Origin of the sequence: Pseudomonas oryzihabitans, assembly GCF_032027545.1 — a bacterium.
Lineage (GTDB): Bacteria > Pseudomonadota > Gammaproteobacteria > Pseudomonadales > Pseudomonadaceae > Chryseomonas > Chryseomonas oryzihabitans_F.
Map to the genome: position 1 here is coordinate 115,344 of NZ_JAVSJB010000006.1, position 55,709 is coordinate 171,052.

General features: G+C 64.5%; 56 protein-coding genes and 1 riboswitch (2 of these 57 cut by a window edge). Of the genes, 38 read left to right on the forward strand and 18 right to left on the reverse strand.

Going from position 1 to position 55,709, the window contains the following annotated elements; genetic code table 11:
* The 5 genes from RND78_RS11930 to RND78_RS11950 all read right to left on the reverse strand — a co-directional run.
* Positions 1 to 24: the 5' end (the start) of a sugar ABC transporter permease gene (locus tag RND78_RS11930; RefSeq protein WP_312728983.1), read on the reverse strand. The gene continues 909 nt to the left of window position 1, outside the view; the window shows 24 of its 933 coding nt (coding positions 1-24); the start codon lies at positions 22 to 24; its stop codon lies beyond the left edge, outside the window.
* 122 nt (positions 25 to 146) lie between these two features.
* Complete coding sequence (locus tag RND78_RS11935; RefSeq protein WP_312728985.1) at positions 147 to 1,472, reverse strand: sugar ABC transporter substrate-binding protein; 1,326 nt, start codon at positions 1,470 to 1,472, stop codon at positions 147 to 149.
* A gap of 216 nt (positions 1,473 to 1,688) precedes the next feature.
* A complete protein-coding gene (locus RND78_RS11940) occupies positions 1,689 to 2,006 on the reverse strand; it encodes a hypothetical protein (RefSeq protein WP_312728987.1) in 318 nt (105 codons plus the stop codon).
* 157 nt (positions 2,007 to 2,163) lie between these two features.
* A complete protein-coding gene (locus RND78_RS11945; RefSeq protein WP_312728989.1) occupies positions 2,164 to 2,406 on the reverse strand; it encodes a hypothetical protein in 243 nt (80 codons plus the stop codon).
* Positions 2,407 to 2,568: 162 nt separating this feature from the next.
* A complete protein-coding gene (locus RND78_RS11950) occupies positions 2,569 to 3,009 on the reverse strand; it encodes a hypothetical protein (protein ID WP_312728991.1) in 441 nt (146 codons plus the stop codon).
* A 266-nt stretch (positions 3,010 to 3,275) separates the two neighbouring features.
* Between RND78_RS11950 and RND78_RS11955 the strand changes: the two genes are divergently transcribed.
* Both RND78_RS11955 and RND78_RS11960 read left to right on the forward strand, forming a co-directional pair.
* Positions 3,276 to 4,085, forward strand: coding sequence for an inositol monophosphatase family protein (locus tag RND78_RS11955; protein WP_312728993.1), 810 nt, complete (start codon positions 3,276 to 3,278; stop codon positions 4,083 to 4,085).
* Between the two features lie 83 nt (positions 4,086 to 4,168).
* Positions 4,169 to 4,552 carry a DUF1090 domain-containing protein gene (locus tag RND78_RS11960; protein WP_312728995.1) on the forward strand — a complete coding sequence of 128 codons (384 nt, stop codon included), beginning with the start codon at positions 4,169 to 4,171 and terminating at the stop codon, positions 4,550 to 4,552.
* A 6-nt stretch (positions 4,553 to 4,558) separates the two neighbouring features.
* Here RND78_RS11960 and RND78_RS11965 read toward each other — a convergent pair whose 3' ends face one another.
* Positions 4,559 to 5,125: a fructose-2,6-bisphosphatase gene (locus RND78_RS11965; protein ID WP_312728997.1), complete on the reverse strand. Its 567-nt coding sequence runs from the start codon at positions 5,123 to 5,125 to the stop codon at positions 4,559 to 4,561.
* A 273-nt stretch (positions 5,126 to 5,398) separates the two neighbouring features.
* Here RND78_RS11965 and RND78_RS11970 point away from each other — a divergent pair, with 273 nt between their 5' ends.
* From RND78_RS11970 to RND78_RS11980, 3 genes are read left to right on the forward strand one after another with little or no spacing between them, the layout of a single operon-like run.
* Entirely contained in the window at positions 5,399 to 5,845 is a 447-nt protein-coding gene (locus RND78_RS11970) for a FecR domain-containing protein (protein WP_312728998.1), read from the forward strand.
* Complete coding sequence (locus RND78_RS11975) at positions 5,842 to 6,468, forward strand: OmpA family protein (RefSeq protein ID WP_312729000.1); 627 nt, start codon at positions 5,842 to 5,844, stop codon at positions 6,466 to 6,468. The genes RND78_RS11970 and RND78_RS11975 overlap by 4 nt, the downstream gene beginning before the upstream one ends.
* Before the next feature lie 10 nt (positions 6,469 to 6,478).
* Positions 6,479 to 8,473: a CHASE2 domain-containing protein gene (locus tag RND78_RS11980; RefSeq protein ID WP_312729002.1), complete on the forward strand. Its 1,995-nt coding sequence runs from the start codon at positions 6,479 to 6,481 to the stop codon at positions 8,471 to 8,473.
* A gap of 299 nt (positions 8,474 to 8,772) precedes the next feature.
* On the opposite strand, the gene RND78_RS11985 is transcribed toward RND78_RS11980, so the two are convergent.
* A complete protein-coding gene (locus RND78_RS11985) occupies positions 8,773 to 9,318 on the reverse strand; it encodes a TetR family transcriptional regulator C-terminal domain-containing protein (protein WP_312729004.1) in 546 nt (181 codons plus the stop codon).
* 98 nt (positions 9,319 to 9,416) lie between these two features.
* Between RND78_RS11985 and RND78_RS11990 the strand changes: the two genes are divergently transcribed.
* From RND78_RS11990 to RND78_RS12005, 4 genes are all read left to right on the forward strand, one after another.
* Positions 9,417 to 10,343: a DMT family transporter gene (locus RND78_RS11990; RefSeq protein ID WP_312729005.1), complete on the forward strand. Its 927-nt coding sequence runs from the start codon at positions 9,417 to 9,419 to the stop codon at positions 10,341 to 10,343.
* A gap of 581 nt (positions 10,344 to 10,924) precedes the next feature.
* Complete coding sequence (locus RND78_RS11995) at positions 10,925 to 13,327, forward strand: TonB-dependent siderophore receptor (protein ID WP_312729006.1); 2,403 nt, start codon at positions 10,925 to 10,927, stop codon at positions 13,325 to 13,327.
* Between the two features lie 92 nt (positions 13,328 to 13,419).
* Entirely contained in the window at positions 13,420 to 13,920 is a 501-nt protein-coding gene (locus RND78_RS12000) for a GNAT family N-acetyltransferase (RefSeq protein WP_312729008.1), read from the forward strand.
* 191 nt (positions 13,921 to 14,111) lie between these two features.
* Positions 14,112 to 15,101: a hypothetical protein gene (locus RND78_RS12005; protein WP_312729010.1), complete on the forward strand. Its 990-nt coding sequence runs from the start codon at positions 14,112 to 14,114 to the stop codon at positions 15,099 to 15,101.
* Positions 15,102 to 15,115: 14 nt separating this feature from the next.
* Here the strand turns inward: RND78_RS12005 and RND78_RS12010 are convergent, their stop codons facing one another.
* Together RND78_RS12010 and RND78_RS12015 are read right to left on the reverse strand one after the other, a co-directional pair.
* A complete protein-coding gene (locus tag RND78_RS12010; RefSeq protein WP_312729012.1) occupies positions 15,116 to 15,745 on the reverse strand; it encodes a LysE family transporter in 630 nt (209 codons plus the stop codon).
* A 48-nt stretch (positions 15,746 to 15,793) separates the two neighbouring features.
* A complete protein-coding gene (locus RND78_RS12015; RefSeq protein WP_312729013.1) occupies positions 15,794 to 16,612 on the reverse strand; it encodes a pyruvate, water dikinase regulatory protein in 819 nt (272 codons plus the stop codon).
* A 127-nt stretch (positions 16,613 to 16,739) separates the two neighbouring features.
* On the opposite strand from RND78_RS12015, the gene ppsA reads away from it, so the two are divergent.
* The 6 genes from ppsA (at position 16,740) to RND78_RS12045 (ending at position 23,195) form a co-directional block, all read left to right on the forward strand.
* Positions 16,740 to 19,109, forward strand: a complete 2,370-nt coding sequence (ppsA, locus tag RND78_RS12020; protein ID WP_312729014.1) for a phosphoenolpyruvate synthase — start codon at positions 16,740 to 16,742, stop codon at positions 19,107 to 19,109.
* Positions 19,110 to 19,257: 148 nt separating this feature from the next.
* Positions 19,258 to 20,259, forward strand: coding sequence for a zinc transporter ZntB (locus tag RND78_RS12025; RefSeq protein ID WP_312729016.1), 1,002 nt, complete (start codon positions 19,258 to 19,260; stop codon positions 20,257 to 20,259).
* A 48-nt stretch (positions 20,260 to 20,307) separates the two neighbouring features.
* Positions 20,308 to 20,568 (forward strand): CrfX protein, encoded by a 261-nt coding sequence (locus tag RND78_RS12030; RefSeq protein WP_312729018.1) that lies wholly within the window; start codon positions 20,308 to 20,310, stop codon positions 20,566 to 20,568.
* A gap of 5 nt (positions 20,569 to 20,573) precedes the next feature.
* Entirely contained in the window at positions 20,574 to 21,398 is an 825-nt protein-coding gene (locus tag RND78_RS12035; RefSeq protein WP_312729020.1) for a mechanosensitive ion channel family protein, read from the forward strand.
* A 56-nt stretch (positions 21,399 to 21,454) separates the two neighbouring features.
* Positions 21,455 to 22,039, forward strand: coding sequence for an RNA polymerase sigma factor SigX (sigX, locus tag RND78_RS12040; protein WP_312729021.1), 585 nt, complete (start codon positions 21,455 to 21,457; stop codon positions 22,037 to 22,039).
* A gap of 100 nt (positions 22,040 to 22,139) precedes the next feature.
* Entirely contained in the window at positions 22,140 to 23,195 is a 1,056-nt protein-coding gene (locus RND78_RS12045) for an OmpA family protein (RefSeq protein WP_312729022.1), read from the forward strand.
* 136 nt (positions 23,196 to 23,331) lie between these two features.
* On the opposite strand, the gene gltA is transcribed toward RND78_RS12045, so the two are convergent.
* Entirely contained in the window at positions 23,332 to 24,612 is a 1,281-nt protein-coding gene (gene gltA, locus RND78_RS12050; protein WP_312729023.1) for a citrate synthase, read from the reverse strand.
* A 347-nt stretch (positions 24,613 to 24,959) separates the two neighbouring features.
* Between gltA and sdhC the strand changes: the two genes are divergently transcribed.
* From sdhC to brnQ, 10 genes are all read left to right on the forward strand, one after another.
* Positions 24,960 to 25,346 carry a succinate dehydrogenase, cytochrome b556 subunit gene (gene sdhC / locus RND78_RS12055; RefSeq protein WP_177339194.1) on the forward strand — a complete coding sequence of 129 codons (387 nt, stop codon included), beginning with the start codon at positions 24,960 to 24,962 and terminating at the stop codon, positions 25,344 to 25,346.
* Complete coding sequence (gene sdhD, locus RND78_RS12060; RefSeq protein ID WP_312729028.1) at positions 25,340 to 25,708, forward strand: succinate dehydrogenase, hydrophobic membrane anchor protein; 369 nt, start codon at positions 25,340 to 25,342, stop codon at positions 25,706 to 25,708. Before sdhC ends, sdhD begins: the two co-directional genes overlap by 7 nt.
* Positions 25,709 to 25,711: 3 nt before the next feature.
* Complete coding sequence (gene sdhA / locus RND78_RS12065; protein ID WP_312729030.1) at positions 25,712 to 27,484, forward strand: succinate dehydrogenase flavoprotein subunit; 1,773 nt, start codon at positions 25,712 to 25,714, stop codon at positions 27,482 to 27,484.
* An 11-nt stretch (positions 27,485 to 27,495) separates the two neighbouring features.
* Positions 27,496 to 28,200, forward strand: coding sequence for a succinate dehydrogenase iron-sulfur subunit (locus RND78_RS12070; protein ID WP_059226978.1), 705 nt, complete (start codon positions 27,496 to 27,498; stop codon positions 28,198 to 28,200).
* A gap of 186 nt (positions 28,201 to 28,386) precedes the next feature.
* On the forward strand, positions 28,387 to 31,218 hold the full coding sequence (locus RND78_RS12075) for a 2-oxoglutarate dehydrogenase E1 component (protein WP_312729032.1): 2,832 nt from the start codon (positions 28,387 to 28,389) through the stop codon (positions 31,216 to 31,218).
* Positions 31,219 to 31,260: 42 nt separating this feature from the next.
* On the forward strand, positions 31,261 to 32,481 hold the full coding sequence (gene odhB, locus RND78_RS12080) for a 2-oxoglutarate dehydrogenase complex dihydrolipoyllysine-residue succinyltransferase (RefSeq protein ID WP_059226982.1): 1,221 nt from the start codon (positions 31,261 to 31,263) through the stop codon (positions 32,479 to 32,481).
* 79 nt (positions 32,482 to 32,560) lie between these two features.
* A complete protein-coding gene (lpdA, locus tag RND78_RS12085) occupies positions 32,561 to 33,997 on the forward strand; it encodes a dihydrolipoyl dehydrogenase (protein WP_059226985.1) in 1,437 nt (478 codons plus the stop codon).
* A gap of 436 nt (positions 33,998 to 34,433) precedes the next feature.
* Complete coding sequence (gene sucC / locus RND78_RS12090; RefSeq protein ID WP_059226986.1) at positions 34,434 to 35,600, forward strand: ADP-forming succinate--CoA ligase subunit beta; 1,167 nt, start codon at positions 34,434 to 34,436, stop codon at positions 35,598 to 35,600.
* Positions 35,600 to 36,487, forward strand: a complete 888-nt coding sequence (gene sucD / locus RND78_RS12095) for a succinate--CoA ligase subunit alpha (protein ID WP_059226989.1) — start codon at positions 35,600 to 35,602, stop codon at positions 36,485 to 36,487. The genes sucC and sucD overlap by 1 nt, the downstream gene beginning before the upstream one ends.
* Positions 36,488 to 36,693: 206 nt before the next feature.
* The gene (gene brnQ / locus RND78_RS12100) at positions 36,694 to 38,037 is read left to right on the forward strand and encodes a branched-chain amino acid transport system II carrier protein (protein ID WP_312729037.1); all 1,344 of its coding nucleotides are present in this window, start codon (positions 36,694 to 36,696) and stop codon (positions 38,035 to 38,037) included.
* A 56-nt stretch (positions 38,038 to 38,093) separates the two neighbouring features.
* Here brnQ and RND78_RS12105 read toward each other — a convergent pair whose 3' ends face one another.
* Positions 38,094 to 38,375, reverse strand: a complete 282-nt coding sequence (locus RND78_RS12105; RefSeq protein WP_312729039.1) for a hypothetical protein — start codon at positions 38,373 to 38,375, stop codon at positions 38,094 to 38,096.
* 172 nt (positions 38,376 to 38,547) lie between these two features.
* Positions 38,548 to 39,321, reverse strand: coding sequence for a hypothetical protein (locus RND78_RS12110; protein WP_312729041.1), 774 nt, complete (start codon positions 39,319 to 39,321; stop codon positions 38,548 to 38,550).
* Between the two features lie 265 nt (positions 39,322 to 39,586).
* Between RND78_RS12110 and htpG the strand changes: the two genes are divergently transcribed.
* Both htpG and RND78_RS12120 read left to right on the forward strand, forming a co-directional pair.
* The gene (gene htpG / locus RND78_RS12115) at positions 39,587 to 41,491 is read left to right on the forward strand and encodes a molecular chaperone HtpG (protein WP_312729043.1); all 1,905 of its coding nucleotides are present in this window, start codon (positions 39,587 to 39,589) and stop codon (positions 41,489 to 41,491) included.
* 55 nt (positions 41,492 to 41,546) lie between these two features.
* On the forward strand, positions 41,547 to 42,284 hold the full coding sequence (locus tag RND78_RS12120; RefSeq protein ID WP_312729045.1) for a dienelactone hydrolase family protein: 738 nt from the start codon (positions 41,547 to 41,549) through the stop codon (positions 42,282 to 42,284).
* A 46-nt stretch (positions 42,285 to 42,330) separates the two neighbouring features.
* On the opposite strand, the gene RND78_RS12125 is transcribed toward RND78_RS12120, so the two are convergent.
* Positions 42,331 to 42,966, reverse strand: a complete 636-nt coding sequence (locus tag RND78_RS12125) for a SprT family zinc-dependent metalloprotease (protein ID WP_312729047.1) — start codon at positions 42,964 to 42,966, stop codon at positions 42,331 to 42,333.
* Positions 42,851 to 43,471 carry a DNA-J related domain-containing protein gene (locus RND78_RS12130; protein WP_312729049.1) on the reverse strand — a complete coding sequence of 207 codons (621 nt, stop codon included), beginning with the start codon at positions 43,469 to 43,471 and terminating at the stop codon, positions 42,851 to 42,853. The genes RND78_RS12125 and RND78_RS12130 overlap by 116 nt, the downstream gene beginning before the upstream one ends.
* 97 nt (positions 43,472 to 43,568) lie before the next feature.
* On the opposite strand from RND78_RS12130, the gene ttcA reads away from it, so the two are divergent.
* The 9 genes from ttcA (at position 43,569) to RND78_RS12175 (ending at position 51,802) form a co-directional block, all read left to right on the forward strand.
* The gene (gene ttcA, locus RND78_RS12135) at positions 43,569 to 44,393 is read left to right on the forward strand and encodes a tRNA 2-thiocytidine(32) synthetase TtcA (protein ID WP_312729051.1); all 825 of its coding nucleotides are present in this window, start codon (positions 43,569 to 43,571) and stop codon (positions 44,391 to 44,393) included.
* Complete coding sequence (locus RND78_RS12140) at positions 44,393 to 45,064, forward strand: DNA-3-methyladenine glycosylase I (protein WP_312729053.1); 672 nt, start codon at positions 44,393 to 44,395, stop codon at positions 45,062 to 45,064. The genes ttcA and RND78_RS12140 overlap by 1 nt, the downstream gene beginning before the upstream one ends.
* The gene (locus RND78_RS12145; RefSeq protein WP_312729055.1) at positions 45,061 to 45,825 is read left to right on the forward strand and encodes an NAD-dependent protein deacylase; all 765 of its coding nucleotides are present in this window, start codon (positions 45,061 to 45,063) and stop codon (positions 45,823 to 45,825) included. Before RND78_RS12140 ends, RND78_RS12145 begins: the two co-directional genes overlap by 4 nt.
* Positions 45,826 to 46,020: 195 nt before the next feature.
* Positions 46,021 to 46,566, forward strand: coding sequence for a C40 family peptidase (locus RND78_RS12150; RefSeq protein ID WP_409457047.1), 546 nt, complete (start codon positions 46,021 to 46,023; stop codon positions 46,564 to 46,566).
* A 97-nt stretch (positions 46,567 to 46,663) separates the two neighbouring features.
* A complete protein-coding gene (locus RND78_RS12155; protein ID WP_312729057.1) occupies positions 46,664 to 47,200 on the forward strand; it encodes a C40 family peptidase in 537 nt (178 codons plus the stop codon).
* Between the two features lie 54 nt (positions 47,201 to 47,254).
* Positions 47,255 to 47,575 carry a hypothetical protein gene (locus tag RND78_RS12160; RefSeq protein WP_312729059.1) on the forward strand — a complete coding sequence of 107 codons (321 nt, stop codon included), beginning with the start codon at positions 47,255 to 47,257 and terminating at the stop codon, positions 47,573 to 47,575.
* 275 nt (positions 47,576 to 47,850) lie between these two features.
* Positions 47,851 to 49,077, forward strand: a complete 1,227-nt coding sequence (locus RND78_RS12165; RefSeq protein ID WP_312729060.1) for a cytochrome c — start codon at positions 47,851 to 47,853, stop codon at positions 49,075 to 49,077.
* A 2-nt stretch (positions 49,078 to 49,079) separates the two neighbouring features.
* Positions 49,080 to 49,562, forward strand: a complete 483-nt coding sequence (locus tag RND78_RS12170; protein WP_312729062.1) for a 2Fe-2S iron-sulfur cluster-binding protein — start codon at positions 49,080 to 49,082, stop codon at positions 49,560 to 49,562.
* Positions 49,559 to 51,802 (forward strand): xanthine dehydrogenase family protein molybdopterin-binding subunit, encoded by a 2,244-nt coding sequence (locus RND78_RS12175; RefSeq protein ID WP_312729063.1) that lies wholly within the window; start codon positions 49,559 to 49,561, stop codon positions 51,800 to 51,802. The genes RND78_RS12170 and RND78_RS12175 overlap by 4 nt, the downstream gene beginning before the upstream one ends.
* Here the strand turns inward: RND78_RS12175 and RND78_RS12180 are convergent.
* From RND78_RS12180 to RND78_RS12195, 4 genes are all read right to left on the reverse strand, one after another.
* Complete coding sequence (locus tag RND78_RS12180; protein ID WP_312729065.1) at positions 51,799 to 52,416, reverse strand: DedA family protein; 618 nt, start codon at positions 52,414 to 52,416, stop codon at positions 51,799 to 51,801. The two genes, RND78_RS12175 and RND78_RS12180, sit on opposite strands and share 4 nt — an antisense overlap.
* Before the next feature lie 132 nt (positions 52,417 to 52,548).
* On the reverse strand, positions 52,549 to 53,382 hold the full coding sequence (locus RND78_RS12185; protein ID WP_312729067.1) for a metallophosphoesterase family protein: 834 nt from the start codon (positions 53,380 to 53,382) through the stop codon (positions 52,549 to 52,551).
* Positions 53,383 to 53,592: 210 nt separating this feature from the next.
* Complete coding sequence (locus tag RND78_RS12190; protein WP_312729068.1) at positions 53,593 to 53,961, reverse strand: YggL family protein; 369 nt, start codon at positions 53,959 to 53,961, stop codon at positions 53,593 to 53,595.
* A gap of 148 nt (positions 53,962 to 54,109) precedes the next feature.
* Positions 54,110 to 54,439 (reverse strand): four-helix bundle copper-binding protein, encoded by a 330-nt coding sequence (locus tag RND78_RS12195; RefSeq protein WP_312729069.1) that lies wholly within the window; start codon positions 54,437 to 54,439, stop codon positions 54,110 to 54,112.
* A gap of 100 nt (positions 54,440 to 54,539) precedes the next feature.
* Positions 54,540 to 54,735, forward strand: a riboswitch (cobalamin riboswitch).
* A gap of 94 nt (positions 54,736 to 54,829) precedes the next feature.
* Between RND78_RS12195 and cobO the strand changes: the two genes are divergently transcribed.
* Positions 54,830 to 55,456 (forward strand): cob(I)yrinic acid a,c-diamide adenosyltransferase, encoded by a 627-nt coding sequence (cobO, locus tag RND78_RS12200; protein WP_312729070.1) that lies wholly within the window; start codon positions 54,830 to 54,832, stop codon positions 55,454 to 55,456.
* Positions 55,450 to 55,709: the 5' end (the start) of a cobyrinate a,c-diamide synthase gene (locus tag RND78_RS12205; RefSeq protein ID WP_312729071.1), read on the forward strand. Its footprint extends 1,039 nt past the window's final position; the window shows 260 of its 1,299 coding nt (coding positions 1-260); the start codon lies at positions 55,450 to 55,452; the stop codon falls past the right edge of the window. Before cobO ends, RND78_RS12205 begins: the two co-directional genes overlap by 7 nt.

Consider the following 55,709-nt stretch of genomic DNA (forward strand, 5'->3'; position numbering starts at 1 on the left):
CGTCTTGAGCGTGGAAGTCTGCATGGCGATGCTCCGCAAGGCAGGGGCCGAGGCGGGTCCCTGGCGTCTCGTGAAGCCAGGGGCGGGTCAGGCGGGGAAGGCCGCGAAGCCGGGTGACCGCGCGCGGCGGTACCCGGCGACGAAGACTACTTGGGATAGCCGGCGCGCTTCATTTCCCGGGCGGTGGACTGCTGCGCGGCCTGCAGGGCCTGGTCGACGCCCATCTGCCCGGTAAGGGCGGCGGCGAACAGCTTGCCCACCGAGGTGCCGATGGCCTGGAACTCGGGAATGGTCACGTACTGGATGCCCACGTACGGCACCGGCTTGGCCGAGGGATGCGCCGGATCGGCATGCTGCAGCATCTCCAGGGAGACCTTGGCGAAGGGCGCCGCATCCAGGTAGGCCTGGCTATAGGTGGATTTGCGGGTGCCCGGTGGCACGTTGGCGATGCCGTCCTTGTCCGCCACCAGCTTGGCGTAGTCCTTGGAGGTGGCCCAGGTCACGAAGGTCTTGGCGGCGTCCTTGTGCTTGGACGTCGCCGGGATGCCCAGCGACCAGGCGTACAACCAGGAAGAGCCCTTGTCGGTGACCTCCCGCGGCGAGGCGGCGAAGCCGACGCTGTCGGCGACCTTGCTCTGGCTCTTGTCCATGGTGAAGGAGCCGGCCACGCTGGCATCGACCCAGATGGCGCACTTGCCGCTGTTGAACAGCGCCAGGTTCTCGTTGAAGCCATTGCTGGACGCGCCGGGTGGGCCGTACTTCTTCATGTTGGATACGTAGTAGTTGGCCGCCGCGGTCCACTCCGGACCGGTGAATTCCGGCTGCCACTTCTCGTCGAACCAGCGCGCGCCGAAGGCATTGGCCATGGTGGTGACCAGCGCCATGTTCTCGCCCCAGCCGGCCTTGCCTCTCAGGCAGAGACCGTACTGGTCCTTGTCCGGCTGGTGCAGCTTGCCGGCGAATTCGGCGATCTGCGTCCAGGTGGGCTGGGCGGGCATGGTCAGGCCGGCCTGCTGGAACAGATCCTTGCGGTAATAGGTGATGGAGCTTTCGGCGTAGAAGGGCAGAGCATAGAGGGTACCCTTGACCGACAGGCCTTCACGCACGGAGGGGAAGAGGTCTTCCAGGTCGTAGTTGGCCGGCAGGTCCTTCATCGGCTCCAGCCAGTTCTGGGCGCCCCAGAGGCCAGTCTCGTACATGCCGATGGTGAGGACATCGAACTGACCGCCCTGGGTAGCGATATCGGTGGTCAGGCGTTGGCGCAGCACGTTCTCTTCGAGCACCACCCAGTTGAGCTTGATGTCGGGGTGCTGTTCTTCGAAGGTCTTCGACAGCCGCTGCATGCGAATCATGTCGCTGTTGTTGACCGTGGCGATAGTGACCGTCTCGGCGGCCTGCAGCGAAAACGAGACGGTGAGGCCGGCAGAGAGGGTGACCGCGGACAACAAAAGCGCTTTTGGTGTTGTTTTCATCGTGCACTCCGCGTCCTGTGCAAAAGCGGCGGACGTCTTTCTTGTTGTTGTAACCCACCGCGCAGCCCGTGGTGACGGTCTTTGCAGCGGAAGCCATGAATGGATTACAGCCCGATGCAGTGCGGGAAACAAATGCTCGAAGACACCAAAAACAATACTTTTTTGCACCTACCATCTGAGGGACACGATGCCGGAACCTGGTCGTCCCCGCTCGCGTCAGAGACTCTCGGCCTTGACCTTGGTGATGCCGTCTTCGCGATACAGCTGCAGGGTGCCGGGCGTCGATTCGATCACCCGTTCGTTCTCGAGGAGGAAGGAATAGACGTTCGAGGGGCTGCCCGGTGCGCGCAGGTTGCGATACTCGTAGACCACCAGGGAGTCCAGTTGGGAGACATGCTGGGGCGTGCCGAAACTCTGCCGGAGCTGCGCCTGGGTACGACCGCCGAACTGGGAGGGGTCGGCCGATGGCGAGGGTGGCGTCGAGCTGCAGCCCGACAGCACGGCGAGCATCAGAACGAGAGAGAGGCGTTTCATGGCAGCTCCGGAGGGACACGTCAAAAAGGCAGTCGAATAAGCTGCCTGTAGAACCAGACGGACCTGCGAAAAGCGGATTCATTCCCGGAGGCGCACGAAAAGGCAGGCAAGCGCCGTGTCATTCGTCGGCGCTTGGGTGGCGCACCTCGCATAGGCATCAAAAGACCCAGCGTTGCTCCTGGGCGAGCGGCTGGCGTTCGTTGAGCCAGCGCGCATCTGCGCCGCCGGATCTGTCGCTTGCCGTACGCGAATCGGTAGCGGGAGCAAGAGGATGGGTGGGGGTGGTGACCTTCAGGCTGAGATCCGCGAGCTTGGGCGGCGGCAGCATGGGGAGGGAAGCGGCCTGGACACTGAAGGAGGCCAGCAAGACGAGGGGGGTGACCAGCGTACGAATTCCCATTCCTTGGGTCTCCTGGTAGATCCGAAGCCTGAATCTACCATTCCCATAGGGATTTGGTTCCCGAATAGTTAGACCTTATGACGCAAATGTGACTGGCTTCCCGCTCCAGGTCGCGAGGGCGTCACGCCGCTGGCGATCCGGTGCGCGGGAGGTGCCGAAGGCTCAGCAAACCGGACTGGCTGCGCTGTGCTTGGTGGCCAGGTAGGCAAACAGCTCCTGGCTGTCGGACACCAGACTCAGCAGCGTCTGACCGGCCTGGGACTCCTGGCGCAACAGCACCTTCTCGCCCTGCGGGTTCAGATAGAGGGTGTACTCCGGCGTGCTGGATTGGGCTCTGAAACCTTCGCCCATCAGGGCGCTGCCCAAGGCCATCCGCTGCGGCATGTCACACACGCCCTGCCATTGGAAGGCGCGGATACCGAGGTTTTCCAGCCCCTCGGCCACCGGGCAGTCGATGACCAGTGGAGGATGGTCGAACAGCGGAAACTCCTGCGCCAGCAGCTCGAGGTGCCGTTCCAGGCATTCGAAATGTTGTCTGGGAATCAGTCGCCGCAGTTGTTGCAGCTGACCATTGCCTTGGAAAAGCGAAGTTTGGGCGGTCATGGCGTCCTCCGGGTACATCGAGCGCTCAAGGATTCTGACCGGCTGCCAGCGGATTTGGTGCTATCCACCGACGCATTTCACCGTATCGACTGCTACTAACCGACAGACTGCAACAGGGAGATGACACCGGAGTGACCACACCCTTGAGTCCGACTTCAGGGCTGCGGCCAGTTGGACCGTCCCGTTGCACGGCATCTCGGCCGGCGAGGTATTCTTTTCCCCGCGTCGAGCTGGCACCCTGGCCGCTTTAGGCCACAGGAGCGCCCATGACCACCCTCGATCCCGCCATCGCCGCCCGCTACCTCGCCGTCCAGGACATCGCCCGGGAGGCGGCTCAGCGCGGCCTCGACTTCTATCATCAGCGCGGCGTCCTCCAGGTGGACCACAAGGGCGACGACCTGCAGGACGTGGTCAGCATCGCCGACAAGACCCTGGAAGACCTGATCCGCCAGCGCCTGAGCGAGCGTTTCCCCGAAGACGGCCTGCTGGGCGAGGAGGGCGGTGCCACGGATCTCGCTGCGCCTTATCTGTGGGTCATAGACCCCATCGACGGTACCGCACCCTTTCTCAACGGCCTGCACAACTGGTGCGTCTCCATCGGTCTGATGCGTGACGGCGAGCCATTGCTCGGGGCCATCGCCGACCCCAATCACGGCGAACTCTTCCATGGCCTGCGCGGCCACGGCGCCTTCGTCAACGACCAGCCACTGCGCGTCCACGCCGCCACCGACATCCGCCAGGGACTCACCGGCCTGGGTACCACCCACCGCCGCGGCAAGGAACACTTCCTGCCCTTCGTCACCGGCCTGCTGGCCGAAGGCGGTCAGTTCTTCCGCAACGGTTCGGGGGCGCTGATGACCGCCTACGTAGCGGCCGGACGCTTGATCGGCTACTACGAAACCCTGATCCATGGCTGGGATTGCCTGGCCGGTCTGGTCCTCATCCAGGAGGCGGGCGGCCGTCACAATGCCTTCCTGCGCAACGACGGCCTGGTCAACGGCAATCCGCTGCTGGTCGCGGCGCCGGGCGTCTACGACCAGCTCGCCGCCCTGGTCGGTCCCTCGCTGGACGGCTGAACGCGCCGGCCACCTGCTGCCGTTTGCAGGACGATCGCTACGGGGGCAGGTCCAAGCCTGGAACAGGGCAATGGGAGACGAAGATGAACGCCAGGCTGATGGGTACGCTGTTGGCTACCGCGTTGGTGTTGCCTGGCGCGGCCCACGCGGCCGAGGCCAAGGGATGCGCCGCGAAACGGTTCGACCTGGAACGCCAGATCGCCGCGGCCGAGGCCCAAGGCAACGGCGGGCGCGTGGCGGGGTTGCGCCGGGCGCTGAGCCAGGTGCAGGCGACCTGCACCGACGAGGGCCTGCGTCAGCAGCGCCTCGACGACATCCAGGACAAACTCCGCCAGGTCGGCGAGCGCGAGCGGGAGTTGCAGGACGCACGCGCCGAGGGCGACGCCGACAAGATCCAGAAGCGCACCGACAAGCTCAGTGACGCTCGCCGTGAACTGGAGGACGCGCGTGCCGAGCTGCAGCGCTGAACGGCTTCAGCGCCGGTCCTGGCGATAGATGCTCGGCTGCCAATAGTCCTTCAGCAGCAGATGCAGGGGCCCACGCCAGCCGCGCTTACGCAGTTGCCAGGCGATCAGCACGTTCATGATCCCGTGGCCCATCAGCAGTACCGAGCCATGCCGCTCGGCCAATTCGACCAGTCGCTCGGCCGCCTGACTCGCCCGCACGGACGACCTGCCGATGGACTCGGTGTGAGCGGCGAAGCCCAGGAACCACGCCGAGCGAAACAGCAGGCGCCAGGCCTTTACCGGTAGCCGGGGTGCGTCCAGTTCCAGATAGGGCAGGTGCGCTTCCGCATAGACCTCATCGGTCGGACTGTTAGCATGGTCCATCAGATACTCCAGCGAACGCACGCAACGACTGATCGGGCTGCTCAAGACCTGGCCCGCCTGCTGCGCCAGTCGGCGTGTCTCGGCAGGCACCCGGTCGCCGGGTACCGGGGCCCGCTGATAGCGGGCTACCCACTCCTTCATCTCCCGGGGCGTGCAGGGGGCCTTGCTGGAGAGGTCGGGTTTGCCGTGACGGACCAGGATGATGTGCATGACGCCTGCCTTGGGAAAAGATGGACTCTAGACCGCAGCCATCTCCTTTCGTCGCGCGCTGCTGCCAACAGGGGCGATGATGGCAAGAAGCCACTCGTGCCCTTCGGCCTGCCGCTTGGCTTTTTTAACTGTAAAAAGTGATACGTATCACGAAAATGGCTGCACAGAGACTGTCTACGGATCGCTGTCCCAGCCAGACTCTCCGGCTCTTGGCCGGTCCGGGCATCCGCCTGCGACCCGCGCCGAGCCCCTCTGTCTTGGGACAAGGACGCCATGAGAAGACCTTCGTTCGCCTCGTTGTTGCTCGTGCTGTGGATGTTGGCAAGCCCTTCGTTCGCTGCAGAAGACGGCCATGTGGCGCTGATCAAGAGCGTGTCCGGCAGCGTCAGGGTAGTACGTCAGGCGACGACCCTCGACGCCCATGCCGGCGACACCCTGCAGGTCTCGGATCGCCTGCTGGCCGGGCCCGAGGCTACCGCGGCCATCGTCTTCGTCGACGGCACCCTGCTCACCCTGGGCAGCGGCGCCGATATCCAGCTGCGCGATTACGTCTTCGAGCCGCGCAGCAGCCGCTATGGCTTTTCGCTCTATCTGCACAAGGGATCGGCGATCTACTCCTCCGGCAAGATCGGCAAGGTTGCTCCGGAGTCGGTGAAGATCGAGACGCCCACCGCCACCATCGGTGTGCGCGGCACCCGTTTCCTGGTCCAGGCGCAATGAAGGTTTTCTCAGCCGGGCCGTCATCCCGTGGCCGCCTGGCCGGCGTCCTCCTGCTGGCCCTGCTGACGGCCGGTTGCGCCAGTCAGCCCCAGACCCGCGTGATCCTGCTGCCTGACGCCGACGGCCACGTCGGTGCGGTCTCGATCGCCAATGCCGCCGGGCAGCAGGCGCTGGACCAGGGGTTCGCCGAGGTCACCGTCAACGGGCCGGGAGCGGCGCCGGCGCCATCCCGTGCAGTGGAACGGGCGACCTTCGAACAGCAGCATCGCACCGTCCTCGCCGCCGAGCCCTCGCCACCCCGGACGTTCGTCCTCAATTTCCTGTCCGACAGCATGGAGCTCACCGCGCAATCCAAGGCGCTGCTGCCCGAGGTGCTGGAGACAGCGCGCCAGCGGATGCCCACCGAGATATCGGTGTTCGGTCATGCCGATGCGTCCGGCACCGCCGCCTACAACCTCGACCTGTCCGCCCAGCGTGCGCGCAAGGTCGCCGGTTTGCTCCAGCGCCTCGACCCCAAGTTGCCCATCAACGTCGAATTCTTTGGCGACAAGGTTCCGCTGGTGCCCGCTCGCCCTGGTAAGTCCGAACCGCGCAATCGACGGGTCGAGATCCTGATCCTCTAGAGGCCGATGCATGAATTCCGTCGCCTCCGTGCTGCGTCGCCGGGCACCCTGGATGTTCGCCCTTAGTCTCGGGCTGTCTCTGGTCTTCGGCGTGGGTGCCTTGCTCGACGTCGCTCCGCTGCAGCATCTCAATCGTCTCTCCTACGACCAGCTCAGCCGGTTCTTCACGCTGGACCGGGACGCTACCCGGGTCCAGGTGGTCAGCATCGATGAGGCCAGCCTCGCGGCCCTTGGCCAGTGGCCCTGGCCGCGCTATCGGGTAGCCGAACTGTTGAGCCGGGTTGCCGAAGCCCAGCCGGCGGCGATTGCCGTCGACATCCTCTTCAGCGAGCCCGACCGGACTTCGCTCAAGGCGTTGCAGCAGACCTTCCAGGACGATTTCGGCGTGCAGCTGAGCTTTTCCGGCGTGCCCGCGGACCTGCAGGACAACGACGGCTACCTCGGGCACGTCATGGACCAGGTGGGGGCGGTCGGCGCGCGCTTTTTCGCCCTGGACAAAAGCTTCTCCGTCACCAGCGGTCTGCGTACCGGCGTCGGCTTCGAGGGGGCACTCGATGCCCTCCATTTGCCCGAGGCCAGTGGCGTGCTGGACAGCATCCCCGCCATCGCCAGCCAGACGCGGTTCAGCGGCTTCATCAACAGCCAACGCGACAGCGACGGCGTCGTGCGCCGGGTCCCCCTGCTCATGAGCCATCAGGGCATCGTCCATCCGAGCCTGGCGCTGGCGGCCACCATGCGGGCGCTCGGCTTGACCCATGGCGTGATCGAGTCCGGCTTCGTCGGACCAACCCTGCTGCTCGGCAGTCTGCGCCTGCCCATCGACGATCAGGGCCAGGCCTTGCTGCGGTTGAATGCCGATGCCGAGCGCTATCCGCGCTCTTCCGCGCTGGATGTGCTCAGCGGTGCCCTGCCGGACGGCGCGCTCCGTGGGAAGATCGTGCTGGTGGGCGTCTCGGCGGCGGGCTTCAACGATTTTCATACCACTGCACTTGGGCAGGTCTTTTCCGGCGCCCGCTTGCAGGCGGCCCTGGCCCAGGATCTGCTGGACGCCACCCTGGTGCGGGTCCCGCAGTTCGCCGGTCCGTTGCAGCTGGCGCTCTGCCTACTCTGCGGCCTGCTGCTGTCGTTCGGCTTCTTCGTCAATCGCAGCCAGGGCCGCTTCGCGCTGCTGGCCACCATCCTGATCGTCGCGCCCCTGCTGGTCGGCACCTGGCTCTTCGGCGCGTACGGCATCTTCATGCCCCTGGCGGGGCCCCTGCTGCTGGTGGTGGTGCTCTCCGGGCTGGCCATGGTGACGCGGATCGTGGTTGCCCAGCGCCACGAACAACGCTGGCGCAAGCGCCTGGAGCGCTCGCGCCAGGTCACCATCGAGTCCATGGCCGCGGTGGCCGAGACCCGCGATCCCGAAACCGGCGCCCACATCAAGCGCACCCAATACTATGTGCGCGCCATCGCCGAGGAGCTGCGCCGCACGGGGCAGGACCCTGACCTCCTGACGCCGGAATACATCCAGCTGCTGTTCCTCTCCGCGCCCTTGCACGACATCGGCAAGGTCGGGGTACCCGATGCCATCCTGCTGAAGCCTGGTCGACTCACCGCGGAAGAAATGACGGTGATGCAGAAGCACGCCGAGTTCGGTCGCCAGATCATCCTCAATACCGCCAGCCACCTGGAGGACGACAACTTTCTCGCCCTCGCCGCCGACATCGCCGGTACCCATCATGAAAAGTGGGATGGCACGGGTTATCCCAACGGGCTGGCCGGCACCGACATCCCCCTGTCCGGGCGCATCATGGCGGTGGCTGACATCTACGACGCCCTGATTAGCCGGCGTTGCTACAAGGAGCCCTTCAGCCACGAGCACTCCCTGGAACTCATGCGTGGGCTAAGGGGCAGTACCTTCGAGCCGCGGATACTGGATGCCTTCCTGGCCATCGAGCCGCAGATCCTGGCCATCGCCAAGCGTTTCCGCGACGAAAGCAGCGGCACCCGCCGCCTGCTCTGAGCGCGCCTCACCGGGCTGCTGAATCCTGGGTTTCGACGGCAGGTGGCCCTTGCTCCAGTCGGAGAACCGAATCCGCCAAGCCTCCCTCGCCGGTTCTTGAGCGAGCTTCTGCAGCGCCACGGGTTGATGCAGGCCTCCCGCTTGCGACGCGGCCCAGGCTTTCGCCTTTCCATCCCGATGTCCTTGGCGCAGCGATCGGTCCGTTAGGTAAATCCAAGCCTCACCGTCATCCAAGGTGACTGGCGTGTTTCCGTTCTACGTGATCGATCTCAGGACGCGCGGCGGCGCAAGGCGATCGGCTACCGAAACAACCGGCGCAGACCATAGTCCTTGAATCGCTCATAAGGGACGAAGCTGTCCTCCACTTTCATGCGGAGCAGGGCACCTTCGTAGGCCTCGATCAGGAAGGCAGCGGCGGCGTCGGCCGTGACTCCCGGAGCCAGGGCAGCGGCGTCCTCGGCCTCCCGCAACACGGCGCGCAGATTGGCCTGCCAGAGTGCGAAGCAGCGCTGCAGTGTCGCGCGAAGTGCTGGGCTGCGGCTGGCAAGGGTTTGCGCCATGACGCCATAGAGGCAGCCGCCGAGCGGCTGCTCGCCGCGCAACTCCTGCTCCAGCGCAGCGAAGTAGTTTTCCAGGCGCTGCAGAGGCGGCTGCCCTGGGGCGTTCAGCAGCGCAACCAGATTCTCGCGGTAGTGCGTGGAATAGGCCTCCAGAACGGCGCAGGTGAAAGCTTCCTTGCTGGGGAAGAAGTGATAGAAGGAGCCCTTGGGCACGCCGGCCTCGGCCAGGATCGGACCGAGGCCCACGCCATCGTAGCCATTCGCCAACAAGGCCTTCAGTCCCACCTTGATCAACGCTTTACGAGTTTCGTTTTCTGCCATATGTTCAGAGTAGACCGGTCGTCTAGTAGAATCAAGAGCGGATCGAATGGCAGGAGGTTGGCATGGACACCAGGGGGAGCGAGGGCCGGCTAGCCGCGCGCGCAGCGCCGCAGCAGTACCAGGCGCGCTGGCTATACGGGGTATTGCTGATTACGGCCGCCACCCTGATGTGGAGCAGTGCCGGCTTCTTCGTGCGAGCGCTCGACCTCGATCTCTGGAGCCTGGTTGCCTGGCGCTCGCTGTTCGCCTGCCTGTGCCTGGTGCCCTTGGCGTTCATGCTGGGCGGCGTGGCGCCATTCCGGCTACGACGGAGCCTAGGGCTCGGCGGGACGTTGGCCATACCGGTGATGGCCGTGGCCATGTTCAGCTACGTCGCGGCGCTGAAGCTGACCAGCGTGGCCAATGTCATGATCATCTACGCCACCTTGCCCTTCGTTGCTGCGGGCCTGGCCTTCCTGTTGCTGAACGAACGGCCCGGCCGGAGCGCACTCTGGGCCGCAGGGGTGGCCTTGCTCGGCGTGCTGATCATGGCCGGCTCGGCCACCGCGATGGCTGATCTTGCCGGCAACGCCTTCGCGCTACTGATGACGATGGGGTTCGCCGCCTCCGTCGTGATCGCCCGGCGCTGGGCCGACTACGACGCCGTGCTGGTGACGGGGTTGTCCAGCGGGCTCTGCGGGCTGGCCTGCCTTGCCGTGGCCCTGGTCGTACTCCCGGCGGTGCCGATTCCAACCCTGCCGCAAATCGTGATCCTTTTTCTATTCAGTCTGGCTACCCAAAGCCTCAGCTATCTGTTCTTCCTGCTGGGTAGCCGCCATGTGCCCTCGGCGGAAGCGGGCCTGATCGCCTTGCTTGACGTCATTCTGGGACCGCTCTGGGTGTGGCTGGTCTTCGCCGAAGAACCCGGCACCCCGGCTCTTATCGGCGGTACCTTCGTACTGCTGGCGGTCGTGGGCTATCTCGTCTTGCCACGCGCGCGCTCAACCTAGCCGCGCCGGGCATGCAGGCGAAGAAAATCCGCGGATCCTCGTGCTTGGGCCCAGTTGCGCTGCATCCCGGCAACAAGGGCGGCCGAGACGAGATACACATCCAGGGCTCCTGTCTCCGCTCTGCCGCCTAGCCGCTTTATTCAGCGCTGGCCTTTCGGGGTCTGGTCGTGCGTTCCGTGCGGTCAGAGCGGCAGGCAGTCGCACGTTAGGCGGACAGGCAGGGCTCAAAGGTCTGTCCATTGCCTACACGGCCCCCCGATGGCCGGTCCTGTCACCACTCGCGTGGCCGCCGTTAGCTCGCACCTCGCTGCCGGCCTTTCGCAACATCTACTTGAAAATACTCTGAAAATTTTGCCGGAAGGCAGCTGGCGGGAAAGTCGCGTTCTTGAGCGGGTGGCGCCGGGCAAGTAAGTGTATGATGTCACTTATGATATTAATTTGCATTTACATCCGCATTGGAGTTGCTTAGCCTGCGTCCGCCGCGCAAGACGGCATCGGCTGCCGGTCCCTGGAAAGCCTCCAGCGAGTCCTTACGTGGGGTACGGACGGGTCGGTAGTCTCTCGATAGGACGACCAACGACATGCAGCTCTTTTCCGTGCGCATCCTGGCGCTTTCCGTTTCGCTCGGCGTGGCAGCGCTCGCCCAGGCGGCCCCCGTTTCGTTGTCGCAACCCGCGCAGCCGCTCGCTGATGCCTTGCAGGGCTTCGCGCGCACCAGTGGCCTGAAGGTGAACTACGATCCTGCCGCCCTGGCGGGCAAGCGTGCGCCGGCACTGTCGGGTCGGCTGGAGCCGGAACTCGCCCTGCAGCGCCTGCTGGCCGGCAGCGGCCTGGCCGCTTCGGTCACGGGCAACGTCGCCACCGTCGCCCCGGTGGCCAACCAGGCGGCGACGGGGAGCGTGGCCCTCGACGCCACCACCATCACCGCCGACGACGGCTCGCTCAGTGGCCGTGCGACCACCGAAGGCACCCATTCCTACACCACCGGGGCCATGAGCACCTCCACTGGCCTGCCGCTGTCCATCCGCGAGACGCCCCAGTCGGTGAGCGTCATCACCCGGCAGCGCATGGAAGACCAGGGCATGACCGACCTCAACGATGTCGTGAAGTACGCCCCGGGCGTCACCCTGAACAAGTTCGGCGGCGATCGCCAGGAATTCCTCTCCCGCGGCTTCCGCATCGACAACGTCATGTACGACGGCCTGCCCACCACGGCGGGGACCTTCACCCTGGACACCCTGTCCTCGGCCGACCTGGCTCTCTACGACCGTGTCGAGGTGGTGCGTGGTGCCACCGGACTGATGACCGGCGCGGGCGATCCCTCGGCCACCCTGAACCTGGTGCGCAAGCGGCCGACCGCCTTCCCGCAGGTCAGCGTCACCACCAGCGCCGGCAGCTGGGATCGCTACCGCACCGAGGTCGATGCCTCCAACAAGCTGAACGAAGCCGGTACCCTGCGCGGCCGGGCCGTCGCGGCCTACGAGGACGGCCACAGCTTCCAGGACGTCCGCGAGCGCCAGCGGCAGACCTTCTACGGCGTGCTCGAAGCCGATCTCTCCGATACCACCACCTGGACCATCGGCGCGTCCAAGCAGCGCGAGGACAAGACCTCCGACTGGGGCAGCCTGCCCAGCGGCCCCAACGGCGAAGACCTGCACCTGTCGCGCTCCACCTTCCTGAGCGGCGACTGGGCCTACTGGGATCAGGACACCTACACCCTGTTCTCGGACATAACCCACACCTTCGACAATGGCTGGAAGGCCAAGCTGGCGGCGCAGCAGGTCTGGGCTAATTCCGATACCTATTCCAACTACCTGACCTCCACGGCGCCGGACTTCAGCTACTCCTCCGTCAGCGATCTGGCTACCGCTTCCGGCGCCTATCGCACCGATTCCGACCAGCTCAACCTCGACGCCTCGGTCAGCGGCCCCTTCCAGTTGCTGGGTAGAGAGCATGAGTTGATGGCCGGGATCAGCCGCCGTCAGGAGAAGTTCTACCAGCGTGGTGGCTACTCCGGCGCGACTCCGGTCGATATCTACAACTTCCGTCCCAGCAGCATCCCCAAGCCGGCCAAGGACAGCCTGTCGCCCTATGCCAGCAAGAACACCACCACCGAGGAAGCCCTATACGCGGCGGCACGCTTCAACCCCATCGATCCGCTGCATGTGATCGTCGGCGGCCGCGTCAGTTGGTACGACTTCGACAATCTCTACAGCGACGCCGACTACAAGGCCACGCGTGAAGTCACTCCTTATGCGGGCATCATCTACGACCTGAACGACACCTACTCGGTCTATGCCAGCTATACCGAGATCTTCAAGCCGCAAAGCGAGCAGAATGCGGGTGGCTCGGTCCTGGCACCCATGACCGGCAAAAGCTACGAGATCGGCCTCAAGGGCGCCTATTTCGACGGCGCGCTGAACGCATCCGTGGCGCTGTTCGAGACCCTCCAGGAAAACCGTGCCTACCTACCGGCCAACCAGGCCACCTTCTGCCCTGGCTATCCCGCAAAGAGCTGCTACAGCGCGGCCGGCGAAGTCCGCAGCCGTGGTATTGATGCCGAGATCTCCGGTCAGCTCGCGCCCAATTGGCAGGCCTCTGCCGCGTACACCCTGCTACTGAGCGAATACACCAAGGACGTCACCTACGAAGACCGCCGTTTCGCGCCTGATCAGCCCAAGCACCTGTTCAAGGCCGCCACCAGCTACCAGCTGACCGGTGTCCTGAACAAGTGGCGCATCGGCGCCGACGTTCTGGCCCAGAGTGAAACCTTCCAGCGGGTCGGCAATGGCGAAGCCAAGCAGGACAGCTACGCGCTGGTGGGGCTGATGGCGGGCTACCGCTTCAACGAGCATTGGGATGGTCGCGTCAACCTCAACAACGTCTTCGACGAGAGGTATTGGCAGGGCATTCCGGAAGGCACCGGCCAGGGCGTCTACGGCGATCCCCGCAACGTCATGCTCAGTCTGAAGTGGACCCTCTGACCCCGCTGCCGACCTAGGCAACTCTCGACTCGCCCTTGTCCACGCCCCCGGACCTGGGCGAAGCTGCGGACTTCCGCGAAGGAGTGTCGCCCGTGTCCAGCCCTGCCATCCACCTCGAACGCTATGCCGACCGCCATGCCGAGGGCTTGGCCGCGCTCTATGGTGATCCCGCCGTGGCCCGCCAGGTGCTGCAACTGCCCTACCAGACCGCCGAGCAATGGCGGCAACGCCAGAGCGGTGAACGCGAGGGGCGGGTAGCGCTGGTCGCCTTGCAACGGGAACGGGTAGTGGGCAGTGCCAGTCTCGAACAGCAGCCACGCATCCGGCGCCAGCATTGTGGCGCCCTTGGGATGGGGGTCGCCCGGGATTGCCAGGGGCAGGGCATAGGTAGCCAGTTGCTGACCGCGCTGCTCGACCTCGCCGACAACTGGATGAACCTGCAGCGAGTGGAGCTGACCGTCTTCAGCGACAACGAGCCGGCCCTGGCGCTGTACCGCAAGTTCGGTTTCGAGGAGGAGGGCCTGCTGCGCCGCTATGCGTTGCGCGATGGCGTCTTCGTCGATTGCTACAGCATGGCGCGCTTCAAATCCTGACGAAGCGCTATATGAGAAAAACTTGAGTTCTATACAAGAAACCTGAGTTTGTCTCATGCATCCCGGGATAGGACAATGGGCACCTCGTCAGTTGGAGGTGTGCGATGGTCAGGCTTCATTCCCAAGGTTCCGCTTGGCTCGAGCGCGATGGCGAAGGCCCCTTGGCGACCAGGCCGCATTCCGGCCGCTCCGTGGCTGAGCTTGTCACCGACGGCGGCCAACAACGTCAGCGGGCCTGGCGCGCCCAGCAGGCGGCGGGCATCGAGCTGATCGGCATCGCTGACGTCGGCTGGGGCGATCGCGTCCTCGCCCATTCCTACCTGGTCGGCCAGGCGGCCGGGGGCGAAGCGCTCGAAGAGGCTAACCAGATCCGGCAGGCTCGGGCGCCCTGGTTCTCGGGCGAGCTGACCTACCGGGTTCCCGAATTCAGTCGTGACCAAGCCTTTGCGCTTGGTTGGGATCAACTCTTCGTTGAGGTGGCCGAGGCCCGTGCCTTGGGTCTCGCCGTCAAGCCGGTGATCCTGGGGCCCCTGAGCTACCTTTGGCTCGGTCGCGCCCGCGATACCGCCTTCGACCGGTTGGAGCTGCTCGAGCGGCTGCTGCCGGTCTACGGTGAAATCTTCGCCCGCCTGGCCACCCAGGGCGTGGAATGGGTCCAGATCGACGAACCCATCCTCAGCCTGGAGCTGCCGCTCGCCTGGCGGACCGCCTTCGAGCGGGCCTACAACCTGCTGCAGCGTGAGCCGCTCAAGAAGCTCCTGGCCGTGCGTGGGGGTGAACTGAGCGACAACCTGGGACTGGCGACCGGCTTGCCGGTCGAGGGCCTGCATGTCGACTGGCCCGCGACCGTCCAGGTCCAGCAAGGCCTCCTCGACCGTCTCCCGGCCTACAAGACGCTGTCCCTCGGCCTGATCGAGCAGGACGGCGCGGATGGCAGTGCACGGGAACGCCGGTTGCAGTTCGCGCGCCAGGCCGGCGAGCGTCTCAAGGAGCGCTTCTGGCTGGCACCCGACCAGGCGTGGTCGACGACGGCGGAAGCGGCATTCGGAGAGCTGGTCCGGGCTGCCCGCACAGCTGCCGAAGCCAAGGTGGCAGTGGCGGGCAACGAGGACAGAAGCTGGTCAGCGATAGAGGCGGCCCTGGCGAAACTGGGCGCCCAGGCCGGACTCGCCTCTCACTGAGGACGGCGAACCCGCTAGCGGTGGGCCGTCAGCAGCAGCCCACCCGCGCTGGCGAAGAAAGCCCCGGTGGCCTGGTTGAGGCGACGGACGCCCCGGGGGCCGCGGATGAAGCGGCGGATCTGCCGCCCGAACAGCCCATAGACGAAAGCTGCGACCAGCTCCGCGAACAGATGGGTTCCGCCCAGGTAGACGAACTGCTGGGTAGTGGGCTGGTCGGGATCGATGAACTGCGGGAAAACCGCGGCGAACAGCAGGATCGCCTTGGGGTTGCTGATGCCGATGAGGAACTCCTGCAGCATCAGCCGGTGCAGCGGGCGCGGCTGCGCATTGCCCGTCTCGTCCAGGTCCAGGCCGTCGAAGGCCCGGCTGCGCCAGCTCTTCACGCCCAGGTAGAGCAGATAGAGCGCGCCGATCCACTTGATCACCGTGAAGGCCATCTCCGAGGCCAGCAGCATGGCGCCCAGCCCTACCGCCGAGATCACCAGGAACACCACGAAGGCCACGTCGCGCCCGAGGGCCGCCAGCCCCGCGGTGACGGCGCCATGGCGGATGCCGTTGCTCAGCGAGCAGAAATTGTTCGGGCCGGGCGTCAGGGCGATGAGCAGGGCGACCGGAAAGAACAGCAGGGCATCGACGAGGTTCATGGCGGTCGCCTGGTGCGCCATGCAGGCGCGGAAGAGGAGGGTGGTGCGCTATTTAAACCGCCTTTCCACGCCTTTCTCCACCAGAATCTTCGCCGAGATTTCCTCCACGGAAAAATGCGTGGTGTTGATGAAGGGGATGTTCTCGCGGCGGAACAGACTCTCCACCTCACGCAATTCGAACTCGCACTGGGCGAAGCTCGCATAGCGACTGTTCGGCCGGCGCTCGTGGCGGATCGCCGCCAGGCGCTCGGCATCGATGGTCAGGCCGAACAGCTTGTCCTTGTAGGTCTTGAGCGAGGCGGGCAGCTGCAGACGCTCCATGTCCTCTTCGGTCAGCGGATAGTTTGCCGCACGGATGCCGTATTGCAGTGCCATGTAGAGACAGGTGGGCGTCTTGCCGCAGCGTGAGACCCCGACCAGGATGAGATCGGCCTGCGCATAGTGAGTGGTGCGGGCACCGTCGTCGTTTTCGAGTGCGAAATTGACGGCCTCGATGCGCTCCATGTAGTGGCTGTTGTGCATGATCGAATGTGACTTCCCTACCGAATACGAAGATTCGGCGGAAAGTTCCCGTTCGAGTGGGGATAAAAAGGTCGAGAAGATGTCGATCATGAACCCGTTCGACTGGTCCAGGATGGCCCGGATGTCACGGTTGACGATGGTATCGAAGATGATGGGGCGCGCGCCGTCCTGGGCGGCGGCGGCATTGATCTGCTGTACCATGGCCCTGGCCTTGTCCAGCGTATCCACGTAGGGACGCGTGACCTTCCTGAAGGTGATGTCCCCGAACTGGGCCAGGAGGCTCTGCCCGAGGGTTTCGGCCGTGATGCCGGTACCGTCGGAGATGAAGAAGGCGGTTCGTTGCATGGGATGGACGTCCAGGTGGCGTGCGGGGCAGGGATCGCTGCACTGTAACCTACCGCCGTCCACTGTCCATGGGACGAGCGCCGAGGCGTACTGCTTTCCCACAAAGACACAAGATGGAGAGAAGACCTTGGACGAGTATGTGATTTCACTGGAGCAGCTCGGCGTGCATGACGTCGAGCGTGTGGGCGGCAAGAACGCATCCCTCGGCGAGATGATCGCCAACCTGGCCGGCGCGGGCGTCTCCGTTCCTGGCGGGTTCGCCACCACGGCCCAGGCCTACCGCGATTTCCTCGAACAGAGCGGCTTGAACGAGCGCATCCACGCCGCCCTCGACGCCCTCGACGTCGACGACGTCGTCGCCCTGGCCAAGACCGGCGCCCAGATCCGCCAGTGGGTGATGGACGCCCCCTTCCCGGAGCGCCTGGACGCCGAGATCCGCAAGGCCTTCGCCGAGATCTCCGCCGGCAACCCCAACCTGGCCGTCGCCGTGCGCTCCTCGGCCACCGCCGAAGACCTGCCCGACGCCTCCTTCGCCGGCCAGCAGGAAACCTTCCTCAACATCCGCGGCGTCGACAACGTCATCCGCGCGGCCAAGGAAGTCTTCGCCTCCCTCTTCAATGACCGCGCCATCGCCTACCGCGTGCACCAGGGCTTCGATCACAAGCTGGTCGCCCTGTCCGCCGGCGTGCAGCGCATGGTGCGTTCCGAGACCGGCGCCGCCGGCGTGCTCTTCACCCTGGACACCGAGTCCGGCTTCCGCGATGCGGTCTTCGTCACCGCCGCCTATGGCCTGGGCGAGACCGTGGTGCAGGGTGCGGTCAACCCCGACGAATTCTATGTCCACAAGCCCACCCTGAAAGCCGGTCGCCCGGCCATCCTCAGACGCAACCTGGGCAGCAAGGCCATCAAGATGGTCTATGGCGAAGAAGCCAAGGCCGGTCGCTCCGTGCGTACCGTCGACGTCGAGCCCGCGGACCGTGCCCGCTTCTCCATCACCGATGCCGAGGTCACCGAGCTGGCCAAGCAGGCGCTGATCATCGAGCGTCACTACGGCCGCCCCATGGACATCGAGTGGGCCAAGGACGGTGACGACGGCAAGCTCTACATCGTCCAGGCCCGCCCCGAGACCGTGAAGAGCCGCGCCAGCGCCACCGTCATGGAGCGCTACCTGCTCAAGGACAAGGGCCAGGTACTGGTGGAAGGCCGGGCCATCGGCCAGCGCATCGGTGCCGGCAAGGTCAAGATCATTCGCGATGTCAGCGAGATGGATCGCGTCCAGCCTGGCGACGTGCTGGTCTCCGACATGACCGATCCCGACTGGGAGCCGGTGATGAAGCGCGCCAGTGCCATCGTCACCAACCGGGGCGGCCGGACCTGTCACGCCGCCATCATCGCCCGCGAGTTGGGCATCCCGGCGGTGGTCGGTTGCGGTAACGCCACCAGCCTGCTCAAGGACGGCCAGACCGTCACCGTCTCCTGCGCCGAGGGTGACACCGGCCTGATCTACGAAGGCGAACTGGATTTCGACATCCGCAAGAGTTCGGTCGATGCCATGCCGGAGCTGCCGTTCAAGATCATGATGAACGTCGGCAACCCCGACCGCGCCTTCGACTTCGCTCAGCTGCCCAATGCTGGCGTGGGCCTGGCCCGCCTCGAATTCATCATCAACCGTATGATCGGCGTCCACCCCAAGGCGCTGCTCAACTACGACAGCCTGCCCTTCGAGGTGAAGGAAAGCGTCGACAAACGCATCGCCGGCTACTCGGATCCGGTCGGCTTCTATGTCGAGAAGCTGGTGGAAGGGGTATCCACCCTGGCCGCGGCCTTCTGGCCGAAGAAGGTCATCGTGCGCCTGTCGGACTTCAAGTCCAACGAGTACGCCAACCTCATCGGCGGCAAGCTCTACGAACCCGAGGAAGAGAACCCCATGCTGGGCTTCCGCGGCGCCTCCCGCTACATCAGCGAGAACTTCCGCGATTGCTTCGAGCTGGAATGCCGCGCCATGAAGAAGGTGCGCGAGGAGATGGGCCTGACCAACGTCGAACTCATGGTGCCCTTCGTCCGTACCCTGGACGAGGCGGCGCGGGTGGTCGAACTGCTCGGCGAGAACGGCCTCAAGCGCGGCGAGAACGACCTGCGCGTCATCATGATGTGCGAGCTGCCTTCCAATGCCCTGCTGGCGGATGAGTTCCTCGAGCACTTCGACGGCTTCTCCATCGGCTCCAACGACCTGACCCAGCTCACCCTGGGCCTGGATCGCGACTCCGGCATCATCGCCCACCTGTTCGACGAGCGGAATCCGGCGGTCAAGAAGCTATTGGCCAACGCCATCGCCGCCTGCAACCGGGCTGGCAAGTACATCGGCATCTGCGGTCAAGGTCCCTCGGACCACCCCGACCTGGCCAAGTGGCTGATGGAGCAGGGCATCGAGAGCGTCTCGCTGAACCCCGATTCCGTGCTCGACACCTGGTTCTTCCTGGCCGAAGGCAGCGCCTGATCCCCAAGGTCACCCCGCCGGCCAAGGGTGGGGTGACCTCTCCCGGGATCAAGCCATTCATTTCCCCCGAACGCGCCGCTGCACTCACCGGGCCGCGTTCGCCGGATCGCCTGACCGGAACGGTCGCGATCCCTGCAAGAGACACTAGATGCAGCAGTACGACAGCGATGTGGAACAGGGCCTGATCTACGGCTATCTCCTCGACGGCCGTGGCGGCGGTCGCCGCCTGAGCCGGCGCGAACTGGCCGACGTCGAACCCACACCCAATGAAGTCCTGTGGCTGCACTGGGACCGCAGCGTCCCCGAGGCCCAGGCCTGGCTGCGCCAGTCCAGCGGCCTGAGCGAATTCGCCTGCGACCTGTTGCTCGAGGAGGCTACCCGTCCACGCCTGGTCAATCAGCCCGACGACAGCCTGCTGCTGTTCCTGCGCGGGGTGAACCTCAATCCCGGTGCCGTCCCCGAAGACATGGTCTCGCTACGGGTGTTCGTCGACAGACGCCGGGTGATCTCCCTGCGCATGAGGCCCATGAAGGCCGCTGCCGAGGTCCAGGAAGACCTGGAGGCGGGCATCGGTGCCCAGAGCGCCGAGGACTTGGTGCTCTACCTCGCCAGCTACATGACCAGTCGGGTCGATGATCTGGTTCGTGGTCTCTCCGATCAGCTCGATGGCCTCGAAGAGCAGGTCGATCAGGACGAGAACAGCCTGCCCGATCACGCCCAGGTGCTGACCCTCAGGCGCCGCGCGACCGGACTGCGGCGCTACCTGGCCCCGCAACGCGACATCTACGCCGATCTCGCCCGCGGCAAGCCCGCCTGGTTCGTCGAGGCGGCCAGCCAAGGCTACTGGAGCGAACTGCATAACAGCCTGGTGCGCAATCTGGAAGAGCTCGAGGTCATGCGTGAACGGGTCGCGCTGCTACAGGACGCCGAACAGCGGGCGACCACCGAAAGAACCAATCGCACCCTCTATCTGCTTGCCATCATCACCGGCTTCTTCCTGCCCATCAGCTTCATCACCGGCCTGCTGGGGATGAACATGGGAGGCTTGCCGGGATCGTCGTCACCCTTCGGCTTCGTGGCCGCTTGCCTGCTGATCGCCGCGGTGTCGGTCTTCCAGGTCTGGCTGTTCCGGCGACTGCGTTGGCTGTGACCCGCATGCACCTCGTTGCGTCAAGAGAACACGACCAGCGAGGTGCCTATGCACGATCCCTTCGAAGCGTCCCTCAAGGCGCTCCTCAATACCCCGGCGCAAGCCCAGGACGAGGAGGGCGATGACCAGGCCCGGTTGCATCGGGTGCTCAAGACCGCCAACCGCCAGGTCGGCGCCGGCGCGCTCTTCGATCTGATCGGCCGCCACTGGGTGTCGGCGCTGCTGATGGCGCTGGGCAACGGCGCCCCTCATCTGAAGCCGCGGTCCCGTCGCACCGGGCGGACCGATCCTTCTTCGCGGAGATCCTGAAGTAGATGGAATTCGATATCTGGACCCAAAGCCTGCTGTCCGCCATGACCACCCTGTGGAGCAAGGTGGCGGGCTTCATCCCGAACGTGTTCGGCGCCCTGGTGGTGATCCTGGCCGGCTTCGCCGTCGCCAAGATCCTCGATACCGTGCTTTCCAAGGTGCTGGCCAAACTCGGCCTGGACCGGGTGCTCGCCGGCGCCGGGGTCACCAAGCAACTGGCCAAGATCGGCATCCGCATGCCGGTCACCACCCTGATCGGCCGCATCGTCTACTGGTTCGTGCTGCTGGTGTTCCTGGTCTCGGCCGCCGAGTCCCTGGGTCTGCAGCGCGTCTCCTCCACCCTGGACGTCATGGCGCTCTACGTGCCGAAGATCTTCGGCGCCGCCCTGGTGCTCATCGTCGGCGTGCTGCTGGCGCAACTGGTCAGCGGCCTGGTCCATGGCGCGGCCGAGGGCGTCGGCCTGGACTACGCCGCGGGCCTGGGGCGTCTGGCCCAGGGCCTGGTGATCATCATCTCGATCTCCGTCGCCGTCGGCCAGCTGGAGATCAAGACCGAACTGTTGAACATGGTCATCGCCATCGTGCTCACCGCCTTCGCCCTGGCCGCGGCCCTGGCGTTGGGACTCGGTAGCCGGGGGTTAGTCTCGCAGATTCTGGCGGGCATCTACGTACGCGAACTCTATGAAGTGGGGCAGTGGGTGACCCTGGCGGACGTCGAAGGCGAGATCGAGGAGATAGGTACCGCGAAAACCCTCATCCTGACCGGGGAGGGCGACATCGTTTCGCTGCCGAACCGTCTATTACTGGAGGCTCAGGTGCGCAGCCGCTGACAGGCGCTGCGGAGATGGCTATCATGCCCGCCAATTTTTGGTAGTCATCTCCCGTCTTGAACAAGTCCGCCCCCCATGCCTACGACCCGACCACGCTCAGCGACGAAGAGCTGGTGCAGCGTGCGCATGGTGAACTCTTCCACGTGACGCGAGCCTACGAAGAACTCATGCGCCGTTACCAGCGCACCCTGTTCAACGTCTGCGCCCGCTACCTGGGGAACGACCGGGACGCGGACGATGTCTGCCAGGAGATCATGCTGAAGGTGCTTTACGGTTTGAAGAATTTCGAGGGGAAATCGAAATTCAAGACCTGGCTGTACAGCATTACCTACAACGAGTGCATCACTCAGTACCGCAAGGAGCGCCGCAAGCGGCGACTGGTGGAGGCATTAAGCCTGGATCCGATGGAAGAAGCCTCGGAAGAACGGGCGCCGAAGCTGGAAGAAAAGGGAGGGATGGATCGCTGGCTGGTCCATGTGGGGCAGGTCGATCGGGAGATTCTGGTGCTGCGCTTCGTCGCCGAACTGGAGTTCCAGGAGATCGCCGATATCATGCACATGGGCCTCAGTGCCACCAAGATGCGATACAAGCGGGCACTCGACAAACTGCGTGACAAGTTCGCAGCGGAAGTTGAGAGCTGACGGGATGAGTCTGCCGTAAGTTTTTGAACTTCACGAAAACTTGTTGTCGAAGCCTCCGGAGATTGCCGGAATTAGTACCACTAGAATGGGGATACAAAGGATGAAACTTAAGAGCACCTTGGGCGTCGTGATCGGCTCCCTGCTGGCAAGCGCCTCGCTGAGCGCCCTGGCACAAGGTCAAGGCGCCGTCGAGACCGAGCTGTTTGGCAGCCGTCTGTTCACCGACAGCCAGCGCAACATGACCAACGCTGACCTCTACGGTGGCTCCGTTGGCTACTTCCTGACCGACGACGTCGAGCTGGCGCTGTCCTACGGTGAGTACCACAACGCCCGTGGCGACCATGACCTGGGCCACAAGAACATCAAGGGCAGCCTGGCCGCTCTGGACGCCTACTACCACTTCGGTCAGCCGGGTGTAGGTCTGCGTCCCTACGTGTCCGGTGGCTTCGCTCACCAGTCCATCAGCAACCGCGACATCAACGAAGGTGGTCGTGACCGTTCTACCTACGCCAACGTCGGCGCCGGTCTGAAGTACTACTTCACCGAGAACCTGTACGCCCGTACCGGCGTGCAAGCCAACTACAACATCGACTACGGCGACACCGAGTGGAGCGCTGCTGTAGGTGTTGGTCTGAACTTCGGTGGTTCCACCAAGAAAGCCGTTGCCCCGGCTCCGGCCCCGGCTCCCGTTGCCGACGTCTGCACCGACTCCGACAACGACGGCGTCTGCGACAACGTCGACAAGTGCCCGAACACCCCGGCCAACGTCACCGTTGACGCTACCGGCTGCCCGGCTGCTGCCGAAACCGTTCGCGTCGAGCTGGACGTGAAGTTCGATTTCGACAAGGCCGTGGTCAAGCCCAACAGCTACGCCGACATCAAGAACCTGGCTGACTTCATGCAGCAGTACCCGCAGACCAGCACCACCGTTGAAGGCCACACCGACTCCGTCGGCACCGACGCCTACAACCAGAAGCTGTCCGAGCGTCGTGCCAATGCCGTGCGTAACGTCCTGGTCAACCAGTACGGCGTGCAAGGCAGCCGCGTGAACGCTGTTGGTTACGGCGAATCCCGCCCGGTTGCTGACAACGCCACCGAAGCCGGTCGCGCTGTTAACCGTCGCGTAGAAGCCGAAGTCGAAGCTCAGGCCAAGTAATCTGCCTGATCCAGACTCAAAAAAGCCCGCCTAGTGCGGGCTTTTTTATACCTGGCGTTCTTGGCGCCAGCCTTCGGTCGAGGTGCCGCAGGCATAAAAAAACCCCGCCGAGGCGGGGTTATTCCTGGCGGATCGATCAGCCGCGATCGTCCGGGATGTCGCGTTGGGTCACGCCGGTGTACAGCTGGCGTGGCCGGCCGATCTTGTACGGACCGGACAGCATTTCCTGCCAATGCGAGATCCAGCCGACGGTGCGGGCCATGGCGAAGATCACGGTGAACATGCTGGTCGGGATACCGATCGCCTTGAGGATGATGCCGGAGTAGAAGTCCACGTTCGGGTAGAGGTTGCGCTCGACGAAGTAGGAATCCTTCCGGGCCAGCTCTTCCAGGCGCATGGCCAGTTCCAGCTGCGGATCGTTGATGCCCAGCTCGGCCAGGACCTCGTCACAGGTTTGCTTCATCACCGTAGCGCGCGGATCGAAGTTCTTGTAAACGCGATGGCCAAAACCCATCAGCTTGAACGGATCGTTCTTGTCCTTGGCCTTGGCGACGAACTTGTCGATGTTGGCGACATCACCGATCTCGTCCAGCATCTTCAGTACCGCCTCATTGGCACCACCGTGCGCCGGGCCCCAGAGGGCGGCGATGCCTGCGGCGATGCAGGCGAAGGGGTTGGCGCCCGAGGAGCCGGCCAGGCGGACAGTAGAGGTGGATGCATTCTGCTCGTGATCGGCGTGCAGGATGAAGATGCGATCCATGGCGCGCGCGAGCACCGGGCTGATCGGCTTTTCCTCGCACGGGGTGTTGAACATCATGTGCAGGAAGTTTTCCGAATACCCCAGGTTGTTGCGGGGGTACATCATCGGTTGGCCCATGGAGTACTTGTGCACCATGGCGGCCAGGGTTGGCATCTTGGCGATCAGGCGCATCGCCGAAATCTCGCGGTGCTGCGGATCGGTGATGTCCAGGGAGTCGTGGTAGAAGGCCGAGAGAGCGCCGACCACGCCGCACATGATGGCCATGGGGTGCGCGTCGCGACGGAAGCCGTTGAAGAAGTTCTTCAGTTGCTCGTGAACCATGGTGTGGTTCTTGATGGTATCGACGAACGCCGCTTTTTCTTGCGTGTTCGGCAATTCACCCTTGAGCAGCAGGTAACAGGTCTCGAGGTAGTCGGATTTCTCCGCCAATTGCTCGATGGGATAGCCGCGGTGCAGCAGGATGCCCTTGTCACCATCGATGTAGGTGATCTTGGACTCGCAGGACGCGGTGGACATGAAGCCCGGGTCGAAGGTGAACACACCAGTGGAGGTGAGGTTGCGAACATCGATCACGTCCGGGCCAAGGGTGCCGGACATAACGGGCAGGTCAACCGGATCCGCTCCCGAGATGATCAACTGCGCTTTCTTGTCAGCCATTAGGCCTCCTTATTTTGCTTTGAAATCATCAATAAACCCTCCACTCAGGGCCTCGCCCACTATAGAGGGATAAATTTGAAAGTCAATTTACGAAAATATCTGCCTAGAGGGGCTTTATGGCCGGATTGTGCGGCGAAAAGACCTTAACACGCAGGCTTCTGAATATCAGCTGACGACGTCGGAATCGGGCATCCGCGTTTGTCATGAGTAGGCTAACTGTCTATAATTCTCGCCCGACCGTACCGGGTCGGTGAGCTGACGCCGAGCGGTCGAGACGCTTCCAACAGGAAGCGTGTAGCAGATGTGGGATCTCCTATAACTAGCCTGATCGCAATTGGGCCCTCAGTGTGAAAGAAGCCGTGAATAGCAAACGACCTGTAAACCTAGATCTCAGGACCATCAAACTTCCTATCACAGCTTATACCTCGATCCTTCACCGTATCTCCGGCGTCATCCTGTTCCTCGGCATCGCGGTAATGCTCTATGGGCTGCACCTGTCGCTGGGTAGCGAGGAAGGCTTCGGCCAGGTGAAGGCTTTTCTGGCGCATCCGCTGGTCAAGCTCGTGATTTGGGGTCTGCTGTCCGCGTTGCTCTACCACCTGGTCGCCGGCATTCGGCACCTGATCATGGATGGTGGTGCCGGTGAAACCCTGCAGGGTGGCAAGCTGGGCGCGCAGCTAGTGCTGGTCATTTCCGCAGTTCTGATCATTCTGGCAGGGGTTTGGGTATGGTAACCAACGTCACCAATCTTTCGCGTTCCGGTCTCTACGACTGGATGGCGCAACGGGTCTCGGCAGTCGTCCTCGCGGTCTACTTTCTGTTTCTCATCGGCTTTCTGATCCTTCACCCAGGGCTCACCTACGAGCAATGGCACGGGCTGTTCTCCCACACCCTGATGCGCATCTTCAGCCTGCTGGCGTTGGTGTCCATCTGCGTCCATGCGTGGGTCGGTATGTGGACCATTTCCACCGACTACCTGACCACCATGGCGATCGGCAAGGGTGCCACCGCCGTGCGTTTCCTCTTCCAGGCGGTATGCGGGTTCGCGATGTTCGCGTTCTTCGTCTGGGGCGTGCAGATCTTCTGGGGTGTTTGATCAATGTCCACAATTCGTCATATTTCGTTTGATGCCATCATCGTAGGTGGCGGCGGCGCCGGTATGCGCGCTGCCCTGCAGCTGGCCCAGTCCGGTCACAAGACCGCGGTGATCACCAAGGTCTTCCCGACTCGTTCCCACACTGTGTCCGCCCAGGGCGGCATCACCTGCGCCATCGCCTCGGCCGACCCGAACGACGATTGGCGCTGGCACATGTACGACACCGTCAAGGGCTCCGATTACATCGGTGACCAGGACGCCATCGAATACATGTGCTCCGTGGGTCCGGAAGCGGTGTTCGAACTCGAGCACATGGGGCTGCCGTTCTCCCGTACCGAACAGGGCCGCATCTATCAGCGCCCCTTCGGTGGTCAGTCCAAGGACTACGGCAAGGGTGGCCAGGCCGCGCGTACCTGCGCCGCTGCCGACCGTACCGGTCATGCCCTGCTGCACACTCTTTATCAGGGCAACCTGAAGAACAACACGGTGTTCCTGAACGAGTGGTACGCCGTGGACCTGGTGAAGAACCAGGATGGCGTCGTCGTCGGCGTCATCGCCATCTGCATCGAAACCGGCGAGACCGTCTACGTCAAGGCCAAGGCCACCGTGCTGGCCACCGGCGGTGCGGGCCGTATCTATGCCTCCACCACCAACGCCCTAATCAATACCGGTGACGGCGTCGGCATGGCCCTGCGCGCTGGCGTACCGGTGCAGGACATCGAGATGTGGCAGTTCCACCCGACCGGCATCGCCGGCGCTGGGGTATTGGTCACCGAAGGTTGCCGTGGTGAGGGTGGTTACCTGATCAACAAGCACGGCGAGCGTTTCATGGAGCGCTATGCGCCCAACGCCAAGGACCTGGCCGGCCGCGACGTGGTCGCCCGCTCCATGGTCAAGGAAGTGCTGGCCGGCAATGGCTGCGGTCCCGATGGCGACCACGTGCTGCTGAAGCTGGACCACCTGGGCGAAGAGGTGCTGCATAGCCGCCTGCCCGGCATCTGCGAATTGTCCAAGACCTTCGCCCACGTCGACCCGGTCGTCGCACCGGTCCCCGTGATCCCCACCTGCCACTATATGATGGGCGGCATCGCCACCAACATTCATGGCCAGGCCATCACTCAGGACGCCAACGGCAACGACAAGATCATCGAGGGCCTGTTCGCCGTGGGCGAAGTGGCCTGCGTGTCCGTGCACGGTGCCAACCGCCTGGGTGGCAACTCGCTGCTCGACCTGGTGGTCTTCGGTCGCGCGGCCGGCCTGCACCTGGAGAAGGCGCTCAAGGACGGCATCGAGCATCGCGGTGCTTCGGAAAGCGACCTGGAAGCTTCGCTGCAGCGCCTGTCCGGCGTCAACGAGCGCACCACCGGTGAAGACGTCGCCACGCTGCGCAAGCAATTGCAGACCTGCATGCAGAACTACTTCGGGGTGTTCCGTACCGGCGAGTACATGCAGAAGGGTATCGCTGAGCTGGCCGACCTGCGTGAGCGCATCGCCAAGGTCAAGATCAACGACAAGAGCCAGGGCTTCAACACCGCCCGCATCGAAGCCCTCGAGCTGCAGAACCTGCTCGAAGTGGCCGAGGCGACCGCCATCGCCGCCGAGAACCGCAAGGAGTCCCGTGGCGCCCATGCTCGCGAAGACTTCGAAGAGCGTGACGACGAGAACTGGCTGTGCCACACCCTCTATTTCCCCGGTGAAAAGCGGGTCTCCAAGCGTGGAGTCAATTTCGCGCCCAAGACCGTACCGATGTTCGAACCCAAGGTTCGGACTTACTAAAGGTGACCACCATGTTGAAAGTCAGCGTATATCGTTACAACCCGGATCAGGACGGCCTGCCGTCCATGCAGGAGTTCCAGGTCGATACCGGTGGGAAGGACCTCATGGTGCTGGACGTCCTGGCTCTGATCAAAGAGCAGGATGAAGGCTTCTCCTACCGTCGTTCCTGCCGCGAAGGCGTGTGCGGCTCCGACGGCATGAACATCAACGGCAAGAACGGCCTGGCGTGCATCACGCCGCTGTCGGCCGTGGTCAAGAACGACAAGCTGGTGGTGCGCCCGCTGCCCGGTCTGCCGGTCATCCGCGATCTGGTCGTGGACATGAGCATCTTCTACAAGCAGTACGAGAAGGTGAAACCCTTCCTGCAGAACGAGACGCCGGCACCTGCCATCGAGCGTCTGCAGAGCCCGGAAGATCGCGAGAAGATCGACGGCCTCTACGAGTGCATCCTGTGCGCCTGCTGCTCGACGTCCTGCCCGTCCTTCTGGTGGAACCCCGACAAGTTCCTTGGTCCGGCGGCGCTGCTGCAAGCCTATCGTTTCCTGGCCGACAGCCGCGACACCAAGACCGAGGAGCGTCTGGCTGCCATGGACGATCCGTTCAGCGTGTTCCGCTGCCGTTCGATCATGAACTGCGTGGCGGTCTGTCCCAAGGGGCTGAACCCGACCAAGGCCATCGGCCACGTTCGGGCGATGCTGCTGCAGAGCGGTACCTGATCCACGTCCCGCCCGGCCAGTTGTGCCGGGCGGGTTCGTTAGTGACCTTGATAGCTTGATTCAACCAACGTCCATTCAGGGATACCCGGAATTCCATCCGGGCGTCGGCGCAGCCGCAAAGCGACCAGGCCCCAGAGATGGGTTGGGTCATCGGCTGATGCTATCTCTGCCGAAGGGGTGAACTAGATGCACGAAAGTCAGATGCAGCAACTGTGGGACAGCGCTCACCTGTCCGGCGGCAACGCTGCCTACGTGGAAGAGCTCTATGAGCTGTTTCTGCACGATGCCAACGCAGTGCCGGAAGAATGGCGTACCTACTTCCAGAAGCTGCCCGCGGTAACCGGCAATTCACCGGACGTCGCGCACTCCGCGATCCGTGATCATTTCGTCCTGCTGGGCAAGAACCAGCGGCGGGCGCAACCGGTATCGGCCGGTACCGTAAGCTCCGAACACGAAAAGAAGCAGGTCGAAGTGCTGCGGCTGATCCAGGCGTTCCGTCTGCAGGGCCATCAGGCCGCCCAGCTCGATCCGCTGGGCCTGTGGAAGCGTCAACCGCCTGCCGATCTGCTGCTCAACCACTACGGCTTGACCGACGCTGACCTGGATACAACCTTCCGTACCGGTGAATTGTTCATCGGCAAAGAGGAGGCAACTCTCCGCGAAATCCGGGATGCGCTGCAAGAGACATATTGCCGCACGGTCGGTGCAGAGTTCATGCACATCGTCGATTCCGAAGAGCGCCGCTGGTTCCTCCAGCGTTTGGAAAGCGTCCGTGGCCGCCCGCAATATTCCGCCGAAGTCCGCACCCATCTGCTGGAGCGTCTGACCGCCGCCGAGGGCCTGGAGAAGTACCTGGGCACCAAGTACCCGGGCACCAAGAGGTTCGGTCTGGAAGGCGGCGAGAGCCTGATCCCGCTGATCGACGAGATCATCCAGCGTTCCGGCTCCTACGGCGTCAAGGAGCTGGTGATCGGTATGGCCCACCGCGGCCGCCTGAACGTCCTGGTCAACACCCTGGGCAAGAACCCGCGCGACCTGTTCGACGAGTTCGAAGGCAAGAAGCTGGTCGAGCTGGGCTCTGGTGACGTGAAGTACCACCAGGGCTTCTCGTCCAACGTCATGACTCAGGGTGGCGAAGTCCACCTGGCGCTGGCGTTCAACCCCTCGCACCTGGAGATCGTCTCCCCGGTGGTCGAAGGGTCGGTCCGTGCCCGCCAGGATCGCCGCGGCGACCGCTCCGGCGACAAGGTCATACCCGTAGCCATCCATGGCGATGCTGCCTTCGCCGGGCAGGGCGTGGTCATGGAAACCTTCCAGATGTCGCAGACCCGGGCCTACAAGACCGGTGGCACCCTGCATATCGTCATCAACAATCAGGTGGGCTTCACCACCAACCGCCAGGAAGATGCTCGCTCCACCGAGTACGCCACCGACGTCGCCAAGATGATCCAGGCGCCGATCTTCCATGTGAACGGCGATGATCCCGAGGCGGTGCTGTTCGTCACTCAGCTGGCGGTCGATTACCGCATGCAGTTCAAGCGTGACATCGTCATCGACCTGGTCTGCTACCGTCGTCGCGGCCACAACGAGGCCGACGAGCCGAGCGGCACCCAGCCGCTGATGTACCAGCAGATCGCCAAGCAGCGCACCACCCGCGACCTCTACGCCGATGCCCTGACCCAGGCCGGCGTGGTCAACGCCGAGCAGGTCCAGGCGCAGTTCGAAGCCTACCGCAGCGCCCTCGACGAGGGCCGCCACGTGGTGGCCAGCCTGGTCAAGGAACCCAATCGCGACCTGTTCGTCGACTGGAAGCCTTACCTGGGCCATGCCTGGACCGCGCGGCACGACACCGGCTTCGATCTCAAGACGCTGCAGGAGCTTGCGAACAAGCTGCTGGAGACTCCCGAGGGCTTCGTTATCCAGCGCCAGGTTGGCAAGATCTACGAAGACCGGCAGAAGATGACCGCCGGCGGCCTGCCGTTGAACTGGGGCTTCGCCGAAACCATGGCCTATGCCACCCTGCTGCACGAAGGCCATCCGATCCGCATCACCGGTCAGGATGTCGGTCGTGGCACCTTCTCCCACCGCCATGCGGTGCTGCACAACCAGAAGGATGCCGTGCCCTACGTGCCCCTGCAGCATCTGGCGGAAAACCAGCCGTCGTTCGAGATCTACGACTCCTTCCTCTCCGAGGAGGCGGTGCTCGGCTTCGAATACGGCTACGCCACCACCACGCCCAACGCGCTGGTGGTCTGGGAGGCCCAGTTCGGTGACTTCGCCAACGGTGCCCAGGTCGTCATCGACCAGTTCATCACCAGTGGCGAGATCAAGTGGGGTCGTCTCTGCGGCCTGACCATGCTGTTGCCCCATGGCTACGAAGGCCAGGGTCCTGAGCATTCCTCGGCCCGTCTGGAGCGTTACCTGCAGCTGTGCGCCGAGCAGAACATCCAGGTCTGCGTACCGACCACCCCGGCGCAGATCTACCATCTGCTGCGTCGCCAGGTGATCCGCCCCCTGCGCAAGCCGCTGGTGGTGCTCACGCCCAAGTCGCTGCTGCGCCACAAGCTGGCCATCTCGACCCTGGAAGACCTGGCCCATGGCTCCTTCCAGACCGTGATCAACGAGCTGGACCCCATCGATGCCCAGCAGGTCAAGCGCCTGGTGCTGTGCAGCGGCAAGGTCTACTACGATCTCCTGGAGAAGCGCCGCAGCGAGAATCGCCAGGACATCGCCATCGTCCGTCTGGAGCAGCTCTATCCGTTCCCGGAAGACGACCTGGCCGAGGTGCTGGCCGGCTACCCGAATCTGGAGCGTGTGGTCTGGTGCCAGGAAGAGCCGATGAACCAGGGCGCCTGGTACTGCAGCCAGCATCACATGCGCCGCGCCGTGTCCGGCTACAAGCAGGGCCTGGGTCTGGAATACGCCGGTCGCGATGCGTCCGCCGCTCCGGCCTGCGGCTATGCCTCCATGCACGCCGAGCAGCAGGAAAAACTGCTGCAAGATGCGTTCTCCGTTTGATTCGCCACGCGACTACTAGAGATCACTAAGGAAATTCATAGAATGGCTATCGAGATCAAAGCCCCTACCTTCCCGGAATCGGTCGCTGACGGCACCGTCGCCACCTGGCACAAGAAGCCCGGTGAAGCGGTCAAGCGTGACGAACTGCTGGTCGACATCGAAACCGACAAGGTCGTGCTGGAAGTCGTGGCACCTGCCGACGGCGTCCTGGCCGAGGTCATCAAGAACGAAGGCGACACCGTGCTGAGCGAAGAAGTCATCGCTCGCGTGGAAGAGGGCGCCACCGCTGCCGCACCGGCTGCCCAGCCGGCTGCTGCCAGTGCCCCGGCCGCTGCGCCCGCTGCCGCCGGTAGTGACGAGGACCCGATCCTGGCTCCCGCCGCACGCAAGATCGCCGAAGAGAACGGTATCGATCCGGCTACCCTGGTCGGGACCGGCAAGGGCGGTCGCGTCACCAAGGAAGACGCCGTCGCTGCCGTCGAAGCCAAGAAATCCGGCGCCGCTGCTCCGGCTGCCAAGCCGGCCGCTGCCGCCGCTCCGGTGGTGACCGCCGCTGGCGACCGTACCGAGAAGCGCGTGCCCATGACCCGCCTGCGGGCCAAGGTCGCCGAGCGCCTGGTCGAAGCCCAGTCCAGCATGGCCATGCTGACGACCTTCAACGAGGTCAACATGAAGCCGATCATGGACCTGCGTTCCAAGTACAAGGACCTGTTCGAGAAGAAGCACAATGGCGTGCGCCTGGGCTTCATGTCCTTCTTCGTCAAGGCCGCCACCGAGGCGCTCAAGCGTCAGCCGGGCGTCAATGCGTCCATCGATGGCAACGACATCGTCTATCACGGCTACCAGGACATCGGCGTCGCCGTGTCCAGCGACCGTGGCCTGGTCGTTCCGGTCCTGCGCAACGCCGAGTTCATGAGCCTGGCGGAAGTGGAAGGCACCATCGCCGAGTTCGGCAAGAAGGCCAAGGCCGGCAAGCTGACCCTGGAAGACATGCAGGGTGGTACCTTCACCATCTCCAACGGTGGTGTCTTCGGTTCGCTGCTGTCCACCCCCATCGTCAACCCGCCGCAGACCGCGATCCTGGGCATGCACAAGATCCAGGAGCGCCCGATGGCGGTGAACGGCCAGGTAGTGATCCTGCCGATGATGTATCTTGCGCTGTCCTACGACCATCGTCTGATCGATGGCAAGGAAGCCGTGACCTTCCTGGTCACCATGAAGGACCTGCTGGAAGATCCGGCGCGTCTGCTGCTGGACATCTGATCCGGCTCTCGCGGTGCAGGGCAGGGGCCACGCACCGCTCAAGTTTTCATGCCTGAAGCTGCTCCAAGGGGATTAGTGTATGAGCGACAAATTCGACGTAGTGGTGATCGGCGCCGGCCCTGGTGGCTACGTGGCCGCCATCCGCGCCGCGCAGCTGGGTCTGAAGACGGCCTGTGTCGAGCGCTACAAGGGCAAGGAAGGCAAGATCGCCCTGGGCGGTACCTGCCTGAACGTGGGTTGCATTCCGTCCAAGGCGCTGCTGGACAGCTCCTACAAGTACCACGAGGCCCACGAGGGCTTTAAGGTCCACGGCATCGACGCGCCGAACGTCACCATCGACGTGCCCACCATGATCGGCCGCAAGGACCAGATCGTGAAGAACCTCACCGGCGGCGTGGCCACCCTGTTCAAGGCGAACGGCGTGACCCTGCTGGAAGGCAATGGCAAGCTGCTGTCCGGCAAGAAGGTCGAAGTCACTGGCCTGGACGGCAATGTCCAGGTGGTCGAGGCCGAGAACGTCATCCTGGCGTCCGGCTCGCGTCCCATCGACATCCCGCCGGCCCCGGTGGACCAGAAGGTCATCGTTGACTCCACCGGCGCCCTGGAATTCCAGAGCGTGCCCAAGCGTCTGGGCGTGATCGGTGCCGGCGTGATCGGCCTGGAACTGGGTTCGGTCTGGGCCCGCCTGGGTGCCGAAGTCACCGTACTGGAAGCCCTGGACAAGTTCCTGGTCGCCGCCGATGACCAGGTTTCCAAGGAAGCCTACAAGATCCTCTCCAAGCAGGGTCTGGACATCCGTCTGGGCGCTCGTGTGACCGGCTCCGAGGTCAAGGGCGAGGAAGTCACCGTCAACTACACCGAAGGCGGCGAAGAAAAGCAGATCACCTTCGATCGCCTGATCGTCGCCGTGGGCCGTCGTCCGGTCACCACCGACCTGCTGGCATCCGACAGCGGTGTGGAAAGCGATGAGCGTGGCTACATCTACGTCGACGACTACTGCGCCACCAGCGTGCCGGGCGTCTTCGCCATCGGCGACTGCGTGCGCGGTCTGATGCTGGCGCACAAGGCCTCGGAAGAAGGCGTGATGGTCGCCGAGCGTATCGCCGGTCACAAAGCCCAGATGAACTACGATCTGGTGCCCTCGGTGATCTACACCCACCCGGAAATCGCCTGGGTCGGCAAGACCGAGCAGGCCCTGAAGGCCGAAGGCGTCGAAGTCAACGTCGGTACCTTCCCCTTCGCGGTCAGCGGTCGTGCCCTGGCAGCCAACGACACCGCCGGTTTCGTCAAGGTCGTGGCCGATGCCAAGACCGATCGCGTCCTGGGCGTCCATGTGGTCGGCCCGAGCGCGGCGGAGCTGGTCCAGCAAGGCGCCATCGCCATGGAATTCGGCTCCAGCGCCGAAGACCTGGGCATGATGGTGTTCTCGCACCCGACGCTGTCCGAGGCGCTGCACGAAGCGGCTCTGGCGGTGAACGGTCATGCGATCCACGCGGTGAATCGCAAGAAGCGGTAAGAACCTGTTTACGATCTCGCGAGCTAGAGCCAAACAAGGCGCAACGACCAACGGGAGTAACAGCCAACGGCTGGCCCGTAGGGTGAGCGCCAGCGAATCAAAGGCCTGAGGACGCGGAGTTTACGAGTGGTAAATGAGCATTCCGACGGGGCCGCCTAGGCGGGCTGACGACCCAGGGCCTTTTCAACGCCGTTTGGCCGACGCGCAGCAGATCGTGAACAGGTTCTAAAAGATTGACAGAACCACGGGGTAGCCGACCGCCGTGGAGCCGCAGGGCTCCACCGCAGGAAGGCACCTCGGATCCTTGTTAGGGTGGTGTGAGACACCGCACTAGGGCAGGGGTCACAGGTGGCGCGGTGCCCGCGACCGTCCGGTGGACGGCTCGGAGAATGCACAGCGTCGAATGCGCAATACCCAACGAAAACGGTAGACAAGCATGAATCTCCACGAGTATCAGGGTAAGCAGCTGTTCGCTGAATACGGCCTGCCCGTTTCCAAAGGCTACGCTGTCGACACCCCCCAGGAGGCCTACGAGGCTTGCGGCCGTATCGGCGGCGACGAATGGGTCGTCAAGGCTCAGGTCCACGCCGGTGGCCGTGGCAAGGCCGGCGGCGTGAAGCTGGTCAAGAGCAAGGAAGAGGCCAAGGAATTCGCCGCCAAGTGGCTGGGCCAGCGTCTGGTGACCTACCAGACCGACGCCAACGGTCAGCCGGTCAGCAAGATCCTGGTCGAATCCTGCACCGACATCGACAAGGAGCTCTATCTGGGCGCCGTGGTCGATCGTTCCAGCCGCCGCATCGTGTTCATGGCCTCCACCGAAGGTGGCGTGGACATCGAGAAGGTCGCGCACGACACTCCGGAGAAGATCCTCAAGGCCACCGTCGATCCGCTGGTGGGCGCTCAGCCCTACCAGGGTCGTGACCTGGCTTTCCAGCTGGGCCTGAAAGGTGACCAGATCAAGCAGTTCACCCAGATCTTCGTCGGTCTGGCCAAGCTGTTCCAGGACTACGACCTGGCCCTGCTGGAAGTGAACCCGCTGGTGATCAAGAAGGACGGCAACCTGCACTGCCTGGACGCCAAGCTCAACATCGACAGCAACGCCATCTACCGTCAGCCCAAGCTGCGCGCCTTCCACGACCCGTCGCAGGACGACGCCCGTGAAGCCCATGCGCAGAAGTGGGAGCTGAACTACGTGGCCCTGGAAGGCAGCATCGGTTGCATGGTCAACGGTGCCGGTCTGGCCATGGGTACCATGGACATCGTCAACCTGCACGGCGGCAAGCCGGCCAACTTCCTGGACGTTGGCGGCGGCGCGACCAAAGAGCGCGTGACCGAAGCCTTCAAGATCATCCTGTCCGACAGCAACGTGAAGGCCGTTCTGGTGAACATCTTCGGCGGCATCGTGCGCTGCGACATGATCGCCGAAGGCATCATCGGTGCTGTGAAGGAAGTCGGCGTGAAGGTGCCGGTCGTGGTTCGCCTGGAAGGCAACAACGCCGAACTCGGTGCCAAGGTCCTGGCCGAAAGCGGCCTGAACATCATCGCGGCAACCAGCCTGACCGACGCTGCCCAGCAGGTCGTCAAGGCCGCGGAGGGTAAGTAATGAGCGTCCTGATCAATAAAGACACCAAGGTCATCTGCCAGGGCTTCACCGGTAGCCAGGGTACCTTCCACTCCGAACAGGCCATCGCCTACGGCACCCAGATGGTTGGCGGCGTGACCCCCGGCAAGGGCGGCTCCACTCACCTCGGTCTGCCGGTGTTCAACACCGTGCGCGAAGCCGTGGAAGCCACCGGCGCCGACGCCTCGGTGATCTACGTTCCGGCTCCGTTCTGCAAGGACTCCATCCTGGAAGCCGCCTTCGGTGGCATCAAGCTGATCGTCTGCATTACCGAGGGCATCCCCACCCTCGATATGCTGGATGCCAAGGTGAAGTGCGACGAACTGGGCGTACGCCTGATCGGCCCGAACTGCCCCGGCGTCATCACCCCCGGCGAGTGCAAGATCGGCATCATGCCCGGTCACATTCACCTGCCGGGCAAGGTCGGTATCGTGTCGCGTTCCGGCACCCTGACCTATGAAGCCGTGAAGCAGACCACCGACGCCGGTTTCGGCCAGTCCACCTGCGTGGGCATCGGCGGCGACCCCATCCCGGGCTCGAACTTCATCGACATCCTGAAGCTGTTCCAGGACGATCCGAAGACCGAAGCCATCGTGATGATCGGTGAGATCGGCGGCAGCGCCGAGGAAGAAGCCGCGGCCTACATCAAGGCCAACGTGACCAAGCCGGTGGTGTCCTACATCGCCGGTGTCACCGCACCGCCCGGCAAGCGCATGGGCCATGCCGGCGCCATCATCTCCGGCGGCAAGGGCACTGCGGACGAGAAGTTCGCCGCTCTGCAAGACGCTGGTGTGAAGACCGTGCGTTCCCTGGCTGACATCGGCAAGGCCCTGGCCGAGCTGACCGGTTGGGAAGTCAAGAAGGCCTGAGCCTGACTGACGGTAGAAAAGGCCGCCTTCGGGCGGCCTTTTTCATGGGCGCGACCGCGACGCCTCATCAGCTGCCGGCTGCCTTTTCGCCGCTAATTCGTTAGGATGACAACCTTTCCGCTCCAACGGCCACGCCGTGGCTCTACCAAGACCTGCTCCCACGAGGGCGGGCTGCCTCGTTTTCCTCATTGCTGGTACTGCCTTCCATGAAAGCTTTGCAAAGCCGGGATGTCCTGGCCCTTGGATTCATGACGTTCGCGTTGTTCGTCGGCGCGGGCAACATCATCTTTCCCCCCATTGTCGGCCTGCAGGCCGGTGAGCATGTCTGGAGCGCGGCCCTGGGCTTCCTGCTGACCGCGGTCGGCCTGCCGGTGCTGACCCTGATCGCCCTGGCGCGGGTCGGCGGCGGCATGGATGCCCTGAGCAAGCCGCTCGGCCGCACGGCGGCCCGGGCGCTGGCCATCGTCTGCTATCTCTCGGTAGGTCCGTTGTTCGCCACGCCGCGGACCGCGACCGTGTCCTTCGAGGTCGGCGTCGCGCCGCTGCTGGGCAAGGGCCCGGTCCCGCTGTTCCTGTACAGCCTGGCGTACTTCCTGGTGGTGCTGCTGGTGTCCCTCTATCCGGGGCGACTGCTCGATACGGTGGGACGTTTCCTCGGGCCGCTGAAGATCCTGGCGCTGGCGGTGCTGGGCGGTGCGGCGCTGTTCTGGCCGGCCGGCGGCCCGGCGACCGCGGCGCCCGAATACGCGTCGCGCGCGCTGTCCCAGGGGTTCGTCAACGGCTACCTGACCATGGATACCCTCGGCGCCCTGGTATTCGGCATCGTCATCGTCAACGCCATCCGCGCCCGGGGCGTGACCGCGCCCGAGCTGCTGACGCGCTACACTGTCATCGCCGGCCTGATCGCCGGGGTCGGCCTGGTACTGGTCTATCTGAGCCTGTTCCAGCTCGGCGCTGGCAGTGGCGCTCTGGTGCCGCACGCCGGCAATGGGGCCGAGGTCCTGCATGCTTATGTACAGCACACCTTCGGCAGTGTCGGCAGCGATTTCCTCGCGGTGCTGATCACCCTGGCCTGCCTGGTTACGGCGGTGGGCCTGACCTGTGCCTGTGCGGAGTTCTTCAGTGAGTTCCTGCCGTTCAGCTATCGCAGCCTGGTGGTCTTGCTGGCCGCCTTCTCGCTGCTGGTGTCCAACCTGGGCCTCACCCAGCTTATCCAGGTCTCGGTACCCATCCTCACCGCGATCTATCCGCCCTGTATCGCCCTGGTGGTGCTGAGCTTCTTCAGCGCACGCTGGGCGGCGCCCGGGCGCATCATCGGTCCGGTACTGCTGGTGGCCCTGGCCTTCGGTATCCTCGATGGCCTGCAGGCCGCACACCTGACGGTGCCCTATCTGAATGCCGCGGTACTCTGGCTCCCCCTGGCCGACACGGGGCTGGGCTGGCTGTTGCCAGCGGTAGGGGTAGGGCTCGTCGCCCTGGTTCTGGAAAGCTTGAGAAGCAAGGGGCCGGTGGAAGAGCCGGAAGTCGAGGGGCGCCCCTCGCGCTCTTGATTCCGGCTAGACACAAAAAAGCCCGCAACAGCGGGCTTTTTTCGTATCCAATCAGCTTACGGCTTGGGCTGGGTAGCCGGCGCGGTGCTGCTGGTGGTGCCGGTGGCCGGATTGACCGAGGTGGCTTCGCCTTTGGATTGCTCCTTGGCGGCCTCGTTGGCGGCTTCGTTGCGCTGCTCGGCAGCCTTGTTGCTCTGCTCAGCGGCTTTGTTCAGGTTTTCCTGGGCTTTCTGTTCGGTCTTGGCAGCATCCTGAGCCTTGTTTTCGGAAGGCTTGTCACAGGCGGCGAGGCCGAAGGCGGCAGTGAACAGCAGGGCAATAGCGAAGGGCTTTTTCATGTGTTTTCTCCTTATAGAACTACACGACAGCCCGTTCGAGCGCCGGGTCAAAAGTTAAGTTCCTCGCCTTGTCGCTTTGATCTGCAGAATTACGCGCGGCTTCACTAACGAAGGCAGGCGTCTACCTGGGGCTTCACGGCGTAGAGAGCGCCTTCGGCCTGGGTCCGACGCCTCACTGGCTCGTCGGTAGCAGCCCCTGGCCAAGGTTGAACGACTTGACCTGCAAGCGGCAGCCGCCGCCACCCTCCCGGGGCTCGCCCAGCAGCGGAATGTCGGTCAGATAGTTGCCGGCGCCATCGATGGTGCAGCCCGCTACATCGGCCGGCGCTTCGCTGAAGCCCCACTTCAGCCCTCCTGACCACATGCAGACCTCCTGGCGCTCGTTCCGCCAGCGGGTACAGGGCTGGCCCTGGATCTCGGCTTCGCCCAGCAAGGTCCAGCCAGCGGCCTGATAGGTCAGCCGCGCCTGGTTACGGGTGCTCTCATCGATGGCTTCGTAAAGACCATCCTTGTCCTCGATCTCGTCCTGGTCCTCGTGCGCTTCCAGCGTGATCAGGCAGGTGCTGCGGTCGTCGTCGCTAGCGGTGCCGAAGGTCCACTGGATCTGGCGCGCGACCTGGCGGCGGGCATCGATGGCAATGTCGACCTGGCCCTTGCCAAGCTTGGCTTCCTCATCAGCGGACAGCGCCCGAGTGGGCCAGCCGGCGCCCTGGCAGGCTTCGAGCTTCGCCCGATAGTTCTTGAGCACCATGTTTTCACCATTGGGAAGCGATTCCCAGGTGAGGACGACATGCAGAGCGGGCAGGGCGCTGATGGCGGTGTTGTTCGCCTGGGGCGCTTCGGCGGCTCGGGGAGTGGTCTTGGCTGGCTCCGCGGGCGGGTCGCAGGCCACCAGGGCCAGGGTGGTCGCGAGAAGCAGGGTGGTGGGCACGGAAGGCTGCGGCATGGGGGCTCCTGGGGCGGCTATCGAGCGGCACCATCGGCCGGTAGCCAGGCGAGCGCAATCGGTCAGATTCGCTATTGCCTTGCCGGGAAAGTTGGCTTATGCGCCGCTCGTGCGAGGCGCTGGACCCGTAGCGGCAGGAATGGGAAGCGGGCCACGAACGGCAGCCTCCCGCTGGGCGCCAGGCTTGAAATACCACTGGCAGCCCCCATCTCCGCCACATCGCCAGACCAACTGGTGCGTATCTATCGATAGCGGAGTTCGTAGCATGAGTGTGGAGACTCAAAAGGAAACCCTAGGCTTCCAGACCGAAGTGAAGCAGTTGCTTCACCTGATGATTCACTCGCTGTATTCCAACAAGGAAATCTTCCTGCGTGAATTGATTTCCAACGCCTCCGACGCGGCCGACAAGCTCAGATTCGAGGCGCTGTCCAAGCCCGAACTGCTCGAAGGCGGGGATACGCTGAAGATTCGCCTGAGCTTCGACAAGGAGGCCGGCACGGTCACCCTCGAAGACAACGGCATCGGCATGAGCCGGGAAGAGGTCATCGCGCATCTCGGCACCATCGCCAAGTCCGGCACCGCCGACTTCCTGAAGAACCTCAGCGGCGACCAGAAGAAGGATTCCAACCTCATCGGCCAGTTCGGTGTCGGCTTCTACTCGGCCTTCATCGTCGCCGACCAGGTCGATGTCTACACCCGTCGCGCCGGCCAGCCCGCTGCCGAGGGCGTGCACTGGTCGTCCAAGGGGGAAGGGGAGTTCGAGGTCGCCACCATCGACAAGCCCGAGCGCGGTACCCGCATCGTGCTGCATCTCAAGCCCGAGGAAACCGAATTCGCCGATGGCTGGCGCCTGCGCAATGTGGTCAAGAAGTACTCCGACCACATCGGCCTGCCCATCGAGCTGCCCAAGGAACACCACGGCAGCGACGAGGAGCAGCCGGCCGAGACTGAGTGGGAGACCGTCAACCGCGCCAGCGCGCTCTGGACCCGTCCGCGTACCGAACTCAAGGACGAGGACTATCAGGAGTTCTACAAGCACGTCGGTCATGACTTCGAGAACCCCCTGGCCTGGAGTCACAACAAGGTCGAGGGCAAGCTCGAATACACCTCGCTGCTGTACGTACCGGCCCGCGCGCCCTTCGATCTCTATCAGCGTGAAGCACCCAAGGGGCTCAAGCTCTATGTGCAGCGCGTCTTCATCATGGACCAGGCCGACCAGTTCCTGCCGCTCTACCTGAGATTCATCAAGGGTGTGGTGGATTCCAACGACCTGTCGCTGAACGTCTCCCGCGAGATCCTGCAGAAGGATCCGGTGATCGACTCCATGAAGTCGGCCCTGACCAAGCGCGTGCTGGATATGCTGGAGAAGCTGGCCAAGAGCGAGCCGGAGAAGTACCAGTCGTTCTGGGGCCACTTCGGCCAGGTGCTCAAGGAAGGTCCGGCGGAAGACTTCGCCAATCGCGAGAAGATCGCCGGTCTGCTGCGCTTCGCCTCGACTCACAACAGCGATGATGCCCAGAACGTCTCCCTGGCCGACTACCTTGGCCGGATGAAGGAAGGCCAGGACAAGATCTACTACCTGACCGGCGAGAGCCACGCCCAGATCAAGAACAGCCCGCACCTGGAAGTCTTCCGCAAGAAGGGTGTCGAGGTGCTGCTGCTGACCGATCGCATCGACGAGTGGCTGATGAGCTACCTCACCGAATTCGACGGCAAGCATTTCGTCGATGTCGCTCGTGGCGATCTGGATCTCGGCAAGCTGGATAGTGAAGAAGACAAGCAAGCCCAGGAAGAGGTCGCCAAGACCAAGGAAGGGTTGGTGGAACGCCTCAAGCAGGCCCTGGATGCCCAGGTCAGCGAGGTACGCGTCTCCCATCGCCTGACCGACTCACCGGCGATCCTGGCCATCGGCGAGCAGGACCTCGGCTTGCAGATGCGCCGCATCCTGGAAGCCAGCGGCCAGAAGGCCCCGGATTCCAAGCCGATCTTCGAGATCAACCCGCAGCATCCGCTGATCGAGAAGCTCGACGGCGAGCCCGACGAGGATCGTTTCGCCGACCTGTCGCACATCCTGTTCGATCAGGCTGCGCTGGCGGCCGGTGATAGCCTCAAGGACCCGGCCGCCTATGTCCGCCGGTTAAACAAATTGCTGGTGGAATTGTCCGCTTAAAGATGCAGAAGCCCGCCTCGGCGGGCTTCTCTCTTTTCACCCTCCGGAGGACCCCATGGTCGATGTCACTGTAAAACCCGTTTCCTACGAAATCGATGGCCAGACGTTCGAGAGCCAGTTGGTGTATGCCACCAGTGGCACGCCCACCCGCCCGGGCGTGCTGCTTGCGCCCAACTGGATGGGGGTTTCCCATGGCGCCGTGGAGCAGGCCAAGCAACTGGCCGAGGCCGATGGCCTGGCCTATCTGGTGGTCGACTTCTATGGCCGTAATGTTCGTCCGCAGAACGCCGACGAAGCCCTGGCCGCCATGATGCCGATCCGTTCCGATCGTGGCCTGCTGCGTCAGCGCATGCAGGCGGCCTATGCCGCGCTGGTCGCCCAAGCGGAAACGGCCGCGGTGGACGTCCATCAGATCGCTGCCATCGGCTTCTGCTTCGGTGGCTGCGCGGTCCTGGAACTGGCTCGCGACGGTGCGCCCCTGAGCGCCGTGGTGACCTTCCACGCCAATCTGGATACCCCGACGCCAGCCGATGCCACCCGTATCACCGGTCCGGTGCTGATTCTGCACGGTGCGTCCGATCCGCTGGTGCCCGACGAGCAACTCACTGGCTTCCGCCAGGAGATGGATGCCGCCCAGGTGGATTGGCAACTGCTGAGCTATGGCGGCGCGGTGCATTCCTTCACCGATCCCGAGGCCAATAACCCTGGCAAGCAGCAGTACCACCCGGTGGTGGCCAAGCGCGCCTTCCTGGCGATGCACAACCTGTTCGACGAAGTCTTCGCTCAGGGTTGAGCCTTGGCCTTATACCTGCCGGAGCCGTTCCAGGATCCGGCAGGTATCAGCCTTGGATGACTTCCTGGGTGAAGTCCAGCGGCGCTCGGCAGCGTCGACAGAGATAGCGACGCCCCTTGCGTACCAGGGCGTGCCGTTGGGCGGTGAATTCGAAGCGACCATCCGGGCAACTGCAGCGATACAGGTAGAGGGTGCGCGTCCGCTGCGGCAGTTCGTAGGTGTGACAGCGATCCGGCGGCAGTCCGTAGACCCCACGCATGATCAGTTGCCATTCCTCGCCATGGGGCCTGATGGCGCCACCGAACAGCTGGTGCGCCACCAGATGCGCCACCTCGTGGGCCACGGTCTGTTCGAGAAAGTGGGCACGATTTTCCTGATAGAGCAGCTTGTTGAATCTCAGTCGATTCTCGGTGAGATGGGCAACGCCCGCGCGCTGGCCGCGCAAGGCCAGGCTGACTTCGGGACGGGAGAAGCGGCGTTTGAAGAAGGCCTCGGCCTGCCGATAGCAGTCTTCGACCCGGGCATGGAGTTGTTCAGGCATGGGCAACCTCTGGCGCGGCCGTCGATTATGCCGAAGCCCGTGCCTGTGCCCTAGCGTCCGCGGTCGGCTGATGACCGTAGTGGCGTCGTAGCGTATCCATGGCGGCATTGATGGCCTGCAGACGCCCGGTGCTGCCACCATGATCGGGATGATGCCGGCTGGCGAGTTGCCGATAGCGACGGCGGATCTGGCCATAATCGGCCGAGCGGTCCAGGCCGAGCAGGCGCAAGGCCTCCAGTAGCTCGGATTCACCATTCACCAGGGCCCAGAAGTGATTGAGCAGATTCGCCACGTCTTCGGGCGTGGTCGTCTCCAGGTGGGTGAGATCCAGGTAGTAGGCTCTGAGCGGATCGGCCACCGTCAGGCCGGCCTTGGCGCGCAGGTAGGGGCGCAATTCGATGCGTAGCGCGCTGATGAGCAACTCGGCGCGTTGTTCGGCGCGCAGTCGATCACGGAGCTGGTAGAGGGCGTTGAAGACCCGGAAGTGCAGCCGAAAGAGTTCGTAGTTGTCGGTGACCGGGCGCGGCGGCACCAGCGGGGAGCCTGCCCGGCGCAAGGCCTGCAACAACTCGTATTCGGACAGACCGTTGCGGGCCTGCAACAACTCACGGTGCAGCGCCGCCATGAGATCCTGGGCATCGCTCATGGTCGCTGGTCGCTCCTGGCTGACGTTCGGGGTAGGGCGCGGAGCGCTTTGCGCGTAAAATGCCGGCCTTTCGTTTTTTCCTTTCGCGGATTCATCCATGGGCACCCTTTCGGTCAACCAGAACAAGCTGCAGAAACGCCTGCGCCGTCTTACCGGCGAAGCCATCGCCGACTACAACATGATCGAGGACGGCGACAAGGTGATGGTCTGCCTGTCCGGTGGCAAGGACAGCTATACCCTGCTCGACATGCTCCTCTATCTACAGAAGGTCGCGCCGATCCGGTTCGAGATCGTGGCGGTCAACCTCGACCAGAAACAGCCGGGCTTTCCTGAGCACGTTTTACCTCAGTACCTGAAGGAACTGGGGGTCGAGTACCACATTCTGGAACGTGATACCTATTCCGTGGTGAAGGAGAAGATCCCGGAGGGCAAGACCACCTGCTCGCTGTGCTCGCGCCTGCGTCGGGGCATTCTCTATACCTTCGCCGACGAGATCGGTGCCACCAAGATGGCGCTCGGCCATCATCGCGATGACATGGTAGAAACCTTCTTCCTCAATTTGTTCCATGGCGGCACCCTCAAGTCCATGCCACCCAAGCTGCGCGCCGACGATGGCCGCAATGTGGTGATCCGCCCGCTGGCCTATTGCAGCGAGAAGGACATCGAGGCCTACGCCGTACTGCGCGAATTCCCCATCATTCCCTGCAACCTCTGTGGCTCCCAGGAAAACCTGCAGCGCAAGGTGGTCAAGGAGATGCTGCTGGAGTGGGAGCGCAAGACGCCGGGGCGGACCGAGATCATGTTCCGTGCCCTGCAGAACGTGGTGCCGTCGCAACTGGCTGATCGCGAGTTGTTCGACTTCGCCAGTCTCAAGATCGATGACAGCGCCACGCCGCGCTTCGTCCAGGTGATGAATCTCTGATGCGGGATTACGCCTGGCTGCTGGAATACTGTGTCAATAGATTCGGCTCACCGGCCGCTCTGGAGGCGCGCCTGCCGCAACCGGTGGACGCCGCTACCCTGAGGGGACTGGGCGACGATCGCTACCTGTCGCTGCTGACCCGGCGCATCTTCCGTGCCGGGCTCAAGCACAGCCTGGTGGATGCCAAATGGCCGGCCTTCGAGGAGGTGTTCTTCGGCTTCGATCCAGAGAAGGTGGTGCTCATGGGTGGCGAGCGCCTGGAGCGGCTGATGCAGGACGCCCGGCTTATCCGGCACCTCGGCAAGTTGCGCAGTGTGCCGCTCAACGCCCAGATGGTGCTCGATTTCCAGCGCAGCCACGGCAGCTTCGGCCAGTTGCTGGCCGAGTGGCCGGAACAGGACATCGTCGGGCTGTGGGAGCTGCTGACCAAGCGCGGCAACCAGCTGGGCGGTCTGTCGGCGCAACGCTTCCTGCGCATGGCCGGCAAGGACACCTTCGTCGCCACCGACGACGTGGTCGCGGCGCTCAAGGCGCAGAACGTCCTCGACAAGGCACCCACCGCCAAGCGTGACCGGCAGAAGATGCAGGAAGCCTTCAACCTCTGGCGGGAGCAGAGTGGGCGGCCGCTGTGCCAGCTGTCGGTGATGCTCGCCCACACGGTGAATCATTGAGCGACGCCCTGGGGCGTGCCCGGCGACTGCTCGAGCGCGCCGAACGGGTGCTATTCATCACCGGGGCGGGACTCTCTGCCGATTCCGGCCTGCCGACCTATCGAGGCCTGGGCGGTCTGTACAACGGTCTCACCGACGAGGGGATTCCCATCGAGACGGCGCTGTCCGGCAGTATGCTGCGGCAGCGTCCCGAGGTCTGCTGGCGCTATCTCGCCCAACTGGGGCGGGCCTGCGCCGCGGCGGCGCCCAATGCGGCGCACCAGGCGATCGCCGACTTCGGCCAGCGGGAAGCCGGGAGCTGGGTGCTGACCCAGAACATCGATGGTTTCCATCGCCGCTCGGGCTTCCCACTCGAGCGGCTGATCGAGATCCATGGCCAACTGGAGCCGCTGGCCTGCCTGGCTTGCGCGCGGCCGGTGGCGGATGCCGGGGCCTGCCTGGCGGGACCGCTACCGCCGCGGTGCCCGGATTGTGGCGGTATCTTGCGACCACCGGTGGTGCTCTTCGAAGAGGCGTTGCCCGGTGGTGAGTTGCAGCGCCTGCACGAGGCGCTGGCCTCGGGGTTCGACCTGGTAATCGCAGTGGGCACCACGGCCGCCTTCGCCTACATCCAGGAGCCGGTGGGGCGTACCCTTGCCCTTGGCGGCGACCTCATCGAGGTCAATCCGGACCGTTCGGCGCTGAGCGGTCTGGCGACCGTTCAGGTGAGAAAAAGGGCCGTAGACGTCCTTCCTCGGCTTTTGAGTCACATCGGCGGCTAAAAAAACTTGCCAACTGTGACTCAGGTCGGCAAGGTGGCGAAACTTTGAAAAAACGACACGGTCGTGCCCATGCCAAGGAATCGCCTCGCACCCCTCGTGCCCCTGACGCTGGTCTGCCTGCTCGCCGCGTGCGCGAGCGCTCCGCAGTCCTCCGACGCCGTCGTTGACCAAGCTCGTTCCACCGCTTCTCAGCCTGTGCAGACCGCCGCTCTCCATGGCACGCTCGGCACTTCGACCGGCCTGGAGCCAGCGGCCGCAGAGGCCGAGGGTGCGCAGCCACGCCAGCCGTTCCCCCACAGCCAGTCGCCGCGTCGGCTCGACTGGGATCGTGAGGTCGGTCCGCGTCAGGCACTGCCGAATCTGGCTGACCAGATTCTCAACCGCGCCACCCAGCTGGTCGGTACGCCCTATCGCAAGGGTGGCAGCACCCTGGCCGGTTTCGATTGCAGCGGCTTCGTCAATTACGTGTTCCGCGAGCGGGCCGGCATGAAGCTGCCGCGTTCCACGCGCGAAATCATCGACCTCCAGGTACCGGTAGTCAGCAAGAACGATCTGGAACCCGGCGATCTGTTGCTGTTCAATAGCAACGGCCGTGGCCGGGTCAGTCACACTGGTATCTACATGGGCGAAGGCAAGTTCATCCATTCCTCCAGCCGTCGAAGCGGGGGAGTGCGGGTGGACAGCCTGGACGACCAGTACTGGAAGGTGAGTTTCCTGGAAGGCAAGCGCGTACTGCGCTGAGGTTTACTGTCGCGATATTCGCCCGGTAGGCCGCGAGGACCCGTTGGTGCTGCGTGGCAGGCCGACGGTGATCGATGGACAACTAAGGATCTCATCCATGCCGCAGGCGGCTCGCCTAGGATTGTATTGTGCCTTTCTGCTGCTGGCCGCCTGCGCCGGTAGCCCGCCCCAGCAGCCGGCGCCGACCGCGCCGGTGGTCTCCCGTCCGCTGCTCGAAAGCCAGGCCCAGGCGGCCAACGACGTGCTCTTCCGGGCCATTGGCCTGGTCGGGACGCCCTATCGCTATGGTGGTAACACCCCGGCCGGCGGCTTCGACTGCAGCGGCCTGATCGGCTATGTCTACCGCGATGCGGCGGGTGTCACCCTGCCGCGCTCGACCCGCGAGATGATTACCCTGGGTTCGCCCAACGTGGCGCGCAACGCCCTGCAGCCGGGCGATCTGGTGTTCTTCGCCACGGCGGGCGGACGCGAAGTGAGCCACGCCGGCATCTACGTGGGCGAGGGGCGCTTCGTCCATGCGCCGCGCACGGGCGGTACGGTGCGGCTGGACAGCCTGGCCAAGCCCTACTGGCAAAAGAGCTATCTGCAGGCCAAGCGGGTGCTGGTCACGCCGAGTCTTGCCGGCGGCTATTGAACCCCGTTCTGCTCGGGCCGCTCGAATGAGCATCCAGCCCGCGCGGAGCCCCGCATGCCCCAGGCGATACGTCTGCCGCCCCAGCCGGCTCGTTGTGAGCTATGCGGTCGGGCGGCGCCGCTCACCCGTCATCACCTGATCCCTCGCTCGCTGCACGACAAGGCCTACGTGCGCAAGAAGTTCGATCGCATCAGCCGCATCACCGCCACCCTCTGGGTCTGCCGACCTTGCCACAACCACATCCACCAGACCTTCGACGAAAAGACCCTGGCACTGGAATACAACAGTCGCGAGTCCTTGCTGAGCGACGCTCGTATTCGCCAGTTCGTCGACTGGCTGGCAGCCAAGCCCGATGGCTTTGTGCCAAAACGCTAAATAATACCACCCCTATATATCGAGATTGTGCCGTGGTCCCGTCTTGTCCGGTGGTTACGCCGCGCCGCGCGGCGGACGGTGGCTGGAGTGGGGTACCAGGCATCCGGAGGTGGATGCATCGCCTGGGTTTGTAAAGCTGGACGTCATGGCGCGTGCGCAAATTGTTGCCTGCATCTCACCTCCGGGGTCGAGTACCGCAGGCGGACGGCTTGCCGATTAGGATGGGGAAAACCAGACGGAATCGGTCGCCCGGTTCGCGCTCAGAAGGAAAGCCGATGAGATCCCTTGCCCTGTCGTGTCTGGCGGGCACCCTGCTTCTGTCTACAGTCGGCCTGGCGCGGGCGGACGAGACGACGTTGGCGCGTGGCGAGTACCTGACCCGCCTGGGCAATTGCCAGGGCTGCCATACCCGGCCTGACGGCGCGCCTTTCGCCGGGGGTGTCGCTTTCGACACCCCCTTCGGTCGGCTCTATTCGAGCAATATCACCCCGGATCGCCAGCAGGGATTGGGTGGCTGGACGGTAGAGGAGTTTCGCGGTGCGCTGCACCAGGGCCGCGGGCGGAATGGCGAGCAACTCTATCCAGCTTTTCCCTATACAGCCTATACCCGCCTGAGCGATGAGGACGTGACGGCCATCTTCGCCTTCCTGCAGGTGCAGCGGCCGGTCGCCTATGCGCCGCCGGCCAATGCCTTGCGCTTTCCCTTCGATCAGCGCGCCCTGATCCGCGGCTGGAAATGGCTGAATTTCACGCCGGGTCCGCTGCCTGCCCTGGCGGATGCCAAGGTGGCGCGTGGCGCCTACCTGGCCGAGGCGGTCGGACATTGCCAAGAATGCCATACGCCACGCACCTGGAGCCAGGGGCTGGACAGAGATCGCGCCTATGCCGGGGCGACCCAGCAGGGCTGGACCGCCTGGAATCTCACGACCGATCAGCGCGGCCTCGGTGGTTGGAGCGACGCCAAACTCGCCAGCTACCTGCGCGAAGGCCATCAGCGGGGCGAGGCGGTGGCGGCGGGGCCCATGGCCGAGGTGGTGAGTGGCGGGACCCGCTATCTGAACGATGCCGATCTCGGTGCCCTGGTCGCCTACCTGCGAACGCTGCCGGCCAAGCCCGGCGCGGTGCCTGCGCGCGCCGAGGTGCAGCCACCCGGGGAGGGCGGATCACTCAGCGTTGTCGAGACGGAAAGCGCTGCGCTGTTGCAGTCGGCCTGCGCCAGTTGCCATTCGCCAGACGACCGGGGACCGGCGGGGCCCTATCCAAGATCCTTCAGCAACTATTCGGCAGTGCGCGACCCGGCGGGAACCAACCTGATCCGGGTGCTGCTCGACGGGATCGACCGCCAGGGCCGCAGCGAGCATGCCTTCATGCCGGCCTATCGCGATCTGCTCAGTGACCAGCAGCTCGCCGACCTGGCCAACTACATAGGTCGCCGCTTCGGCGGCCATGCTGCCGAACTCCGTCCCGAGGACGTGGCGGCGGCGCGGAAACAGGAGAAATAGCGGTGGCGGCCATCGAACTCAGGGTCAACGGCGAGATACGGTCGCTGGATGTCGATCCGCGGATGCCCCTGCTGGAAGCGCTGCGTGGCGAGCTGGGGCTCAAGGGCCCGAAATTTGGCTGCGGCCTGGGCGAATGCGGTGCCTGCACGGTACTGGTGGATGGCAAGCCAGTACGCGCCTGCCTGTTGCCGGCAACCTCCTTCGTTGGGCGGGAGTTGCTCACCTTGGAAGGTTTGGGAACGCCGGAAGCGCCCCATGCGCTGCAGCAGGCTTTCATCGAGGAGCAGGCGGCCCAGTGCGGCTATTGCATCCCGGGCATGGTGATGACCGCCAAGGCCCTGCTCGAACGAGTCCCCGAGCCGAGCGACGCCCAGATCCGCCAGGCCCTGGCGGCCAACTTCTGCGGCTGCGGCACCCACTATCGCATCCTCCGCGCGGTCAAGCGGGCGGCGCTGCTCCTGCGCGACGGGAAGGCACCCGCATGACACTGTCGCGGCGGAGCTTTCTCGGCGGTAGCGCCGTGCTGCTGCTGGGCTTCAGTCTGCAGCGACCGGTCGCTGCCCAGCTGCTGCCCCCGCCGAGCGATGCCGCCAGCCTGGCCAAGACCCTCGATGCCCGTCAGCTGGATGCCTGGCTGGCGGTGGACGCCCAGGGCCAGGTCACCGTCTACAGCGGCAAAGTGGAGCTGGGCACCGGGGTCAGCACGGCGCTGCGGCAGATCGTGGCCGAGGAACTCTGTGTGGCCTTCAGCGCCACCCGGCTGATCCAGGGCGATACCCGGCTGACCCCGGACCAGGGCATCACCGCCGGCAGCAAGAGTCTGCAGGTGGGCGGCGCCCAGTTGCGCAAAGCGGCTGCCAGCGCGCGGCAGTTCCTGTTCCTGGAGGGCTCACGTCGGCTAGGACTGGACCTGGCGGTGGTGGATACGGTGGACGGGCGCGTGGTGTATCGCGGCGATCCCACCGGGCGCTTCGTCAGCTATGGCGAGCTGGTCGGTGGGCGGCCCTTGGGACGGCTGGTCAACCAGGCCGTGCGGACCCGCGCCGTGAAGGATTATCGCCTGGTTGGTACTTCGGTGCCGCGCGAGGATATCCCCGCCAAGCTGTTCGGCACCTTCGACTACGTCCATGACCTGCGCCTGCCCGGCATGCTGCACGGCTGTGTGGTACGCCCGCCGTGCACCGGTTCGGCACGACTAGCGGGCGTGAGCATCCGTGGCATCGATGCCAGCGCGCTGCCTGCGGGGACGCAGCTGGTCTACGAAGGCGCCTTCGTTGCCGTGCTGGCGGAGCAGCCATGGCTGGCGCGGCAAGGGGCGGCGGCGCTGCGGGTGGATTGGAGCCTGGTGCCGGACATGCCGCTGCCGGGCGAGCTTTATGCGCATCTGGAAGCCAAGGGTGGCCCGGCGGACGTCCAGCAGGAGGTGGGCGACGTCGAGCAGGAGCTGCAGAACGCGGCGCAGCGGCTGACGGCGGAGTACCGCTGGCCCTACCAGAACCACGACTCCATCGGCCCCTCCTGTGCGGTGGCGGACGTGCGCGCCGACGGTGCCACCGTCTGGAGCGGCACCCAGGGCGTCTATCAGCTGCGCGCGGCGTTGGCCGAGCTCCTGCGGCTGCCGGAAGACAGCATCCACGTCATCTACCAGCAGGCCTCAGGTTGCTACGGCCACAATGGCGCGGATGACGCCGCCGCCGATGCGGCGTTGCTGTCCAAGCTGTGTGGTCGGCCGGTGCGGGTGCAGTGGAGTCGCGCCGACGAGCATGGCTGGAATCCCAAGGGCCCGGCGATGCTGATGCGCCTGGTCGGCGGCCTGAGTGCCGCAGGCGATCTGCTCGCCTGGCGCTTCGCCAACTGGACGCCCACCCATCTGACCCGGCCGAATGGCCAGACCGGCGCGGCAGCGCTGCTCGCCGGGCAGCTGGCCTACAACCTGCCGCTCAAGGGCGGTCGTGGTGGTGGCAACCGCAATGCGCCGCTGGACTACGACCTGGTCAACGTCCAGGTGGCGACCCACTGGCTGGAGGCTGGCGATTCGCCGCTACGGCCCTCGGCCCTGCGTGCCCTGGGAGCGGTCGGCAATACCTTCGCCAACGAATCCTTCATGGACGAGCTGGCGTTGGCCGCGGGCGTCGATCCCCTCGAGTTCCGCCTGCGCTATCTGCAGGACCTGCGGGCGCGGGCGGTGCTGCAGGCCGCCACGGCCAAGGCCGGTTGGCAACCGGCGCCGGCGCGCAAGTCCGCCTGGGACGGCACTCCCGCAACCGGACAGGGCCTGGCTTTCCTGCGCTACGAAAACGAGAACGCCTATGTGGCGGCGGTGGTGGAGGTGGCGGTGAGTCGGCCAGCCGGTATCCGCGTCACCCGGGTGGTTGTGGCCCATGATTGCGGGCTGATCGTGAATCCCGATGGCCTGCGCAACCAGCTGGAAGGCTGCGTGGTGCAGGGCATCGCCCGCACCCTCAAGCAGGCGGTGCAGTTCGATCACCAGGGGGTGACCAGCCTGGAGTGGGGCGCCTATCCACCGCTGACCTTCACCGAGTTGCCCGAGCTGGAACTGGAATTGCTCGACCGCCCGGAAGAACCCTCGGTAGGCGCCGGGGAGGCCACCACGGCGGCTATTCCGGCGGCCATCGCCAATGCGGTAGCCGCCGCCACCGGTGTGCGCCTGCGCGAGGTGCCCCTGACCCAAGCGCGCCTGCTCGCGGCGCTGGCCGACGTCTAGGCGCGTCTCAGCCGCTGCTTGAAGAACAGCACCCCACCCGCACCCAGCAGGGCCACCACGCCGGCACCGATCCACAAAGTTTCGTTGCCGGCGAAGCTCAAGTGGTCGACGCCCTTGGCTGCCAGATACCCCGGCGCCATCATCAGCGGCGCCCAGACGATGGCCGAGAGCACGTTGGCCGATTGGAAGCGCAGCTGGTTCATGGCCATCATCCCGGCCACCAGGGGCACGGTGTTGCGGATCATGGTCAGGAAGCGCCCGCCGAATACCGCGAAGAACCCATAGCGCCGGAAGAATAGCCGGGTCCGGGCCACCTGCTTGCGATAACGGCGAAAGGGCGGGCGGTGGACGATGCTGGGACCTAGCCAGCGGCCGATGACGTAGGAGCAGATGTCGCCGAGGATGGCGCCGATGATGGCGGCCAGCACCAGCGGTACCGGCGCCAGCACGCCCGAGCCGGCCAGGCCCCCGACGACCAGCATGAGCGCCGTAGCCGGGATGAAGACCCCGAGCAGGACCAGGGACTCGCCAAAGGCGAGCAGACCGACGATCAGCGGCGCCCAGGCCTGGTGGGTTTCGATGAAACCGAGCAGCGATTGAGTCAAGGATTCCATGGGTGGCCTCTCCTGCCGAAAGTCCTAAGACTACGCGGTACCCAGGGTCTACCAGCCGTTTCAACAGCTTGAATCAATTTCCATTGCCGAAAGTGCGCAGGAGCCCGCAATAGACCGGCCCAGACGAGCGCCTCAGGTCGCGGCCAGGGCGTCTTGGGTCGCCTGCCAGCGTAATTCGTGGCGTTCGCCGATCACGAAACGGTCGCCCTGGAAATCCCAGCGCTCCACGTCCACGGTCTTGTCCGCGCCTGCACCGACCAGCAAGCGATTGAAGGAGTTGGGCGAGGTGCCGCGCACGCGGGAAGAGAGGGCGGTGCCGGCCTGGACGATCCAGATCTCGCGCGGCAGGGCGGGGTACTGGCGGCTCAAGGGCAGGACGTAGGGCAGGTGGATGTGCCCGCCCATCACCAGGTCCAGTCCGGCGTTGGCCCAGGTGGCCAAGGCCTGGTCGGCGTTGTGCTGCAGGTTGCTCAGGTCGCTGAGTTCGAGGGCGCCGAAGGGCTGGTGGGCGATGACGATGCGCAGCTTGGCGGGTCCGGCGCGGTGCAGGCGTTCGGCCACGCGCTCGATCTGCTCAGGGCTCACCGCGCCATCCTTGTGGCGTTGCGGGGCGGTGGTGTTGAGGCCGATCAGCAGCAGTTCGTCGTTTTCGAAGCTGGGTTCGAGGTCGTCGCCGAAATGCCGGCGATAGTTGCCGTAGGGGGCGAGGAAACGGGCGAAGACGTTGTACAGCGGTAGGTCGTGATTACCTGGGATCACCAGGGTACGAGGAATGCCGTAGCCTTCCAGGCGTTCGACGAAGGTCTTGGCGGCGGCGAATTGCTCGCGGCGGGCGCGCTGGGTGATGTCCCCGGAAAGGATGAGGACATCGGCGCCGTGTTCGCGGACATGGGCCTCCAGGGCCGCGACCACAGCGGGTTGCTCGGTGCCGAAGTGGGTATCGGAGATTTGCAGGAGGGTCGTCATGAGGACCTGGTTTCCAACGGATTCCCCTTTACGACCGCAACGGGCGCCAAGCTATCCAGCGAAGGCTAGTCAGAGGCTTTTCCAAGGCTCGCGAGCTAGAGCCAAACAAGGCAAAAATTGCTGAGGAAGCGGAGTTTACGAGTGGTAAATGAGCATTCCGAAGCCATTTTAACGCCGTTTGGCCGACGCGCAGCAGCCTTGGATAGGCTCTTAGACTTCGCCGTCGTGATGCCAGGCGTCATGCAGTTCGGAGGCATTGGCTTCACCGACTTCGGCGCGGGCTTTCAGCCAATCCAGCAGCGCGGCACGGTCTTCGTCGGTGGGCGAGGTGTAGCGCTTGTTGGCCATGATGGTGCCTTCGACCCAGGCGTTGTCGAAGCCGCCGATGTAGTCCAGCTTGCGCTCTTCGACGTAGTCGATGAAGTCGCCGAGGAAGGTGTCCAGATCGTCTTCGCTGAGTTCGTTCTTGAAGCTCACCTTGATTTCGAAGGCCAGTTCCTGGAACTCGCCCAGGTACTGCTTCTTGCGCAGGCGACGCTTCATGCGGCTCAAACGGGGATCTTGGTTGGTATCGGTCATGGCGAAGGCCTGGATATCGATGAAAGGGCGGGCATTATCCCTGGCGTGGCGGGTAATGCCAATGCCGCCCGCCGGGTGAGCGCTCGAACCGGCTGATTGGGCTGCGACCCAGGCGCGCAGCCCCGGCGCAGGGTGAGCGCTGACGGCCTCAGGCCGCCATGGCCGCGCAGGCCTCGGCGCAGGCTTCGCAGGCGCGAGCGCAGGCCTGGCAATGGTCGGCCTTGTGCTTGCCGCACTCCGCGGCGCAGGCGCGGCAGGTGGCCAGGCATAGGGCGCAGGCTTCGGCGAGGCGGTCGCTGCCGCGTTGCATGAAGGTGGCGGCCAGGCGACAGGCGTCCGCGCAATCGCGATCCAGCCGCACGCAGTCGCGCATCATGTCCAGATTGGCTTCGCCCAGGCAGGCGCTGGCGCAGGTTTCACAGGCGGCGGCGCAATCGAGGCAGGCCTTGATGCAGGCGGCGAGAGTGGCATCGGTCATCCGGTAGCTCCTGATGGTTTGGCGAGTCTTGGGTGGACCGATGGACCAGGCGCCGAGTTCGGCCCCCGCGATCGATTGACGCTCTCCCGGCTAGTCCGTACCCTGCGCCCTTGCACGTGGTGCCCCGCCTGAGCCGGGGTGAAACAGGGAAGCCGGTCGAGCCGGCGCTGCCCCCGCAACGGTAGTTGAGTAGTAGCTGCGCGACACCCACTGGCCCCGGCCGGGAAGGGGCGCAGCGGATGCCCCAGGGTATCGACTCACCAGCCCGGAGACCGGCCACGCTTGCGTTCATCTCGGCGATGCGGAGGGCGTCGCGCGGCGGCGTCACCTGTCTTGCGCGGGCGGCGTCTCTGCCCGTTTCTCCGCCGCGCCCGCACCCGGAGAACCGCCATGACCGACACCCCCGATACCCCTAGCGACGAGCGTGACGAGCGCCACCGGGCGCGCATGATGCGCAAGAAGGCGGTGATCGACGCGCGCATCGCCGAAGCCCAGGACGAGCGCGGGCTGCTGCTGGTGCATACCGGCATCGGCAAGGGCAAGAGCAGCTCGGCCTTCGGCATGGCGGCACGCGCCCTCGGCCATGGCATGAAGGTGGGGGTGGTGCAGTTCATCAAGGGCCGTCGCGATACCGGCGAGCAACTTTTCTTCAAGCGCTTCCCCGAGGAGGTGCGCTACCACGTCATGGGCGAAGGCTTCACCTGGGACACCCAGGACCGTGCCCGCGACCTGCAATCGGCCGCTGCGGCCTGGGCGGTGGCGGTGGAACTCCTGCGCGACCCGGCCATCGGCCTGGTGTTGCTGGACGAACTCAACATCGCCTTCAAGCATGGCTACCTGGACGTGGACCAGGTGCTGGCCGATCTCGCCGGACGCCCCGCGCACCAGCACGTGGTGGTCACCGGGCGCGGCGCTCCGCCGGCGCTGGTCGAGGCCGCCGATACCGTGACCGACATGAGCCTGGTCAAGCATGCCTTCCAGGCCGGCGTCCGCGCCCAGCAGGGCATCGAATGGTAGGCCCAGTGCGACATTGCCCGGCGCTGCTGATCGCCGCCCCGGCATCCGGCCAGGGCAAGACCAGCGTCACCGCCGCCCTGGCCCGGCTGCACGCTCGCCAGGGGCGACGGGTGCGGGTGTTCAAGTGCGGCCCGGACTTCCTCGATCCGATGATCCTTGCCCGTGCCAGCGGCGCGCCGGTCTACCAACTCGATCTGTGGATGATCGGCGAGGCGGAGAGCCGGCGGTTGCTGTGGGAAGCGGCGGGGGAGGC

Excerpts from the sequence above, each read along its gene's own strand:
- RND78_RS11935 (WP_312728985.1), bottom strand. The coding sequence starts at position 1,472 with ATGAAAACAACACCAAAAGCGCTTTTGTTGTCCGCGGTCACCCTCTCT.
- RND78_RS11940 (WP_312728987.1), bottom strand. The coding sequence starts at position 2,006 with ATGAAACGCCTCTCTCTCGTTCTGATGCTCGCCGTGCTGTCGGGCTGC.
- RND78_RS11945 (WP_312728989.1), bottom strand. The coding sequence starts at position 2,406 with ATGGGAATTCGTACGCTGGTCACCCCCCTCGTCTTGCTGGCCTCCTTC.
- RND78_RS11950 (WP_312728991.1), bottom strand. The coding sequence starts at position 3,009 with ATGACCGCCCAAACTTCGCTTTTCCAAGGCAATGGTCAGCTGCAACAA.
- RND78_RS11955 (WP_312728993.1), top strand. The coding sequence starts at position 3,276 with ATGACCACCCTCGATCCCGCCATCGCCGCCCGCTACCTCGCCGTCCAG.
- RND78_RS11960 (WP_312728995.1), top strand. The coding sequence starts at position 4,169 with ATGAACGCCAGGCTGATGGGTACGCTGTTGGCTACCGCGTTGGTGTTG.
- RND78_RS11965 (WP_312728997.1), bottom strand. The coding sequence starts at position 5,125 with ATGCACATCATCCTGGTCCGTCACGGCAAACCCGACCTCTCCAGCAAG.
- RND78_RS11970 (WP_312728998.1), top strand. The coding sequence starts at position 5,399 with ATGAGAAGACCTTCGTTCGCCTCGTTGTTGCTCGTGCTGTGGATGTTG.
- RND78_RS11975 (WP_312729000.1), top strand. The coding sequence starts at position 5,842 with ATGAAGGTTTTCTCAGCCGGGCCGTCATCCCGTGGCCGCCTGGCCGGC.
- RND78_RS11980 (WP_312729002.1), top strand. The coding sequence starts at position 6,479 with ATGAATTCCGTCGCCTCCGTGCTGCGTCGCCGGGCACCCTGGATGTTC.
- RND78_RS11990 (WP_312729005.1), top strand. The coding sequence starts at position 9,417 with ATGGACACCAGGGGGAGCGAGGGCCGGCTAGCCGCGCGCGCAGCGCCG.
- RND78_RS11995 (WP_312729006.1), top strand. The coding sequence starts at position 10,925 with ATGCAGCTCTTTTCCGTGCGCATCCTGGCGCTTTCCGTTTCGCTCGGC.
- RND78_RS12010 (WP_312729012.1), bottom strand. The coding sequence starts at position 15,745 with ATGAACCTCGTCGATGCCCTGCTGTTCTTTCCGGTCGCCCTGCTCATC.
- RND78_RS12015 (WP_312729013.1), bottom strand. The coding sequence starts at position 16,612 with ATGCAACGAACCGCCTTCTTCATCTCCGACGGTACCGGCATCACGGCC.
- RND78_RS12025 (WP_312729016.1), top strand. The coding sequence starts at position 19,258 with ATGCAGCAGTACGACAGCGATGTGGAACAGGGCCTGATCTACGGCTAT.
- RND78_RS12030 (WP_312729018.1), top strand. The coding sequence starts at position 20,308 with ATGCACGATCCCTTCGAAGCGTCCCTCAAGGCGCTCCTCAATACCCCG.
- RND78_RS12035 (WP_312729020.1), top strand. The coding sequence starts at position 20,574 with ATGGAATTCGATATCTGGACCCAAAGCCTGCTGTCCGCCATGACCACC.
- RND78_RS12045 (WP_312729022.1), top strand. The coding sequence starts at position 22,140 with ATGAAACTTAAGAGCACCTTGGGCGTCGTGATCGGCTCCCTGCTGGCA.
- gltA (WP_312729023.1), bottom strand. The coding sequence starts at position 24,612 with ATGGCTGACAAGAAAGCGCAGTTGATCATCTCGGGAGCGGATCCGGTT.
- sdhD (WP_312729028.1), top strand. The coding sequence starts at position 25,340 with ATGGTAACCAACGTCACCAATCTTTCGCGTTCCGGTCTCTACGACTGG.
- sdhA (WP_312729030.1), top strand. The coding sequence starts at position 25,712 with ATGTCCACAATTCGTCATATTTCGTTTGATGCCATCATCGTAGGTGGC.
- RND78_RS12070 (WP_059226978.1), top strand. The coding sequence starts at position 27,496 with ATGTTGAAAGTCAGCGTATATCGTTACAACCCGGATCAGGACGGCCTG.
- RND78_RS12075 (WP_312729032.1), top strand. The coding sequence starts at position 28,387 with ATGCACGAAAGTCAGATGCAGCAACTGTGGGACAGCGCTCACCTGTCC.
- odhB (WP_059226982.1), top strand. The coding sequence starts at position 31,261 with ATGGCTATCGAGATCAAAGCCCCTACCTTCCCGGAATCGGTCGCTGAC.
- lpdA (WP_059226985.1), top strand. The coding sequence starts at position 32,561 with ATGAGCGACAAATTCGACGTAGTGGTGATCGGCGCCGGCCCTGGTGGC.
- sucC (WP_059226986.1), top strand. The coding sequence starts at position 34,434 with ATGAATCTCCACGAGTATCAGGGTAAGCAGCTGTTCGCTGAATACGGC.
- sucD (WP_059226989.1), top strand. The coding sequence starts at position 35,600 with ATGAGCGTCCTGATCAATAAAGACACCAAGGTCATCTGCCAGGGCTTC.
- brnQ (WP_312729037.1), top strand. The coding sequence starts at position 36,694 with ATGAAAGCTTTGCAAAGCCGGGATGTCCTGGCCCTTGGATTCATGACG.
- RND78_RS12105 (WP_312729039.1), bottom strand. The coding sequence starts at position 38,375 with ATGAAAAAGCCCTTCGCTATTGCCCTGCTGTTCACTGCCGCCTTCGGC.
- RND78_RS12110 (WP_312729041.1), bottom strand. The coding sequence starts at position 39,321 with ATGCCGCAGCCTTCCGTGCCCACCACCCTGCTTCTCGCGACCACCCTG.
- htpG (WP_312729043.1), top strand. The coding sequence starts at position 39,587 with ATGAGTGTGGAGACTCAAAAGGAAACCCTAGGCTTCCAGACCGAAGTG.
- RND78_RS12120 (WP_312729045.1), top strand. The coding sequence starts at position 41,547 with ATGGTCGATGTCACTGTAAAACCCGTTTCCTACGAAATCGATGGCCAG.
- RND78_RS12125 (WP_312729047.1), bottom strand. The coding sequence starts at position 42,966 with ATGGTGGCAGCACCGGGCGTCTGCAGGCCATCAATGCCGCCATGGATA.
- RND78_RS12130 (WP_312729049.1), bottom strand. The coding sequence starts at position 43,471 with ATGAGCGATGCCCAGGATCTCATGGCGGCGCTGCACCGTGAGTTGTTG.
- ttcA (WP_312729051.1), top strand. The coding sequence starts at position 43,569 with ATGGGCACCCTTTCGGTCAACCAGAACAAGCTGCAGAAACGCCTGCGC.
- RND78_RS12140 (WP_312729053.1), top strand. The coding sequence starts at position 44,393 with ATGCGGGATTACGCCTGGCTGCTGGAATACTGTGTCAATAGATTCGGC.
- RND78_RS12155 (WP_312729057.1), top strand. The coding sequence starts at position 46,664 with ATGCCGCAGGCGGCTCGCCTAGGATTGTATTGTGCCTTTCTGCTGCTG.
- RND78_RS12160 (WP_312729059.1), top strand. The coding sequence starts at position 47,255 with ATGCCCCAGGCGATACGTCTGCCGCCCCAGCCGGCTCGTTGTGAGCTA.
- RND78_RS12165 (WP_312729060.1), top strand. The coding sequence starts at position 47,851 with ATGAGATCCCTTGCCCTGTCGTGTCTGGCGGGCACCCTGCTTCTGTCT.
- RND78_RS12175 (WP_312729063.1), top strand. The coding sequence starts at position 49,559 with ATGACACTGTCGCGGCGGAGCTTTCTCGGCGGTAGCGCCGTGCTGCTG.
- RND78_RS12180 (WP_312729065.1), bottom strand. The coding sequence starts at position 52,416 with ATGGAATCCTTGACTCAATCGCTGCTCGGTTTCATCGAAACCCACCAG.
- RND78_RS12185 (WP_312729067.1), bottom strand. The coding sequence starts at position 53,382 with ATGACGACCCTCCTGCAAATCTCCGATACCCACTTCGGCACCGAGCAA.
- RND78_RS12190 (WP_312729068.1), bottom strand. The coding sequence starts at position 53,961 with ATGACCGATACCAACCAAGATCCCCGTTTGAGCCGCATGAAGCGTCGC.
- RND78_RS12195 (WP_312729069.1), bottom strand. The coding sequence starts at position 54,439 with ATGACCGATGCCACTCTCGCCGCCTGCATCAAGGCCTGCCTCGATTGC.
- cobO (WP_312729070.1), top strand. The coding sequence starts at position 54,830 with ATGACCGACACCCCCGATACCCCTAGCGACGAGCGTGACGAGCGCCAC.